This window comes from Asticcacaulis solisilvae, from assembly GCF_052327315.1.
GTDB lineage: Bacteria > Pseudomonadota > Alphaproteobacteria > Caulobacterales > Caulobacteraceae > Asticcacaulis > Asticcacaulis solisilvae_B.
Genome location: NZ_CP166196.1, coordinates 2896813 through 2953628 on the forward strand (window position 1 = coordinate 2896813; position 56816 = coordinate 2953628).

The following is a 56816-nucleotide window of genomic DNA, read 5'->3' on the forward strand; positions in this document are numbered from 1 at the left end:
GTCGACTCGCAGAACCCGGAAAAGTGGGACGTGGACTTCAAGGCGCGCCCCGCTCGCGAGGCCCTGGCCAAGGCGCGCCCGAACATCCACCTGCTGACGACCGACTTCGACAAGGTGCCCGTCCCTGCGCCGCTTTACGACGCGATCTTCATCGGCACCATCTATCACGACACCTATAACTTCCCGGGTCACGATGCTGCGGCGGTGACCAAGGACCTGTATTCGACGCTGAAGCCCGGCGGCATCGTCATCGTGGTCGACCACAAGTCGGCCGACGGCAAGGGTGCGGCCGAAACCAATACCCTGCACCGTATCGAAAAGGCGACCGTGCTGACGGACTTCAAGGCGGCCGGTTTCGAGCTGGCCGAGGACAGCGACGCCCTGGCCAATGCGGCGGACGACCATTCGCTGAAGGTATTCGACCCGGTCGTCAAGGGCCATACGGATCGCATGGCGCTGGTGTTCAGGAAGCCGAAGTAGAAGTAGAACGCGAACGCTCCTCCCTGCGCGAAGCGTGGGGAGGAGACGCAAGTCAGGCGGCAACCACCCGCAAATGCCTTACCTGTGCCGGCGCCTCAACCCGCTCCGTGCTGTCCACATCGCCCGGCAGGCTCAGCTTGACCAGCACCATGACCGCCAGGCACCAGTGCAGGTCGTTCCAGCCCAGCGCCATGCTTTCCGTCAGCGTCGCCAGCGAATAGATGCCGATCATCGGCAGGGCGAACACGCCGCCGTCCCCGCGCCAGGTGCGGTAAAACCCCTTCAGCCACATCTCGGCGAACACGCACGCCCACAGGGTCAGGCCGACCCGCCCAAGCCCCAATGGAACCTCGAACCAGGCCGAGTGCGCGTGGTAGGGCCGGAAGCCCGCCACATGGACGATCTTGGCCAGCGGCGCGAACGGATCGGTATCGGTCCACACCACGCCATAGCCGTAGCCCAGCATCGGGCGTTCGGCGATCACGCGCCGGATGCCGTCCCAGATGAAGGTCCGCCCGGTCAGGGTCGGGTCCTTGCCCAGCAGCAAAAACAACTGGTCGGGCGCGGCCAGGGCGAACCCGGCCAGGGCCAGCACGGCGCACACGGCCAGCCAGGTCATGATGATGCCGGTGACCGGCCCCCTGCCCGTCAGATACACAAAGCTGACGCCTGCCACGCCGATCAGGGTCGAGACCAGCGCCGTCTTCGACGTCGACATCAGCATGACGAAGACCATGGCGGCCGACACGCCCCACCAGAACCAGCGCCTTGCGGGATTATGGATCGCCGCCGCGGCGCACGCTGTAAAGCCGATCGCCATGTAGGTGCCCAGCATGTTCTTTTCGATCCACACGCCGCGCCAGGCCCCGGGGAACAGGGTCTGCATCTTGCCCATCATGGGGAAGGCCACGGCCAGCACCATCGAGGCCGCCATCATCAGTCCGAAGGCCACGGCCAGCAGTTCCGACAGCCGCTTCCACGAAAAGCGCGCAGCCAGGGCGTAGGCACACAGCATGGTCATGAACAGGGCCGCCAGCCGGCGCACCGTGCCCGACGGGTCGATCGACCAGATGATCGACGCCACGCACAGGCCGAACAGGCCGAGCAGCAAGGCCGTCCGCCAGGTGGCGCCCGCCAGCCGCCAGCCGCCGCGCCACGCCAGGAACAGGCCGCACAGGTAAAACGGATAATAGAAGTTGCGCATCAGCGCGCCCGCGGCATCGCTCTGCTGGTCGTTATAGCCGAAGAGCGGGGCCTGCCAGGCGGCGGAAAAGGCGAGGATGACGGCGATGCCGCACAGGAGCGACACCCAGGCGTCGCGCCAGTCCTCGATGAAGCCTTTCACAGCACCGCCACCCCGCCGAACGGCCGGCGAAGGGCGGTTTTGGACGGCTGGCGGGCGCGGTTGTAGACCAGGCCCAGCACCTTGCCGCCGACCTGTTCCAGGTCGTTCTTGAGGTCGATGCGCGCCTGCACGTCGCCGTCGCCTTCGCTGACCACCAGGACGACACCGTCCATCAGCGGCGCCAGTTGCAGGGCGGCGGGCGAACGGTCCATGGCCGGGGCGTCGACGATAATCGATTCAGCGTGGCGGCGCAGCGACTGCCAGTAGGTGGTGCGGTCGAACAGCTTGACGCGCTGGCCCGGCGCCATGTTTTTCGCGCGGAACCGCGTCACCCACAGGCGCCGGTCGAGGAAGGGGCGCGCTACCAGATAGGCTTCGTCGGCGATCGGCGCGCCGGCGGCATCGTGGCCGTGCGGCGACAGGGTGAAGAAGGCCGAGCCATCGGGCGTGGCGCGCGACAGCGGACCCGGCGGGCCGAAGCGCTGCGTGTCCTGGCCCATTTCCAGCATCTGGCGCTGGGCGTGCAGGTCGGCGTCGACCAGCCAGACGGGCTTGTTGGCAAAGGCGGCTTCGCAGCGGGCATATTCGCGGGCGACGGTCGATACGCCCTCGCCGGAATAGGCGCTGACGAACAGGACCGCGCGTCCGCCCTTGCCCTGCGGCCGTCCCAGCGCCGACATCAGGTCGGCCATTTCCTTCGTGAGGTCGACCATCAGGCCACCTTCACAGGCGCTTGGGCCAGCACCGGCAGGTCGAGCGCCTTGCCCGCCATGTCGGCCGAGGCGAAGCCCTTGCGAGTATAAACGCGCAGCAGGCCCGCGCACAGGGCGGTAAAGGCCGCGAACAGGAAGGCCATGACCAGCACGACGCGCTTGAGGCTCTTGGGCTTGTCGGGCAGCGACGCCTTTTCGACGACGCGCACGGCGTCTTCGGCGCGGTGGGTCATGTCCTGTTGCGCCTCGTTTTCCTGGATGCGGCGGGCGAAGGTCTTGATGTTGGATTGCAGGGCGTCGCGTTCGGCCGCCAGGGTGTTGTTGGTCGGCTCGATGCCCAGCAGGCCTTGCAGGCGCCGGGTGATCTCGTCGGCCTGGGCCTGCAGTTGCGCCTCGCGGCCCGACAGCGACGCCAGTTCGGCTTCGATCGCCATCTTGGCGGTCAGCTGCGTCTGGTAGATAGGATTGGCGCCCATCTTGTGGTCCTTTTCACCGATGCCGCCGCCCGACGTCATCAGGCTTTGCAGAGAGGCGATCTGGGCGTCGAGATCCTTGACCGGCTGGGCGTCCGGCAGGTAGCGCGCCAGCATTTCCTGCTTCTGCTGCTTCAGCGCCAGGATGCGCGACGGAATCGACAGGTCGAGATTGCGCTCGACGCTCATTTCCGGGCTGAGCTGACCGAGGCTGCGGTCGATTTCGGAAAGCTTGGCGCGGTCGGTCGCCATCTGCGAGCGCGTGGTGAACAGGTCGGCCGTCACCTGGTCATAGATCTTGGTGTAGGTGGCGCGCGCCGTATCGAAGTCGCCGACACCGTTGGCCGCCAGGAAGTCGCGGTACTGGTTGTCGACATCGGCCAGCTGCCGGTCGAAGGCGTCCTTCTGCTTTTGCAGCGCCGGGCCGACCGCGTCGGTATAGACCTCCATGCGATAGGCCTGGTATTCGTCGATCAATGTATTGAGGATCAGCGCCGCCGACATGGCGTTGTCGTGCTTGAAGCTGAGCTTGACGACATTGCTTTGCGGCGCCGACGCCGTGCCCAGCCCCGCCGTCAGCACCTTGACCGCCGCCACGTCAGCCGCCTCGACATCCTTGGGCGTCTGCGGGTTCCACAGTTTCGGGCTCTTCGGCAGGACGATCTTGTAGCCGACCTTGTGAACGACGCGCTTCTTCAGTTCCTGCGAATTGAGGATTTCGACCTCGGACTGCACGACCTGGTCGATGGTGGCGATGGCGCCCGCCGCCTTGTCGCCCGCCAGCGGGTCGTAGACATAGTCCTTGTTGAGCTGCATCAAAAGGCTAGCATTGGCGGTATAGGTCGAGGGCATGGACAGGGCCGCGGCCAGACCCAGCCCGAACAGCACGCAGAAGACGACGATCATCAGGACGGCTTCGCGCTTCAGCAAAGCGGCGATATCGGCCGGCGCCAGATGCGCCGCCGCCTGTCCCTTCCCGATACCGTTCATCGCCCGTCCGCGCCGCCCTTCGCCCGCGCGGCCGATCGGCACGACCTTGGGGTCGTCCTCGTCATTCAGCAACGCATCGCCAGACTGCATCGAGTCTCTCTTCTGTGCCAACGCCAATCAGCCGCGCAAACACCCGCGCGGCATGTTTTGTTAACCTAGGTTGCAATCCGTTAACCAACATTTACCGCTTGGCCGTTTAGGGTGCCGCAAAGAGGCTTTTTTAACGGGATGACGGGTGCGGCCATGGTCACGCGCAGACGCTTTTTTGCCGGGGTTGCGGCGGGTCTGGTTCTGGCCCCTGCCCTGGTCAACGCCCGCCCAGAGCGCCAGGCCGAAGCCGGCCTGATCCGCTTTTCCGACTGGCAGGACGACGAGCCCTACTACCTGTTTTATCCGGGCGACAAGATCGAGATCAATTTCGCCTCGGCGCCCGAGCTGAGCCGCCAGACCCAGGTCGGGCCCGATGGCCGCATCACGCTGGCCGCCATCGGCCAGGTCATGGCGGCCTACAGGTCCGTGCCGGAACTCCAGGCCGAAATCTCGCAGCGCGCCGCAAGCGTCCTGCGCAATCCCGCCGTAACGGTCTTTCCGGGTGAGCTCGGGCCCACGCGCGTCATGGTCGGCGGCGAGGTGAAAAGCCCGGGCTGGGTCGACATGATGGGCGACATCGACGCGCTGCAGGCCGTCATGGCCGCGGGCGGCTTCCTGCATTCGGCCAAGTCGCACCAAGTGGTCATCATCCGCCGCGGCCGCCAGGGCCAGGCGATGCGCCGCGTCATCGACGTCCAGGACATGCTGAGCGGCCGCGCCAGCCAGATGGTGGCGCTACGCCGCTACGACATCGTCTTCGTGCCGCGCACCAATGTCGCCGAAGCCGGCGTCTTCGTCGAACAGTGGGTCAACAACCTGATCCCCGGCGGTATCCTGAACTATTTCACCTACCGCACGTTCAACTAGGTCATGCTGCTTGAAATGGCCATCGGCGATGCCTACGGCGCGGCATTCGAGTTCATGCCCGACGATTTCCTGGCGCGGGAAAACGATCTGTCGGGCTACAAGCGCAATCCGGAAACGCAGCTGGGCGACGGGCGTTATACCGATGACACCCAGATGGCCATCGCCATCGCCGAACATCTGCTCGACGGCGGCGCTTTCGACGCCGAAAGCCTGGCGGCGCGTTTCGTCGCCACCTTCAAACGCGATCCGCGCCGCGGCTACAGCAAGCGGCTTTACGAGGTTCTGCAAGGCGCCGACGACGGCCCGGCCTTCCTGAAGGCCATCGCCCCGGTTTCGGACCGCAGCGGCGCCGCCATGCGCGTGTCGCCGATCGGCCTGCTGCCGGACATCGCGCAGGTCCTCGACCTGGCCGGACGCCAGGCTGCCCTCACCCACGACACGCCCGGCGGCCGGACGAGCGCTGCCGCGGTCGCCGCCATGGTGCACTATCTGGCGCACGATGTCGCGCCGCGCCGCGCCCTCGGCCGCTTTATCGAAAGCCACGTGCCGGGCCACGCCTGGTCCGCCCCCTGGACAGGCCGGGCCGACATGGCGGGCATCAGTTGCGCCCACGCCGCGATATCGCTGGTGGCCGGCGCCACGACGCTCAGCGGTTTGCTGCATGACGCCATAGCGCTCGGCGGCGATACCGACACGGTCGCGGCCATGGCGCTGTTTTCGGGCAGACTCAGCCGCGATATCGCGGCGGACCTGCCGCCGGCGCTTCATGACGGCCTGGAAAACGGGGCTTACGGCGCGGATTTCCTGCGCGGCCTGGATGCCCGCCTCATGATTGCCTTCCCCCGGCGAATACGATAGACGCGGCGAGGATCAGCGTGACAACCCAGCAAGGGCCGATGCGGAAAGCCAGCCCCGCCGACACGACAGCGATACAGCCGGAAACGGAAACGCCGCAGGCGCGCCTGATGCACGCCGTGGCGGAACAGTGGGCCAGCCACGGGCGCGGCCGGATATCGGCGCGCCAGACCGCCGCCGCCGCCGGCGTCACCACCTCGCTGATCAACTATCACTTCGGCTCGTTCGAACGGCTGCTGGAAGCGTCCTTTCGCGATTTCATCGAAAAGTCGGCCGCCTGGTGGCAGCCGCGCCTGGCGGCGCTCGACGGTATCCAGCTGCTCGATCCGCAGGCCGGCGGACATCTCCTGGCCAGCCTGATCGACGAAGCCTGCGAGCAGGCGCGCCCCATGGTCTTCGCCTGGTTCGAATGCCAGGCCATGGCGGCGCGCGATCCGGCCTTTGCGGGCGCCGCCGCCGAGTGGTACGCCGTATGGCGCGACGCGTGGGCAAAGGTCGCCACCGTTGTCCTGCCGGGCGACGCGGCCGGCCTGCTCTATCCATTTGCCGATGGGGAATTGTGCCTGCACCGCCTCGGCGGCCAGCCGCCGCTCGACCGCGCCTGTTTGTTCGAAACCTGCGTCGCCTGGGTGGGGATGGTGACGGAAGGAAAAACCGGACCGATGCCGCTGCGCGAAACCCTGCGGGCGCGGTGTGAAAATCCGGCGCCGCTGCCCTGGGAAGACGACTCGGTCGAGGGAAAAATCGCCCTGGCGGCGGCGGATATCGTGGGAAAGTCGGGGACCGGCGGCATTACGCACCGCGCGGTGGCGGCGGCGACCGAACTCAGCCTGGGCGTGGTCAGCTATCACTTCCCGACGGCCGAGGAACTGGTCCACTCGGCGTTCGCGGCCATATACGGCCAGATCATCCGGGCCGATCAAAGGCAGGCGCAGCCGGCTCCGGCCGGGGCCTATGCGGCGGGCGTCGCGCAACTGGTCGCCCATCCGGACGCCCAAGCCAACTTCCTGTCGCTCGATGAATTCATCAGCGCCGCCGCGCGCGACCCGATGCTGGGGCGATTCGGCGGCACGCTGCGCTATACAAGGGGCCGGACGGTGTCGCGGACCCTGACGGGCCTGCCCTCGCCCCTGGCTGGCGCGCTCATCTCGTCATGGACGAACGGGCTGATCCGGCAGGCGCGCTTCGTCGCGGAAACCGACCGCGAGACGTGGGCCAGGGCCTTGTGCCTTAACCTGTTGACGCGGTCCATGCGAACCTGATCCATTCCGACGGCGATTGCGCTGGAAACACGGAATGCCGCCGGTCACTCATGACCGGTGTATTAAGCCGCGAAGCCGATGCGGCCCTGGTCCAGCCACTGGCGGGCGGCGCGCTGGGCTTCGGCGATGTCCTCGCGGTCCATTTCACGCGACAGTTCGCGGCGGTAGACGCTGGCTTCCATCGAACCGCGCATGGCGGCCAGGTTGAACATCATGTGCGCCGAGATCATGTCGAGCGGCGCACCGCCCTGACCGGTCGAATACATCATGCCCAGGCGGAAAAGGTCGTCGCCGCTCATGTCGGCGGTGGGGAGCGGAAGCGTGTTGCTTTCGGTCGTCATCATTTTGTGTCAATCACGCCGTTCTGGCGTGTCTCCTTGATCTGATGAGACGATTTCACCACCACCCAATAAAATTAGAGTTAACAGCGATATTTAGGTTGAATTTTTTATGTAAACCTCAAGTTAATATTAAAATACACCTTAACCAATATCACAAACATCGCTAATTTTCCGCTAAAAAGTAAGTATTATTTGCTTACAAAATATAAATTACATAATTTTCACTCCCAAAATGCCAATTTTGCACGGTTAACGGCGGCAGTATCCACCGGGCAAAACAGGTCTTCGCCCCCGCCCCCCCCTTCCCCGCCCGGTATTCGCGTACGGCGGTCCGCCTGTTCGGCAGGCTGACAGGGCCGTTCAGCTTCCGTTCAGGCGGCCGCTGTCATAACCGCATCAAGACGATAATGGTTATCGCCCAGCGTCCCAGGTCCGCAAAATTCCCGACCTGGTCTGACAATGAGGACGAAATGACTCGCAAAATGGCAAAGACAGCCGTTTCCGGCCTGGCCCTGGGGCTGGCGCTGGTTGTGTCCGCCGCCGCCGCTACCAGCGCGTCGGCGGAGGACCACGACAAGAACTACGCCAGCCGCCAGCACGCTGCCGCTACCGGCGACCGCAGCGGCCCGATCTGGCGTGATAACAACAACAGCTCCAGTTCCAGCAACGACCGCGGTAACTGGGGCGGTGACCGTGGCCAGCGCGGCGGACAGCCGTCGGGCGGCCAGAACCGCGGCGGCAATGGCGGCGGTAACGGCGGTGGTAACTGGAACGGCGGCGGGCACGCCCAGCCCTCCGGTGGCCAGCCTTCCGGTAACCAGCCTTCGGGCGGCCAACCTTCCGGCGCCCAACCATCGGGCAACCAGGCCCATCCCGACCGCGGCAACGGCGGCTCGGGCTGGAACCGCGGTGGCGGCACCCAGGGCGGATGGACCGGTGGCGACCGCGGCGGCAATACCGACCGTGGCGGCGCCGATCGCGGCGGTGACCGCGACAACAACCGTGGCGGATGGAACGGCGCCGGCCGCGACAACAACGATCGCCACGACAACAACGATCGCCACGACAACAATGACCGTCACGACGACAACAACCGCGGCGGCTGGAACGGCGACCACGACCGTGGCGGCTGGAACGGCAACGACCGCGACCATGGCGGCGGGTGGGATCGGGGCGGCGGCGGGCGCCACTTCGACTATCATAACGACCGCCGCTGGAACGGGTATTCCGGCGTGCGCTTCGGCTTCTACTTCTTCCCGGGCCGGGGCTACTACCACGTGCCGGACCAGTATTATGACCACCGCTGGATGCGCGGCGAGTACCTGCCGAGGGTGTTCTTCGACTACCGCATCTATGATTACGACTATTACGGCCTGCCGACGCCGCCCTATGGCTGCGCCTGGTTCTTCGTCGGCGAGGACGCGGTCCTGATCGACGTGCGCACCGGCGAAGTCATCGATGTGTGGTACGACGTCTGGTAACTGCCGGATACCGTAAAAAGACCCGAAATCCCCGGTGCGTCGCCGCACCGGGGATTTTTATTTCCCGAAACCTCGGTAATAAAAAGTAAGTAAAATTAAGTAAAAAGTGCATAAATTCCCTGAAAAACTTGTATAAAAAGGCGAGAAAACGCGCCCTTATCACTAATTTGTCAAATCTTCGCCCCAAACTGCCTTCCATATTTATCACCTCGCACAGACAATGTTCTCATCAGTGCGGCCACATCCTGCAAAACGGCGGGAAGACGTCGCGGCGGGGCGGGCAACACGCTCTCCCTGGCATAATGTTCGAGAGGAAAGCTTATGAATACCAGTTTCAAGATTACGGCCGTAGCCATCGCCATGGCCGCCATGCCGGCATTGGCGTCGGCGCAGGTATTGGGTGGCGCCCTGGGCGGCGCCGGCAATGCCGGCGGCGGCATCAACGGCGCCATCCAGGGCACGGGCAGCGCCACCGGCAATGCCACCGGTTCGCTCAACAGCACCGTCCCGAACGACATCGCCGGTTCGGCGCAGGATACGGGCAACGCTGTCCGTTCCGACGCCCGCACCCTGCACAAGCAAACCCGCGACATGGCCGGCCAGGCCCGTGACGCCGCCCAGAACACGGCCCAGGCCAATGGCAATGTGACAGGGTCGGCGGCCGGCTCGACGCAGGGCGCCACCGCGACGCTCGGTGCGAACGGCAGCGCGACGGTCAATCCGAATCCGGCCGCCAATGCTGCCGGCAACGCTGCCGCCACCGCTACGGGCGACGCCAGGACGGTAGGTAACCAGGCCGCCACGGCTGCCGGTGAGGTCACCGGCGCCGCCACCAACAGCTCGACCGACGCCACGGTGTCCGGATCGGGCAGCGCCACCGGCGCGGCCGGCACCGGCGTTACGGGCTCCGCGACGCAAAGCGGCACCGCCAAGGCCCACGTCAAGACCAGCAAGCCCAAGGGCTGACGGTTCCAGTACCCGCGTTTTAACAATGGAAAGGGTAGTACTATGAAAAAGACACAGATGATCCTGACCGCGACCGCGCTGACGCTGTCGCTGGCCGTCACCGCCGGCATCGCCGACGCCAAGCCCACGCGCCACCATGCGATGAGCACGGCCAAGGCCAACGCCGTGACGGCCGACCTGAACCGCAAGCAGCTTCAGGGCAGCACCGTGACCGCCAGCGGCACGGACGCCAACGGCAATTCGATGAGCAATTCGACCGGCACCGACATCAACAGCGCCGCCGCGACCACCGACCAGAACTCGGTGCCCGCCGGGTCGATGTCGTCGACGACCAATTCGGCCGTCGCCGGCGACTCCACGCAGGCCTCGCCTCCGCCGGCCGGCCAGCCGACGACCGATTCGACCGTGCCGGCCACCGGCCCGACGATGGACCAGTCGACGACCCAGCCCAAGCCCAGCGAAGACAAGGGCGCGACGGGCAAGAACGCGAACCCGACCGACGCGGCCGACCAGCCGGCGCAATAACCGGCCCGTTCGCATCTTCCAAAGACCCCCGCCTGACCGGCGGGGGTTTTTCTTTTTTGCCCCTTCCCTTTCTGACGCGGATAGGTCATAAGCCGCGCCACAGTCATTGGGGAGTAGCCGCCGTTCCCGCGAACGGAGTGCGCGCCAACATACTTGGAGCCTCAGCTCCATGGTGCGCACAGCGAAGCATCGCTTCGTCAGGCAAGACCTTTGGCCGGGATGCGACGCCTTGCCGGGCGAGCCGCAGCCTGCGCCATTGGTTCATTCGCTTGCCCGGCCCGACAGACTGATGCTCCTTACTCTCGTTCTCTTTCTCGGTTCGGCCGTCGCGATCTATGTGGCGTGCGAATATTTCGTCAACGCCGTTGAATGGTGCGGCAAGCACATGAACCTCGGCGCCACCGCCGTCGGCACGGTGCTGGCAGCCTTCGGCACTGCCCTGCCCGAAAGCGCGGTGACCTTCACCGCCGTCGCCTTCGGCAAGACCCCGCAAGCCCGCGACATCGGCGTCGGGGCCGCCATGGGCGGACCGCTGGTCCTGGCCACCATCGCTTACGGCGTCGTGGGTCTGGCGCTATGGCTCAACCAGAAAAAGCTGAAGCGCGCCGACCACGCCGTGCGCACCAATGCGAAGCGCCTGGCCGGCGACCAGCTGGCGTTTCTGGCCATCTTTATCGTCAAGGTCGGCCTGGGCCTGGTGGCCTTCGCCATCAAGCCCTGGCTGGGCGTGCTGTTCCTGGCGGCCTACGCCCTCTACGTCTGGCGCGAGATCCGTTCGGAAGACGCCGGCGACGATGAGGACGAGGACGAACTGGAGCCGCTGAAGCTCAAGCCCGGCAATCCCAACCTGTTCTGGGCCGGCCTCCAGGCCTGCGCCGCGCTCGGCGTCATCGCCTTCGCCTCGCACCTCTTCGTGGGGCAACTGGAAGCGATCGGCCACTTCGCCGGCCTGTCGCCGCACCTTGTGGCGCTGCTGCTGAGTCCGGTGGCGACGGAGCTTCCCGAAACCATGAATGCCATCATCTGGGTGCGCCAGAGCAAGGAACGGCTGGCCCTGGCCAATATTTCCGGGGCCATGATGATCCAGGCGACCATCCCGTCGGCGCTGGGCATCATCTTCACGCCGTGGCGCTTCGACGCGACCTTGATGGTGTCGGGCGCGGTGACCGCCATCGCCATCGTCGTGCTGTGGGCCATGTTCAAGGCCGGCAAGGTCGACAGCCGGGCGCTGACCGCCATCGGTCTTTTGTACGGCCTGTTCGCGGCATGGCTTGTCTTTGCGCCGCATTTCGGCATTGGATAACCGCATGGCCAGGACAGATGACGCATGCAAACAGGAACCGGGCGTATTCGCGCCCGTCATCGACCGCGCCCGCTGCGAGGGCAAGGCCGACTGCGTGGTCATCTGTCCCTACGACGTCTTCGCGTTGGGAACCTTGCCGCCGGCCGAGCGCGCGGGTTTAAGCTTCCTGTCGAAGGTCAAGGGCACGCTGCACGGCTGGAAGCAGTCGTTCGCCGTCAATGCGGACGCGTGCCGGGCCTGCGGGCTGTGCGTGGAAGCCTGCCCGGAAAAGGCGATCAAGCTGGCCCGAAGATAATCAGGTTTTCGGCTTTTCGTCCGGGAAGTCCGCGCTTTCCAGCACGTTTTCCGCCGCCTCGACCGATTGCGCCACCGTCAGTTCGGCGCCACGGATGGGCTTTTCTTCCATCGACCACAGGATCAGGAAGCTGAGGCCCAGGCCCGCCCCGCCCATGGCGAACAGCGGGCGGAAGATCAGCGGGGCCTCCGGCACGTGGCGCAGCTGGTCGAGCGCCGCCGGCGTCAGTCCGCCCGCCGCCCCTGCCCCCAGTGCGCTGAACAGTTCCGAGAACAGCACCGCCCCGAAGACGGCGACCAGCAACGCGCCGCCGAGGCTTCTGAAGAAGTTCATCATGCCGGTCGCCGTGCCCATCTGGTGGCGCTCGACGACATTCTGGATGGCCGAAACCGTCACCGGGAACATGGTGCCGATACCGGCATTGGCCACCATCAACACGGCGATGAAGCCCCAGAAGGGCAGCCGGTCCGGAAACAGGGCCAACCCGCCATAGACGATCGTGCCGACGAACAGGCCGATCATCGGCGCGGTCTTGTACTTTTCACCCTTGCCGCGCGAGATCAGGCGCCCCGACAGGATCGAGCCACTGACCACGCCGAGGCTGAGCGGCGTCAGGGCCAGACCGGCCTGCGAGGCCGACAGGTTGAAGATCAGCTGGAGGTACAGCGGATTATAGACGCTGAGGCCGATCAATACGCCCATGGCGAGCGTCGAGACCAGGGTGGCGCGCAGCACGATATCGTTCTTCAGCAACCCCGTCGGGATCAGGGGTTCCCTGGCGGTTCCGAGCCTGAGCGCGAACAGCAGCCAGAAGACGATCGACACGGCATAGACGGCCCAGGTCGGCGCGCCCATGACGCCGCCATGGGCGTGCACGGCCAGCAGCAGGCTGACGGCGGCAACCGCCATTACCCCCGCGCCGATCAGGTCGAGCTTGTGCGGCCGCTCATAGCGCGGCAGCTTTTTCAGGCCGTTATAGACGATCCACAGGGCGACGGCGCCGACCGGCAGGTTGATCCAGAAGATGGCCGACCAGTGGATCTTTTCGGCGATGATGCCGCCCAGGATCGGCCCGCCGATGCTCGACGCCGTGAAGACGGCGGCGAAATAGCCCTGGAACTTGCCGCGTTCGCGTAAAGGGACGATGTCGGAAATGACCGTCTGGACCAGCGACATAAGCCCGCCCCCGCCCAGGCCCTGGATGGCGCGCGCGATGATGAGGAACAGCATGGACGGCGCCAGGCCACATAGCGCCGAGCCCGCCAGGAAGACGATAATCGCCCCCATGAGCGTGCGCCTGCGGCCGACAATGTCCGCCAGCTTGCCGTAGAGCGGTGTCACCACGGTCGAGCTGAGCAGATAGCTGGTGACGATCCACGGCAGGGCTTCGATATTGCCGAGGTGGCGGCCGATGGTCGGCATGGCCGTCGACACGATGGTCTGGTCGAGCGCGGCCAGCAGCATGACCATCATCAGGCCGGCGATGACGCCCTTGACCTCTGCCGGCGGCAAAGGCGCGGGCGCGGTATCGGTTGCGGCACTCATGGCAAATCCTCCGGACGCCGGCCTGTCGCGACTCGGCACGCCGCAGCTTATACACAAAGCCGCAGACAGGATTTGATATGTTTTGCGGCTACTTCAGGATGCCCATGGAGCGCTGGGTATCGCGCAGGGCCAGCCGCACCAGGGCCTCCATCGTCCAGCGCGCGTCATTGACGTCGCTTCTGGCAATGGCTTCGTAGACGGCGCGGTGGTCGGGCACGGGGTCGCGGTCGAGCGCCCGGGCGCGCTGCTTGTAGCGCGTGGACCAGGCCACGGCGGCGCCGATCGAGGAACTGAGCGAAGCCAGGGCCTCATTGTTGGCGGCGTCGATCAGGGCGTCGTGGAAGTCGAGGTCGGCCTGGCGGCCGGCTTCGGTGGCCAGGGTTTCTTCGGCCATGACGATCAGGGCGCGGTCCATGGCCTTGAGGTGCGCGTCGGTGCGGCGCTGCGCGGCCAGGGCGGCGGCCGCCGGCTCGGTGATCAGGCGCAGCTCGAACAGGTCCATGATGAAGTCTTCGCTGGGCTCGGTCTCGAACATCCATTTCAGGACTTCGGGATCGAGGATATTCCAGCGCTTGCGTTCGGTGACGCGCGTGCCCGTCTTTGGCCGGCTTTCGACCATGCCCTTGGCGGCGAGGATGCGGATGGCCTCACGGAAGGCCGAACGCGAAATCTCGAGGCTGGAGCTGAACTGGATCTCGTTGGGCAGGGTCTCGCCCGGCGCATAGGCGCCCTTCAGGATATCGACGCCGATCTTGTGCGCCAGCGCCCCGTGCAGCCGCCCCTGCGGCATCAGGTTGCGGAACGAGGTGTCGAGGGGCCCCGTGTCGAGGGCATAGGCCTCATCGTCCGCGTCGTCGGAATCAATCGAAAGGGAATCGTATTCTGAGCCAGCCATGGTTCGACTATGTCATTTTCTCAGACAATTGACAACAACGCCCCCTGTGAACGTGCCCTTGTCTGATGGTCTGTTGATACAGGGCTGCCGGATCAAGGTCCGACCAATATATCTTACGCACATTCCTTAAAACTATGCAGCGCTTTTTCCTTTTTGCGCGACAAAGGTCAGGTCTTTATACGGCAGCAGGCCATCCGTCCGCCGTCCAGTCGAGCGGCCGGATGCGCAGGACCGGCTTTCCGCCATTGTCGGCATCATAGGCATGATAGACGATAAGGTGCCGTCCGGCGTCCTCGAGCACCGCGCAATGGCCGGGACCTTTCCAGCGGTCGCCCGCTTCGGCGCGCAGGACGGTCGTTCCCCCGCCCCTCAGCATGTCCGTGCCGTCGCGGTCGAAATAGGGGCCGCTCACCGATTTCGACCGGCCGACGACCGTATAGTAGCTGCTGTCGGCGCCGCGGCAGCAGAAGTCGAACGAGACGAACAGGTAGTAATCGTCGCCCCGGCGGATGATGAAGGGCGCCTCGATGGCCGAGGGCCTGGAGCGCCCGGCGACCGCCAGGCGTTTGGCGTCGGGCTTCGGCTTGCCGGTCGCCGGATCGAGTTCGATCAGCTTGATGCCGCTCCAGAAACTGCCGAAGCTCAGCCAGTGCCGGCCGTCTGCATCGACGAAGGCATTGGGATCGATGGCGTTGAAATCGTCGCTCTGCATCGACGCCACGACCAGCCCCTCGTCCTTCCAGCCGAAGGCGGGGTCGGCCGGATCGAGCGTCGGCGTGGTCACCAGCCCGATGACCGACTGGTTCTTGCCGAAGGTCGAGGCCGCGTAATAGAGCCGGTAGCGCCCGTGGCTGAACGATATGTCCGGCGCCCAGGCGCCCTTCGTTTCCGGCACCGCCGCCATGACCCAGCCGGGAAAGGCCGGCATGACCGCGCCACGGAAGGTCCAGGTGACCAGGTCGGGCGAAGTCCGCCAATGAATAAGCCCCTTCCCTGCCCGCATCTGGCTGGTGCAGAAGACATGATAGAGCCCGTTCGCCTTGATGATGCACGGATCGTGCACCGGCGAGACATCGCCCGTCATGCGGTCGTTGAGGGTTTGGGCCGACGCAAGACCTGGCCCGGCTGCCAGTCCCGCAACCGTCATCAGAGAAAACTGCCGCCGTGTCAGCATGCCATCCGCCTCCAGAAAAAAGCGCCGGCGCAAAAAACGCCGACGCCGGAAAGTTGGTGGAGAACGCTATACTCGGAACACACCGGCGCGTCTCCGGAAAGACGCGCCGACGATGGGATTACATCTTGTAACGGAAGCCGACGGAGACCGCGCGGCCGATCAGGACGGTACCGAAGTTGGTCGTGTCCTGCGTACCGGCGGAGCCGAAGTGGTAGTATTCCTGCTGCTTCTCGTTGGTGATGTTGACGGCGTCGATGTCGAACGACATGCGGTTGTTAAGCGCGTAGGTCAGTTGGAAGTCGATGTCCTTTTCCTCGCGGCGGTAAACACCGATCGGGTTGGCGAACAGGGCGGCTTCGTTCCGGTCCAGGAACTTCGAGCGCCAGACATAGGACAGGCGCGCCGAGATCGGGCCCTTTTCGTAGGCCAGGGTGGCGTTGTAGGAGTAGCGCGACACGCCGTAGAAGGCCGTCTTGCTGTAGCTGACGATATTGCCGTTGGCGTCGACGTTCGGAATATCCTGCGACGTTTGCAGGAAGGTGGCGCTGCCGTTGAAGCCCAGGCCGTCGAGGATGCCCGGCAGCCCCTTCGGGAACCAGATCGTGCCCAGTTCCAGACCGTCCATCTTGCCGTTCGAGGCATTGTACGGCGTCGAGACGTTATAGTCGTAGCCATTGGCGTGGCTCTTGCCGGTCGTCGAGTTCGGGAACGGATCGTGCGCCGGGTCTTCATGGATCATGTGCGGCAGGTAGACGATGAAGCCGTCGATGCTGCGGTCGAACGCCGTCGCGTAGATGGCGCTGTCGTTCGAGAAGTACCATTCGGCCGTCAGGTCGGTATTCTTCGAGGTGGTGGCTTTCAGATTGGGGTTACCGATGCTGCCGCCGCCGTAACCGACCGCCGTGATATCGTCCGTCGGGTTCAGAGCGCCACCGATAGCGCCGAAGTCCGGACGACGCAGGGTTTCACCGTAGTTGAAGCGCATGTCGAACTGGTTGCTGAGGTCGTAGCGCAGCGTGACGCTGGGCAGCAGCTTGCCGATGGTTTGCTTGTAGTGTTCGGTGTCGTCGATCGCCTGGGTCTGGTTGTTCCAGCGATAGGAGGTGATGAAGGTATCGACCGACACGTAGCGAACGCCGAAATTGCCGCGCAGCTTGTGGCCGAACACTTCGTTCTCGCTGTCCGCCATCAGGTAGGCCGAAGCGTTCTTTTCCTCGACGTCGAACGCCTTGTGCATGGACAGTTGGTTGGTCGTCTTGAAGGTCGAGTCGACCGAGTGGTACAGCGTGCGGATGTCGTCGATGTGGTCGCGCATCCAGTAGCCGTTGGCTTCCATCCAGGTATGCGGGACGTCCGAAATGCCCGACCAGAAGCCGCTGGTCACGAACTGCATGCCGGCATCCATGGTGGAGAGATTGCGGCCAAGGAACGAGCTTTGCGAACGGCTCATTTCGGAGGACTTGCGGTCGTCGTAACGGACGCCGAAGCTCAGCTTGTGGACCGCGCCCCAGTCGGCGTCATAGGTGCCGTCCAGGCTGCCCGTGGCGGCGCTGCCCTTGTTGCGGTTGGCGTTGTCGTAGAACTGGGCCACGTTCCAGGTCGAGGCTTGCGTCAGCAGGCTGTTGTCGTCGAACGAGAAGCAGGCGATGCCGTCCTTGCAGTTGAAGTTGACATTGATCTGATTGGCGACGCGGTCGATACGCTGGGCGGTGAATTCCGAATGGAAGGCCGAAGTCTGGTACGACAGGTCGCCGATCAGGTGCAGCTTGTCACCGATATGCCAGTCGCCGTTCAAGGCGTAGACATACGAATCCGTGGCGTTGGTCGTCAGGTCGCCCGAGTTGAAGCCGTAGACCGCGCCAACGGTCCGGGTCTTCATGATGTCGGTCCCGGGATAGAGCGTGAAGGTCGAGGCCGGGTTCGAGCCCAGGTTGCCCCACCAGTCGACGAAGCTGAACAGCAGGTTGTTGAAGGTCGTGTTGCGATAGCCGTTGTACATGGCTTCGAAGGTGTAGACCTGGTTGTCCGACGGCTTCCATTGCAGGGCGACGTTACCCGAGGTGCGCTTGCGCTCGCCCAGCAGGTCGCTCTGGAAGATGGCGTCGCGCGACAGGTAATACGGATAGGCCGTGCCCGTGCCCAGGAAATCGAGCTTGGAGCCGGCAGCTTCCGGCAGGCCTTCGTTCTGGCCGGCGACCCAGCCGCTGAAGATGCGCTCCAGCGGGGTATAGCCCGGCATAGGATTTTCGGTTGTGAACGGAACCAGGGCGCCCGGCGTGACGCTTTCGTTGCGGTAGTCGTCCTTTTTGTAGCTGAGGTTCACCAGGGCGCCGATTTCGCCGATATTGGTGTTCCAGCGGTCGCTGACCAGGGCGCTGATCTGCGGATTCCACTTCTTGGCCGGATCCAGGTAGGTGTCACGGGCGGCGAAGGACACTTCCGGCCCCTTGAAGTCGAACGGGCGCAGCGACATCACGTTGATGGCGCCGGCGATACCGGCTTCGTTCTGGCTGGCGTCGCGGGTCTTGTACACGTCGATCTGGCGGACCAGGGTCGACGGAATGTCCTGCAGGGCTTCGTAGCGGCCCGAGGCCGTAAAGATGGTGCGGCCGTTCCAGGTCGACGAGATGTCCGACATGCCGCGGATGGCAACGGTGCCGACTTCGCCGCCGGCGCGGTCGGTCACCTGCACGCCCGGAACGCGTTGCAGCGCTTCGACGACATTGTTGTCCGGCAGCTTGCCGATATCCGTCGCGACGATCGAGTCGACGACCTGCGTGCTCTTGCGCTTGATGGCCAGGCTCTTGGTCAGGCTGGCCTTGACGCCGGTGACGATGACGACGTTGGTATCGTCCGGCGCGGCCGGAGCGGTTTGCGCCGAAGCCTGAATGGCGAAACCGAGCGCCAGCGCGGACGCCGCGACGGTCAGGCCCAGACGGGCATAACGAGTGGATGATGACATTTAGATAGTCTCCCTGCCTTGTTTTGTGTTTGAGCTCCCTCTCGAGCTCTTGATGCGGAGTTTTGTCAGACAAAAGACTGAAGTCAAGAGATCATGCCCACCTTTTGTCTGATTTAAGATCGGGCTGTCGCAAATCCGCCACAACAGGCGAAAGCTAAAGTTTCAAAATGAAAAGAACGGCCTTCCCGTTTTTCATTATTGAAAAATCAGGCAAATTTCGCGGCAAAAGTTCGCGTTTCATCATGCCCTTGTCCGACAATCTGATCAGACAAATCTCAATGTGGTCAGGCCACCATGTCCAGCGTGAAAACATTCCACGACAGGGGTTTCAGCCGGGCACTGAAGGCTGGCCCGTCGATTCGCGCCGAAGCGTGGGGCGCCGGGGCGACCGCCTCCGGATTCGCCTTGGAATTGACGGCCTTGCGGTCCGGATGGTGCAGTTCGGCGGCGCTGCCGATTCGGTAACCCGCGCCCATGCCGGAAAGGTCGAAGGACAGGTCCATCGCCTCTTCGCCGCGATTGAGCGCCAGCAGGGTGACGGTCCCTGTCTCCGGATTGCGGATCGCCGAGGCCAACAGGTGCGGCACGTCGCCGTGCATCTTCGTGGTGAAGGTCGAGGTATCGATACCGAGGCGCAACACCTCGCCGTGGCCGGCACGCGACGCATCGGCGAAAGGATGGAAGATGGTCTGGCGCCATGCCGGACCGCCCGTCTCGGTGAAGATGGCGCCGATGACGTTGACCAGTTGCGCCAGGCACGCGACCTTCACGCGGTCGGCATTGTTGAGCATGACGATCAGCACGCCGCCGACCACCAGGGCGTCTTCGAAATTGTAGATTTCCTCGAGCAGTTCGGGCGCCTCGGGCCAGCCCGGCTTCTTGATGCATTCGGGGTGGTGCGTGCGGTACCAAACGTTCCATTCGTCGAACGACAGCATGATGCGCTTCTTGGACCGGCGCTTGGCGGCCACCGCGTCGGCGACGGCGGTGATTTCCTTGATATAGTGCTCGATATTGTCGATTTCGGCGAAGAATTCGGGCAGGTCGTCGGCGTCGTTGCGGAAATAGGCGTGCAGGCTGATGAAATCGACCTGGTCGAAACAGGTGTCCAGCACCTCGTATTCCCAGGCGGCGTAGGTCGGCATGGCGCGCTGCGACGAGCCGCAGGCGGCCAGCACCAGGTCGCTGTCGACCCAGCGCATGACCTTGGCGGTTTCCTGCGCGATGCGGCCATATTCGTGGGCGGTCTTGGCGCAGATCTGCCACGGCCCGTCCATCTCGTTGCCCAGGCACCAGAACTTGATGTTATGCGGCTGCTCGAAGCCATGCGACTTGCGCAGTTCGGAATAATGCGTGCCGCCGGGGTGGTTGCAGTATTCCAGGAAATGGCGCGCCGAATCCGGGCCGCGCGTGCCCAGGTTGACGGCGAACATCGGCTCGACATCGGTCTTGCGGCACCAGGTAATGAATTCGTTGGTGCCGAACTGGTTGGTCTCGGTCGACGCCCAGGCAAGATCCAGGCGCACGGGACGCTGGTCCTTGGGCCCGACCCCGTCTTCCCAATTATAGCCCGACAGGAAGTTGCCGCCGGGATAGCGCACAAGCGTCACGCCCAGTTCTTTTGTAAGGTCCAGAACGTCCTGACGGAAACCGTGTTCGTCGGCCGTGATGTGGCCCGGCTCATAGATGCCGCCGTAGACGCAGCGCCCCAGGTGCTCGACGAAGGTCCCGAACAGGCGGCGGTCGACGGGCGCGATAACGAAGTCGCGATGCGCTGTCAGGGTGGCTTTCAAGGTCATGACGGTCTCGGGTACTTACAGAAGATGGAAAAGGAGGTCGTTGACGCGCGTCTCGGCGTCGGTCAGGGCCTGGTCGATCGGCTTGTGGCCGGTGATGGCGGACGCCATTTCGTCGCCGACAATGTCCTGGATCGGGAACTGGCGCTGCACGCCGGCCGGCAGGGTCTGGCCGACCTGCGACAGGCCGATGATCTCATGGCGATACGGCAGGGCCAGGTATGGCTGACTTTCAGCCACGCTCGACTGGCTGGGGAGGTGGCCGGTGCGCGACCAGTCGTAGTCGTGTGTTTGCAGGAACTTCATCAGGCGCAGCACGGCTTCGCGCTGGGCGGGCGTGCGCTCGCGTTTCGGCATGACCCAGGCGTGGCCGTCGACATAGGCGACCTGGTCGTGGCCGTAGAGCATGGGATAGGGCTTGACCGTATAGCCGTGATAGAGCGGCCGGCCCGGCGTATTGGCCTCGGCGTTGAACGTGCCGATCATCCAGGTTCCGACCAGGCAGACCCCGCCCTGCCCGTTGAGAAACGACGCCATGGCCGCCGGGTAGTCCTGGCCGGGCGCCATAAGGCCCTCGGCATAGATCTGGCGGAACAGCGTGAGGATGCGCTTCGCTTCCGGCGTATTCAGGTGGATATGCTTGGGGTCCGTGAAGAAGACAGCGTGCTGGTCGAGCAGGTACGTATAGAGGTTGCGCGTAAAGGCGGCGCGCTCGTTGTCGGTCGGCTGCAACAGGTACGGCAGCCCGGTCGCGCGTTTGAACTGCCGCGCCTGGGCCAGCAGCTCTTCCGGCGAATGCGGCAGGATGGGCTGGCCATCGCGCACCAGCCCGGCCTTGGCGAACAGGTTCATGTTGACGTGCCAGAGCTGCGTCCAGTTGTCGAACGGCATGCCGTAGACGTGCTTTTGACCGTCCTTGCCCGTGATCGTGACGCCGGCGCGCGCCGCGGGCGTGAAGTTGTTCACATCGATGCCGGTGCGGGCAAAGTCTGCGTCCAGCGGCTCGATCAGGCCACGCGCGGTAAAGTCGGGCATGGCCGACATGTGCATGGTGACGATGTCGGGCGGATCGCCGGCGGCGTACTGCGCCGACAGCTGGTCGTAGCCGGGCCAGGGCGCGATATTGATATCGAGCTTCACATCCGGGTTTTCGGCCTCGAAGCGGTCGAGCAAGCCTGTGACGATCTCGCACTCGCCGTCGGGATTGCGCACCGGCGCCTGCCCCTTCGGCACATTGGCTCGACATTCGCCGAAGATGCGTTGCACGGTGATGTGCGTCACATGGTCCTTGGGGGCGCATGAGGCCAGCACGACGCAGGCCAGCAGGATAAGGGCTCGTCTCATCGCACCGCCGCTCCCGCTACCGCCCGCACGATGTACTTCTGGAAGATGACGTAGACGATCAGGATCGGCACAGCGGCGAACACCGCCTGCGTCATCAGGTAGCCCAGCCCGCTGGTCTGGGCGAAGTTGATCTGCGACGCCGACAGGCCGACGGTCAGGGTGAACATGTCGGCGCGCGTCGCCGAGATCAGCGGCCACCAGTAGTCGTTCCACGACGACAGGAAGGTGAAGATGCCCAAGGTCGCCTGCGCCGGAACGGTCAGCGGCAGCAGCACCTTCCAGAAGACCTGGAGGCGCGAGGCGTTGTCGAGAAGCGCTGCCTCATCCAGTTCCTTAGGGATGGCGCGGAAATACTGCGTCATCAGGAAGACGCCGAAGGGCGCGGCCAGCCCCGGCAGGATCAGGCCGGGATAGGAATTGTGCAGGTGCAGGTGGGTGAACATCTGGTGGCGCGTGATGATCACCGCCTGCTCGGGGATGGCCAGGCCGAACAGGACGAACAGGAACAGCTTGTCGCGGCCCGGAAAGTCCAGCCGCGCAAAGCCATAGCCGGCCAGGGACGACAGGACCAGCACGCCCAGCGTCGTCAGCCCCGACACGACGACCGAGTTCATCAGCCAGCGGAAGACCGCGCTGTTGGTCAGGATGGTGTGGTAGTTTTCGACCGTATAAGGGGCGTGGAAGGCGTTGGCCGTCGAATGCAGCAGGTCGTTGTTCGATTTCAGCGACAGCAGCACCGTCCATATCAACGGCACCAGCATCAGGAAGCCGAGGACGATCAGGACGATCAGCGTCACCGTATCGCGGGTAACCTGGGATTGTTTCGGGCTCATGCCGCCCTCCCCTTGCCGCGCGAGGTGACGACGTACTGGATCAGCGTCGCAATGAGGATGATGGCGAACAGGATCTGCGCGGCTGCGGCGGCATAGCCGACGTCCCAGCGGCGGAAGCCGACTTCGAAGATGAACAGCACGATCGGCCGCGAGGCGCCGTTCGGCCCGCCCTGGGTGATCAGTTGCGGCTGGCCGAACAGCTGGAATTGCAGCACGCACTGCATGATGGCGACCAGCACCACCGTCCGGCTGATGCCGGGAAGCGTAATGCGCGTAAGCGTCCGCCACCACGAGCTGTTGTCGAGGGCAGCGGCCTCATAGATGTCCTGCGGCACCTGTTGCAGCGCCGCCAGGTACATCATCATCGGCAGGCCCAGGCACCACCACACGGTGATGATGGCCATCGACACCATGACGATGCGCGGGTCGCTGAGAAAGGGAATGGCCGGCAGGTGGAAGACCGCCAGGATATCGGTGACCAGGCCGCCGTCTGCCATGAGGATCATGCGCCAGATCAGCGTCACGATGGTCACCGACAGGACGGACGACGAGAAGAAGACACCGCGAAAAAAGGCCGCGACCGCCGTTGTGCGATTGAGCAGCAGGGCGAGGAACAGCGGCAGGACGGTCAGCGGCGGCACGGTCAGCAGCACGAACAAAAACGTATTGGCCACCGATTGCAGGAAAACCGCGTCGCGCATCAGGCGCGCATAGTTCTCGAAGCCGACGAAGACGCCGCCGCCGAACAGATCGGCTTTGAACAGGCTCAGTCCCATGCCGGCGATCAGCGGATAGATCAGCAGGCACAGATAGACGCAGACATAGGGCGCGACGAACAGGGCGTTCGACCAGCGCTTCGTCATCGCGCTCATTGGGCGTCGACAGCGTGGTAACCGCGTCCCTCGCCGTCGAAGAGATGGGCGCGCGCGCCGTCGACATGCAGGCGGATCGTATCGCCCATGGCGACACGGCTGATGCCCTTGTCCTCGGCTGTGACGACCGTGCCGTCGGACAGGCGTGTATAGACCAGGGTCCGCTCACCCAGGCGCTCGACGAATTCCACGGTCGCCGGAAGTTGGCCGGTCTCCGATACGCTGACGCTTTCCGGACGCAGGCCCAGGCGCCAGTCCGAGGTCGCGGGCAGGCCCTTCATGGCCACCTTCGTCGCAACGGCCTGGCCGGCCACGCTGGCCGTGGCGAAGCCGCCCGTATCCGTCACCGCGGCGCGGAAGATGTTCATGGGCGGTGAGCCGACAAAGCCCGCGACGAAGACATTGGCCGGGCGCGTATAGATATCCATGGGCGTGCCGACCTGCTGGACCTTGCGATCCTTCATGACGACGATGCGGTCGGCCAGGGTCATGGCCTCGACCTGGTCGTGCGTCACCAGGATCATGGTGGTCTTGAGCCGCCGGCGCAGTTGCGCCAGTTCCAGCCGCGTGCGCATGCGCAGGGCCGCATCGAGGTTCGACAATGGCTCGTCGAACAGGAAGACATCGGGGTTCTTGACGATGGCGCGGCCGATGGCGACGCGCTGCTTCTGGCCGCCCGACAGTTCGCCCGGCTTGCGCGCCAGAAGGCCGTCGAGTTCCAGGATGCGCGCGGCGTCCTCGATGCGGCGAGTGATTTCGGCCGGCTTGACGCCGGTATTGCGCAGGCCGAACGCCATATTGTCGGCGACCGTCATATGCGGATACAGGGCGTAATTCTGGAAGACCAGGGCGACACCGCGCGCACCGGGCGCCAGGTCGTCGACACGCCTGCCACCAATATGAATCTCGCCGCTGTCCAGCGTCTCCAGCCCGGCAATGATGCGCAAAAGCGTCGTCTTGCCGCAGCCCGAAGGCCCAAGGAAGGCGACGAACTCATCGTCGGCAATCGTCAGGGAAATGTCGTCGAGAACCAGAGTCTGGCCGAAAGCCTTGGAAACGTTCCGGATGTCAATGCCACTCACCGTACCCTCGCCTGCCACATATCCCCGGCCGCCCCCGTGCTTACGGTGACGTCTTCGGCCTCAAGATTTTGTTCTGAACGGCGGCCCGTGGCCGCAGCGCTCCCTGTTCGCCTGAAATGTCAGTATGACGGGGGCCTTCGCGGCCTCATTTACTCAGACAAAATCGATGTAACATTGAAACAGGAGGCCGACAAGGTGAAAATCATATTATATGGGAAAACGCCTTCCCGCCCCTGCACATGCGGAGACACGGCCGGTCAGGCAGCCGCAGTCGCGATCGGCGGCGCCGGCGCGCATTCATTTGTCAGACCTGAACTCAGTCCTGGCGCAGGGCGCGGCCTGGCACGGCAGCCGCCGTCGACCAGGCAATGCCGGCGACGCTGGTCACCGCAAGACACAAGGACACCACGGTCCCGGCAACGAAGAACAGCGGACTTATCGCAATGCGGTCCGGGAATTGCGACAGCCAGCGGCTCAGCACCCACCAGGCGATCGGCCAGGCCAGGCCATTGCCGGCAACAACCGGCCTCAGGAACTGGAAGACCAGCAGACGCAATATCCGCCACCGCGACGCGCCGAAGCTTTTGCGGATACCGATCTCGTGCGCCCGCATCGACGTGCTGAAGGCCGCCATGCCGAACAGGCCGACCGCCGCGATCAGGCCGGCTATTCCCCCGCCCATCATGAACAGCCGAACATCGCGGCGCGGGGCGGCAGTCTCGTCCCGGGCGTCCGGTACGGCGTACGACGTGGCGGGCGCCGGGGCTTCGACGGCGCTTTCAGGCCGTGCCCTGTCCAGGTGGTGAATCTGCGCCGCAAACCCGATAACGACGATAAAGAAGGCACTGGCCGCGGCGAACTGCAGCGCCGACAGGCCTTCGCGCAGCCACCGGCCGTAATGTTCGGCCGACGGCGAGTTCGTCGCCGACAGGATGTGGGTGGGCTGGAACTCCGACAGGACGACCGCCGGATAGGTCCCGGCCAGCAGTCCACACGCCAGGACGCCCAACGACAGGCCGAACAGGACCGGCGCGTCGCGCCCGTAGTCGACCGCCAGGGCAAGGTGTCCGACGCTGTTGACCACGGGCAGCATCAATTCGACGAAGCTGAAGCCAAGAACCAGGGCGCCGGCGCTGAGCAGCAGCCCCTCGACCAGGAACTGCGCCCTCAGCCCCTGAATATTCGCCCCCAGCACCTTGCGCATGGCCACTTCACGCGCCCGCAGTCCCGCCCGCGCCGTCGCCAGGTTCACGTAGTTGACCAGCGCCACCAGAAAGACCAGCACCCCCGTCAGATCGAGCGCGGTAACGGCCTGGTCGCGCTTCGGATCGGCCAGGTGTTGCCGCCAGATGGCGCCGAAGCGGACACCGTCTCCCGGGCGAGCCCCTTCAACCGGAGCATGGCTGCGGGCATAGTCCGCCATCGCACTGTCGAGCCTGCCGTTCAACGCCTTGGCCTGGGCGTCGTCGCGCAGGACGACGAAGGTCTGGCGCAGGCCGGCGTGCGACCATTCCGTCGCATCGGGAGACATCCGCCGCACCAGGTCCATGCGCAGATCCGAATTGCCCGGAACGTCGCGCAGGATGCCGGTGACGCGCCACCGCTCCGCCGTGCCGCCGTCGCGGATGTCGAGATAGCGTCCGACACTGTCGGTACCGCCAAAATACCGCCGCGCCACGCGCTCCGATATGACGACCGCATCCGCTCCGGCCAGCGCCGTTTGCGGGTCGCCCGCCGCGAACCGGAAAGCAAAGACCTTGAAGAAGTCGCCGTCCACCCGCTCGCCCGCTTCCGTCAGCCACTGGTCGCCGTGGCGCACCGACATCGTCACGCCGGCAGCCCGCGTTCCGGTCACCGAAGGGGCGACGGCGTGGACGACATCCAGTATATGGGCCGCCCCGGCATAGGCCGGGGCCCGGGGCGCGGCGGCATCCCCGGACGTGCGGACCGTCGCCACATAAAGCGTGGCCGCGTGAGGCAGCCAGCGGTCGTAACCGGTCTCGAAGCGGACGAACAGGCTTAGGATGATCAGCACCGCTATGCCCGAGGCCAGCCCCAGCAGGTTCAGCGCCGCATAAAGGGGACGGCGCATCAACGACCGGTAGAAGGTCAGGACAGCCGAACGCGCGATCTCGAGGTTCGGGCCGAGCAGGCGCAGACGCCCCGCGGCCCAGGGCGGCAGACGTTCGGAACAACGGCGAAGAAACGTTACGGTGGAACGGATCACAGCGGCTTGAATGGCAAGACAAGGCTGCACACGCTACACAGCTTTGTGCGCCGCGCCAATTCGTTCGCAATAGTATCTTTTAAATACGACCTGTTAAGCAACGCGGTCATCTCGAATTTTTATGCCCGTATTGATAGAGTGGCTAAGTCTTACCAGACCAGAGGGAGTCTGCCATGCAGACGATCGATACCTATATCGACCACGCCGTTTCGGTTTTCCAGCGCACCAATCGCCCCAATATCGTCGTGGGCCTGACCCATGCCGACTGGGATGAACTGTGCGCCGTCCTGATCGAGCGCACGGAACACGACCACAACGACCCCCTGCTGACCAAGAGCAGCTACAAGGGCCTGCGCGTCGTGATGCTGGACGAGAATCAGCTGAGTTTCGTCGCGCACGACTTCGGCAAGCCGGCCGAGCGCCGCTTCCCGATCGAAGCCCTGGCCCCGGCCTGAATCTGATTTTCTGATATCGATTACACCTTTTCGGGCTTCCGTTTCGCGCTATAGATAGAGCGAGCCTCAGCGCGCCGCACAAGACGGCGCGGCAGGCAAATGGGAGACCGAAATGATCCAGCCGATCCTCGCCCGCCTGGCTTGCGCCACGGCAATCGCTACCGTTCTGGCCTGCGCGCCCCCCGTGAGCGCCCAAACCGCCAACGCCCAGACCGCCGGCAAGCCCTGGCTCGATCCGGCGCTGGACGCCGGCACGCGCGCCGACCTGGCCGTCAAGGCGATGACGCAGGATGAAAAGCTGACCCTCGTCTTCGGCTATTTCTCGACCGATGCGCCGTGGAAGAAATTTACCCGCCCCGACGGCTCGTTGCCGGATGCGGCCGGCTTCATCCCCGGCATCGCGCGCCTGGGCATTCCGGCGCAATCGCAGACCGACGCCGGTGTCGGTGTCGCCACCCAGCGGTCGCCGCATCCGCGCGAGCGCACCACCCTGCCCTCGGGCCTGGCGACCGCCGCGACCTGGAGCCCCGAGCGCGCCTTCGACGGCGGCGCCATGATCGGCAACGAAGCGAAACTGTCGGGCTTCAACGTCATGCTGGCGGGCGGCGTTAACCTGCTGCGTGAGCCGCGCAACGGCCGCAACTTCGAATATGGCGGCGAAGATCCCCTGCTGGCCGGCATCATCGTCGGCAACGAAGTGCGCGGCATCCAGTCGAACCACGTCATTTCGACGATGAAACACTATGCGCTCAACGACCAGTCGACCAGCCAGTCGAACCTGGACGGGCGCATCTCGGACGCCAATGCGCGCATGTCGGACCTGCTGGCCTTCCAGTTCGTCAACGAGACCGGGCATCCCGGCTCGGTCATGTGTTCGTACAACATCGTCAACGGAAAGCATTCCTGCGAGAATGCATGGCTGCTCGGCGACGTGCTGAAGACCGACTGGGGCTTCAAGGGTTACGTCATGTCCGATTGGGGCGCGACGCATTCGACTATAGATTCGGCCAATGCCGGGCTCGACCAGGATTCGGGCTTCCCGTTCGACGAAAAGCCCTATTTCGGCGCGCCTTTGAAAGACGCCGTCGCGGCGGGCCAGGTGCCGCAATCGCGGCTGGACGACATGGCGAAGCGCATCCTGACCTCGATGTTCGCCGTCGGTCTGGTCGAAGACCCGATCCAGGGCGACCAGGCGGCGAAGATCGACTATGCGCACAACGAAGCCATCGCGCAGGCCGACGCCGAAGAGGCCATCGTTCTGCTGAAGAATGACGGCCTTCTGCCATTGGCCAAAACGGCGAAGACGATCGCCGTGATCGGCGCGCATGCCGATGTCGGCGTGCTGTCGGGCGGCGGCTCCTCCCAGGTCTATCCGCACGGCGGCTCGGCCGTGCCCAATGAAGGCCCGGACAACTTCCCGGGACCGATGGTCTGGTTCCCGTCGTCGCCGCTGAAGGGTATCGCCAGGCGCACCACCGGCACAGTCACCTTCGCCAGCGGCAAGGACATCCAGGCCGCCGCCGCGCTCGCCGCCAAGAGCGACATCGTCGTCGTCTTCGCCAGCCAGTGGACGGCCGAGGGCATGGACGTGCCCGACCTCAACCTGCCCAACCACCAGGACGATCTCATCAACGCCGTGGCCAGGGCCAATCCGAAGACCGTGGTGGTGCTGGAAACCGGCGGTCCGGTCGTCATGCCGTGGCTGGACCATGTCGGCGCGGTCGTGGAGGCCTGGTTCCCGGGCTCCAACGGCGGCGAGGCCATCGCGCGCGTGCTGACCGGCGAGGTCAACCCGTCGGGCCACCTGCCGGCCACCTTCCCGGCGTCGCTCGACCAGTTGCCGCGCCCGGTGCTCGACGGCGAAAACCACGGGCCGCGCGGCAAGCTCTATACCGCCAATTACGACATCGACGGCGCGGCGGTCGGCTACAAGTGGTTCGACAAAAAGGGCCTTAAGCCGCTCTTCCCGTTCGGATACGGCCTCAGCTACACGCACTTCGAACAGACCGGCCTGACGGCCCAGGCGTCCGGCAAGTCGCTGACGGCAAGCTTCACGGTGAAGAATGCCGGCGATCGCGACGGCAAGGCGGTGGCGCAGGTCTATGTGTCGCCTGTCAGCGAGTCCGGTTGGGAAGCCCCCAAGCGCCTCGGCGGCTGGGCCAAGCTGGATCTCAAGGCGGGCGAAAGCCACAGCGCCACGGTGACGGTCGATCCGCGCCTGCTGGCCGTCTACGATTCGCCCAGCAAGACCTGGCGGATCAAGGCCGGCGACTACAAAGTCATGCTGGCCGGTTCAGCGGCCGATATCGTCGAGACCAAGACCGTGCATCTCGATGCACAGACGCTTGACGTCAACGGGAAATAACCCAAAACAGGGTTATGCTCCGGCTTGAAATAACCTGCGATCCGGCGCGGATCGATTTCGACCGCGTCTATCGCTTTCTCAACGCGCAATCGAACTGGGCGCAGGGTATTCCGCGCGCCCTTTTCGACCGCGCCATGGCCAATTCCCTGTGTTTTGCCGGCAGCCTGGCAGGCGAACAGATCGCCTTTGCTCGCGTCATTTCGGACTACGCCACCTTCGCCAATCTGGTCGACGTCTTCGTCGATGCGGAATTTCGCGGCAACGGCCATGCCTCGACCCTGCTGGCCGAGGTGTTCAAACATCCGGGCCTGCAGGGGCTGCGCCGCTTTACGCTGGCCACCAACCACGCGCACGGCCTCTATCGCCGCTTCGGCTTCCATGCGCCGGCGCGGCCCGACACCCTGATGGAACGCTACGCGCCGGACATGTACAAGCGTTAGACGTCCCGGCGGCCCATGCCGAGCAGAGCGCCCCAGGACAGCTTCTCGCCGGTCAGGGCGCCGTGCCGGAAAGCGCGGCGGCCCATATTGATCATCAGCACGGCGACTACGCCCATCAGGGCCAGCGTGCCGGCGATTTCCCACCATGGCGGATTCTGCACCAGCCTGAGCGGCATCAGGAACGGCGTGAACAACGGGAACCACGACATGTAACGCAGCATCGGCAGATCGGGCGAGGTAAACGCCGTCTGCATGGTGATCATCGGGATCATCAGCACGATCATCGTCGGCCCCATCACCGCCTGCGCGTCCTTCTGCGTTTCGCAGAAGGCGCCGATGGCGGCGAAGAAGATGCCGAACATCAGGTAGCCGCCGACGAAATAGGCCAGCAGCAGCGCCACGCGCTCCGGCGAGAAGATGGCCGACAGCCCCATCATCACCATCTGCGCCTTTTCGGGCGGCAGGAAGCCGAAACCGAAGCGGCTGACCGCGAAGAAGACCGCCGACCACATGGCGGCGACCGTCAGGAGCACGCAGGCCACGCCCAACACCTTGCCGACCAGTATCTGGCCGGTCGAGGCCGAGGCCAGCAGGACCTCGAGGACCTTGCTCGACTTCTCCTCGATGACGGACCCCAGCAGGATCATGGACGACGAGAAGATCGACATCCAGGTGATGTAGCTGATGAAGACGCCCAGGATACGCGGGCCGTGCTCGCGGAAGCCCTCGGCGAACCCGTCCTTCTTCGGTCCGGTGGCCGAGGTCGGCGTCACCGTGTCGATGACGGCACGCGACTCGCGCATGTCGTGCGCCAGGCCGCGGTCGATGCCGTGCATGCCGGCCAGCTTGTAATATTGCAGGCCGTGCAGGTCCCACATGATCGCGTCCTTGACGTCGTCCTTGTGTCCGTCGTTCGACCAGATGCGGAAATGCAGGGTCTGGCCGTGGTCGCTGGCGACGAGGATCGAGCCAACCTTGCCGGCGGCCAGCACCGCCGGAATCCTGGCCTCGGCCGCCTGGGGCGTCGTGGCGGACGACAGCTCAGCCGGCACCGGCACGACGGTCAGCCCGCCGCTGTCGAAAACACCGCCCCCGTTCGGCTTCGGCGCATGCTGGGCGATGAAGCCGCGGATTTCGGGCTCGAGATGGTCGCCGCTCAGGTCGAGGACGGCGACCGTCTGCGGCGGTTCGGAGTGGCGCAGCAGCATCGGAATGAAGATGCTGGCGCTGAAAATCAGCGGCAGGGTGAACAGCGACAGCCAGAAACCGACCGTGCGGACGAAGGCCAGGTATTCGCGGCGAGCGATCAGCAGGGTCTTACGCATGCGCGCCTCCGGTCAGCACGATGAAGGCGTCATGAAGCGTCGGTTCGCGCGCCTCGAAACGGGTGATATCCAGGCCCTTGACGAAGGCCGCCTTGAGCGCCGTGTGCGGGCTGGCGCCGGGGTCGAGTTCACAGCGGTAGAAATGTCCGCCTTCCCCCTCGGCCGCGCCCATATCCTCGACCGAGCGCACGCCCGGCAAGGCGCGGACATCGGCTTCGGACACGTGCCCTTCGATATCCAGCCGGCGGGGCGCCGCGGCGCAGGCTTGTTTCAGCGTGCCTTCGAACACCTTGCGGCCTTTCGACAGCATGACCACGTCCTTGCACAGCCGTTCGGCGTGCGGCATGACGTGGGTCGAGAACAGCACCGTGCCGCCGCGCGCCGCGATGCCGCGAATGACCTCTTCCAGGCTCTGCTGGTTGACGGGATCGAGGCCGGAGAACGGCTCGTCGAGAATGACCAGTTCGGGGTCGTGCACCAGGCAGCCGATCAGCTGGACCTTTTGCGACATGCCCTTCGACAGGTTGCGTATCTGCTTGTGCGCCGAGGCGCCGAGGCCGTGCTGTTCCAGCATTTCAAGCGCGCGCTTCTTAGCGACCGATGCCTTGACACCCTTCAGCCCCGCCAGGAAGACAATGGCGTCGACCGCCGTCATCTTGCGGTACAGGCCGCGTTCTTCCGGCAGGAAGCCGATGCGGTCCATGACGCGTTGGCTGTTGCCGCCCAGGACCGTGATCGCGCCAGCGGTCGGCGCCGACAGGCCCAGGATCATGCGCACGGTCGAGGTCTTGCCCGCGCCGTTCGGCCCCAGGAACCCGCAGATCGTGCCGCGTTTGACGGAAAAGCTGAGGTCCGACACGGCGTGGAAGTCGCCGTAGGTCTTGGATACCCCTGTAAGATTCAGCGCGATGTCGCCGCTCATCTCCCCTCCCCTTATTGGTTTGTGCAACCATACATCCCGGAAAGACGCCGCGGAACCGCAAAAACACGTTACCGCATCCCCAAAACGGAAAAGACGGCGCCCCGGGAAAAGGCACCGTCTACCGTCCAAAATTCATGTGTGGCTAATTCTGCTACAAACCCGCCAGAGCGTCGCTCACAAGCCCGTAACATGCCGATCACCGTTATGTGGGTTTTAAAATAAAAAAGCGATGTGGTTGTGATCACAAATCACAACGCACATCGCTTCAATTCTTCCCGAACTTACAATGCTTTAAAGCGTCCCGCAAGAGCCGCCCGGCGATTGTTTTTCCGTAAGCGCTCACAGACCGAGCTTCTTTTTCAGCAGTTCGTTCACGGTGGCGGGATCGGCCTTGCCCTGCGTCGCCTTCATCACCTGGCCGACGAACCAGCCCAGGGCCTGGGGCTTAGCCGCGACCTCGGCCGCCTTGTCCGGATTGGCCGCGATGATGTCATCGACCGCCTTTTCGATAGCGCCGCTGTCGTTGACCACGGCCAGATCGTATTTTTCGACGATCTCGCGCGGGGTCATGGCGCCCTTGGCCGTCCACATATGCTCGAAAGCTTCCTTGGCGGTCTTGGACGACACGACCTTGGTTTCGATCAGTTCAACCAGTTCGGCGATGTGCGCCGGCGGCAGCGGCGAATCGGTGATGTCCTGACTATCCTTGGTCAGGCGCGCCGACAGCTCGTTGGTCACCCAGTTGGCGACCAGCTTGGCGTCGCGACCCTTGGCGGCAGCTTCGAAATAGTCGGCGCGCGCCTGATCCGAGATCAGCACGCCTGCGTCATAAGAACCCAGGCCGTATTGCGACTGGAAGCGCGCCTTCTTGTCGTCGGGCAGTTCGACCAGGTGCTTGCGGATATCCTCGATCCACGCGTCTTCGAGCTCGACCGGCAGCAGGTCGGGGTCGGGGAAATAGCGGTAGTCGTGCGCCTCTTCCTTGGAGCGCATGGAACGCGTCTCGCCCTTGTTGGCGTCAAACAGGCGCGTTTCCTGGTCGATCTTGCCGCCGTCTTCCAGGATTTCGATCTGGCGGCGCGCCTCGTACTCGATCGCCTGCTGCATGAAACGGAACGAGTTGACGTTCTTGATCTCGCAGCGCGTGCCGAGCGGCTCGCCGGGACGGCGTACGCTGACATTGCAGTCGGCGCGCATATTGCCCTTTTCCATGTCGCCATCGCAGGTGCCCAGATAGACCAGGATGGTGCGCAGCTTCTTGAAATAGGCGACGGCCTCGTCCGACGAGCGGATATCGGGCTTCGACACGATTTCCATCAGGGCCGTGCCGGCGCGGTTCAGGTCGACGTAGGTGGCATTGGGGTCGAGATCGTGGATCGACTTGCCGGCGTCCTGTTCCAGGTGCAGGCGCTCGATGCGCACGGTGAACGACGTCCCGCCCTCTTTATCATCAGGGCGCTCGACCAGCACCTCGCCCTCGCCCACGATCGGGTGGAAGAGCTGCGAAATCTGATAGCCCTGCGGCAGGTCGGGATAGAAGTAGTTCTTGCGGTCGAAGCGCGAATAGCGGTTGATCTGTGCCTTGAGGCCGAGGCCCGTCTTGACCGCCTGCTCGACACAGTAGCGGTTCAGCACCGGCAGCATGCCCGGCATGGCGGCGTCGACCAGGCTGACCTGTTCGTTCGGCCCGGCGCCGAAGCCGACACGCGCGCCGGAAAACAGCTTGGTGTTGCTGGCGACCTGGGCGTGGACTTCCAGCCCGATGATCAGTTCCCATTGGCCCGTCCGGCCCTTGATGAATTTGGCGGGGTCGGCGGGGCGGATATCGAGATCGTTTGTCATAGGACGCGTATAACCGGAAAGGGACAATGACGTGAAGACCTATCGTGACTTCCGGACAGACTTTCCCGCGTCCGTTCTCAGTTGACACGTCGATTGACACGACTGACAAGTCAATTGACCGTACAACGTACGGATGGTATTTTGGGAATAAGGAGTTTGCTAATGGCTGACGATGCCCGCGCCAAGACCGCCAGAATCGACCTGCGCATGACGCCGGCCGCCAAGGGGCTTCTCGAACAGGCCGCCTCTGTCCGACATAAAACGGTCAGTGAGTTCCTGCTCGACAATGCCCTCAAGGCAGCCGAGGAAACCCTGTCCGACCGTCGGCTTTTCCTGCTCGACGATGCGCAATGGCGCGCGTTCAACAACCGCCTGGATGAACCAGCTACCGAAAATCCTGGCCTGAAAGCCCTCGCCGCCGCGAAGCCGCGCTGGGAAAGCTAAGACATGCAAGCGCCGCGTCCGATATCGGTAACCGATGCATTAGACGATTTTGACTGTGGCGCGGAAACACTTAATCTCTGGCTCAAGCAGCGCGCTCTGCAAAACGAGACTTCAGGAGCGTCGCGCACCTTCGTTCTCGAAGAAAACGGCCGGATTATCGGCTACTATACTCTGACCGCCGGCTCAGTGGCTCATGCCATTGCGCCCGGAAAAATCCGCCGAAATATGCCCGACCCGCTACCGGTCGCTATACTCGGTCGCCTTGCCGTAGATAAAACTTGCCAGAGCGGCGGCATTGGCCGGGACCTTTTGAGAGACGCCGCCATTCGCGTCATCCATGCGGCCGAAACGCTGGGAATTCGCGCGCTTCTGATCCATGCCCTGTCGGAACGCGCTCGGAGGTTTTATGAGCGTTACGGTTTCCAGCGCTCACAGTTCGACGAAATGACCCTGATGGCCACCTTGCCGGACCTTCAGAAAGCATTCGGCTAAGGGCCAGGAGGTCAGGCGACCGCCCTGCCCGCTCCGGCTGCGAGATACTCCGCGATCGCTTCCGGCTTCATCGGCCGGGCGAAGTGATAGCCCTGGACGCGGTCGCAGTTCAGCGTCCGCAACAGCGCCAGTTGCTCGGCGGTTTCGACGCCTTCGACCACGCAGGTCAGGCCCATATCGGCGCACAGATTGGCCAGGGACTTGACGATCTTAACGCTGGCCGGGTTGTCGCAGATGTCCTGGATGAAGCTGCGGTCGACCTTCAGGGTGTCGAGGGGCAGGCTGTGGACGTGACTGAGGCTCGAGAAGCCCGTGCCGAAATCGTCGAGCGAGATCCCCGCTCCCAGTGCCTTTAACGTATCGACGCCCATGCGCGCCGCGGCAAAGTCCCGCGCCGTGGCGGTTTCGGTGATTTCGAAATCGATGCGCCTGGCCGGCACGCCTGACGCGTTGACCGCCGCGATGATGGCCAGGATGCTTTCCGGCGAGCACAGGTCGTGCGCCGACAGGTTGAAGGCCAGGCCGATATCCTCGGGCCAGCGCGCGGCTTCCTTCAGCGCCTTGATAAGCAGGCTGCGCGTCAGGCTGAGGATCAGGCCCGTGCGTTCGGCCGCCGGAATAAAGACCGCCGGCGAAACCGGGCCGAGGCTCGGGCTGTCCCAGCGCGCCAGGGCTTCGAAGCCCACGACCCGGCCCTGGCCGACATCGAGGACCGGCTGGAAGACCAGCGAGAATTCACGTTCGATATCGGCGGCCTGGAGGGCGTTTTCGATGACATTGTCGTCGCGGATGCGCGCCTGGTGCTCGGCCGAGAACAGGACGGTCTCGCCGCGCAACTGGCGCTTGGCGAAATAGAGGGCATAGTCGGCGCGCTCGAAGACGGTTTCAAACGTGTCGCCGTGATCGGGATAGATGGCGAAGCCCATCGAACAGCCGATCTGGGCACTCGCGGCGCCGATATTGTAAGGCAGGCGCAGGCGCTCGTGGATGCGGCGGCCTATGATCTTCAGGGCGTCGTCGGACACGTCGCCCGAGACCAGGACAGCGAATTCGTCGCCACCGAGGCGCGCCACGGTCATGCAACTCCCCGCCGCGCCGCCGTCTCTCAGCTCGCGCAGGCGCTTTCCGACCTCGACCAGCAGGCGGTCACCCGTGGCGTGGCCATAGGTGTCGTTGACCGGCTTGAAGCCGTCGAGATCGATGATGCCGACGGCGAAGCGCGTCTTGCGCGCCGCGGCCTGGCGATGGAATTCCTCGAGATTGGCGAAGAACCAGCGGCGGTTGGGCAGGTCCGTCAGGCTGTCGATATTGGCGATGCGGAAGTTTTCGTCGGACAGGCGGCGCATCTCGGCGCGCGATCCGACCAGCCGCACGAAGTCGCGGTTATAGGCCATCAGCACGGCGACCATGGCGGCCGATACCAGCACCAGGTTGATGGCGATGGCGCGATAGGTCTCGTGACCTTCGAAAAAGAAGAAGATCGAAAACGGAATGTCGGCGAAGGTGATGATGCTCAATGCGGCGGCGCGCAGGTGCATCAGGCAGAAGGCGCAGGTGATGACGTTCAGCGCCATGCAGAAGATCATCTGTCCGCGCGCATAATCGTCGCCATAGTGGAACATGGCCAGGCCCCAGGCCGTGAAGCCCAGGGTCAGAACGCCGGCCAGCGCCACGATGCGCTTGACCTGGCGGAGCAACTCGGCGTCGCTGTAGGCTACGTCGCGGGTCCGCCAGAACCAGATGCCGCGCCATACGCAGACGCCGAACAGGACCAGCGGCACGCCGATCGACAGCAGGGGCGGCGCAAACCGCACGAAGGTCCACGCGCTGGCAAGCGAATTGGTGACCAGGATAAAGTACAGGAACGGAATGCGCCGCGCATAGGCCGCGTGCTGGGCACGCATCAACGCCATGTCGCCGGCATCGACCCGGTAGAGGTTCAAAAAACGCGACAGGTAGCGGTGCAGCAAGGCAGGTTTTCCACGGTCCCCGGATTTTCCGGACCTGCCCATCGTAGAACAGCGGCCTAAACATTCCGTTTAGACCGCCGTTACGCGAAACCGTTTTTATTAGAGATTTCCCTTGCCCGGTCAGGCTTCGGGGACGTGCGCCCAGAACTCGATCTCGACCGTCGCGCCATAGGCCAGGCCGCTGACGCCAAGCGCCGTGCGCACCGGCAGGCGGCTGGGGTGGAAGTACGGCTTGTACAGGCGGTTGAAGTCGCTCCACTTGGTGGCGTCGGTCAGCATGACCGTGGCCTTGAAGACGTGCTCCAGACCCAGGCCGTAGCGCTTCAGGATCGCCGCCGTATTGTTCATGATGTACTTGACTTCGTTCTCGAAGCCCTCGGCCAGCTTGCCGTTCTCGTCGAGGCCGATCATGGCCGACAGGTACAGGACATTGCCGACCTGCACCGCTTCCGAAAACGGCGAACGCGGGTGCGGATGGAGGTAATAGGTGATGCCTTCGGCGGGCATCGGCTTGATCTTGGGGAGGTCTTCGGTGTTGCTCATGGTCGTCAAAAATATGTGGCGGTTCGTATGATTGCCGCCAGTCTAGCGAGGTTCGCTGCTGTGCGAAAGGCCCAGCGAAGGGGATGTGAGCACTGTCACGGAAAATTGGTTCCGGCCCGAACGAAAAAGGGCTTCGCGCGAAGCGAAGCCCTTTGGCAAGGTTCGCGAACGGATCAGTTTTCGGTCTCGATCGTCTTCCCCTGCCCCGCCGCCCAGACATAGAGGGCTATGACGATAGCCAGGCCGCCGATCAGCGGGACCAGCATGTCCCAGGGCTTGGGCAACGGGGTTACGAATTGGGACACGATGTTCGGGTTCTGGGTGATCGACACGGCGCCGGCATAGACGACGTTCAGCAGGCTTTCACCGACGATGAAGCCCGACGCCACCAGGACGCTGAGGCGCGAGGCGATTTCCCGGCCTCTCGCGCGGGCGATCGCCCTCTCGAAGAACCAGCCGGCGACGGCGCCCACCACCACCGGCGAGGTCACGGCCGGCGGGAGGTAGATGGCCAGGCCGACACCCAGCGGCGGCAAGGCCATGCGGCCCTTCGTCATGGCGCGCAGGGATTCGTCGATCGCCACAAGGATAGCGCCGATGACCGCGCCAATGGCCAGGAAGCCGACCGGCAGGTGGCCGCCGATGGCGCCCTTGGCCAGGGTCGAGATCAGGCCGGCCTGCGGGGCTTCGAGCTCGGCGCCCGGCTTGATGGCGTGGTGACCGACCTCGCCGGCGAAGCCATAGACGTCGTGCAGCATGTTGAGCGTATAGGGAATCACCGCCGCGCCGGCGATGACGCCGATGATCAGCGCGACCTGCTGCTTCCACGGCGTGGCGTCGACCAGCTGCCCGGTCTTCAGGTCCTGCAGGTTGTCGTTGCCGATGACGGCGACGGCCAGCACCACCGTCGTCACCATCATGCAGAAGGCGACCAGGGCCTGTTCGACATTGGGGCCGGTCAGTTGGCGGCCGATCAGGCCGACGATGATGGCGACGCCCAGCACGGCCAGGATGGCCACGCCCGACACCGGCGAGTTCGACGCGCCGATCAGGCCGGCCATGTAGCCGCAGACGGCCGCGGCCAAGAGGCCCGCGATGATGATATAGGCGACACCGGCGACGATCAGCGGCGTACCGATGGCGGCCAAGGGACCGGAACCGATGAAGTCCATGAGCAGCCAGCCGGCCGGCACCATCGACAGGATGACGACCAGGCCGACGATCCACACCGGCATGTCCTGTTCCGAGCGCGGCAGATCGCCCTCGCCGTTCTTGCGCTTGCGCTGGGCTTCCAGGGCCGACATCAGGCCGGTCCACACGGGAACGATCAGCTTGCCGATGGCCCACAGGGCGGCGACGCCGATGACACCGGCGCCGATGAAACGGACTTCGTTGCCGCGGATATAGCCGGTGCGGGCGGCCGCGTCGGCGAAGACCTGCTCCGGATGCGGATGAATGGTGGTCAGGATGGGCATCAAAAGGCCCCAGGCGATGAACAGGCCGACGAACATGGCGATACCGACGGTGATGCCCATCAGGTGGCCAGCGCCGACCAGGGCCAGCGAGCTGGAGCCCGCCATGCCGGTCGCACCGGTGCCCTTGCCGAACTTGAACGCCGTCGAGATTTCCCCGGCCATCCAGGTCGAAACGGCGGCCGCCGCGTAGACGGCCGAGCTGAGCGCGCCCAGGATGACCGCCCACAGGCCGGCCGCACCTTCGGCGGCGCCTTCGCGCGACGAGGTGCCGACCTTCAGCACCTCGGCGGCGGCGACGCCTTCCGGGTACGGCAGGTCGGAATTGGTGACCAGGGCCCGGCGCAGCGGCATGGTGTACATGACGCCCAGCACGCCGCCGATGGTGCAGGCCAGAAAGGTCGTAAAGAACGGCAGGTGCGCCCACCAGCCGAGAATCAGCAGGCCCGGCAGGGTGAAGACCACCGACGACAGGGTCCCGGCCGACGACGCGATGGTCTGGACGATGTTGTTTTCCTGGATGGTGGCGCTCTTGAAGAAACGCAGAAGCGCCATCGAGATGACGGCGGCGGGGATCGAGGTGGCGAAGGTCAGCCCGACCTTGAGGCCCATATAGACCTGGGACGCCGTGAACAGCAGTGTGATCAGCACGCCGAGGATGATGCCGCGCACCGTAATTTCTACGGGCTTGGCCGAAGGGGTTGTCATGCGGAACTCCGCTTGGTCATGAATGTGACGCGATAGTGCCCCAATGCCAGCGGAAAACAAGAGGATAGATACATTTTCAACCAGTTGGTGGAAAATGGATGCGAAGGTCTGCCCCTTCCGTCTGATCCGGCTTGACGCCGGCTCAGCCACCTTCCCCGCTGCGCAGGGAAGGAATTATGAGTTGAATTTTTCCTACCTTCACCTTTTTAAAGAGCTGGATTTTTCCATATATTTCCTTCCCCGTTTACGGGGAAGGTGGCATCAAGGCCGCTTGCGGCCGCAGATGACGGAAGGGGGACATGCGGAAAGGCGCCAAAATCTCGCAAGCCCGCCGTTTGCGCAAGGCCATGACCAAGCCCGAAATCTGGCTTTGGGGCAGTTTGAAAAGCCAACACGATAGCGGCCTGGTTTTCCGCCGCCAGCATCCGATCGGCCCCTATATTCTCGACTTCTATTGCGTGAAAGCAAAGCTGGCGATCGAGGTCGATGGTGAGCATCATACTCGCGACGAGCAAATCATTCGGGATCAGATCCGCGATGCTTACCTGGCGGATATAGGGATAATGGTTCACCGAGTAATCGCGCGGGACCTGTTGATGGATCCCGACGAGACGATAACCGGTGTGATAAACGTGGTTTTGGCGCGGCTGGCCGAGTTGGGCTTGCCCCTTCCGTCTGATCCGGCTTGACGCCGGCCCAGCCACCTTCCCCGCTGCGCAGGGAAGGAATTACTTTGGGGGATCAATGCGTCTTCGCGCGCTCGATATGCTTGAGCGTTTCGGTCAGTTCCTGCTTGAGCGCCAGCGTCGTGTCCTGGCGCATGCGGCCGTCGACGAAGACCTTGGCGACGATATCGGCATATTCGCGGTAGTTGCGCAGCTCATAGGCCGCCGCCATCTTGGCCGCGGTTTCGCTGTCGGAGCGGCTCAGCTGCTCCATGACCGAGTAGAAACGGCGATAGCGCTCGTGGCGGTTGCGCTCGGCCTCGATCAGCACGCGCCAGGTCAGCGCCCAGGCAATGACGATGAGCGGCAGGACAACCATCCCCCACACGATCCAGTCCTGATAGCTTGAAAACGACATCCGTATCACCACGCGCGACGCCTTGTGCGCCGCGACCGACCTCAAAGTCTAAACGACGGAGGCTTGCGGCGACAAGGGTTTCGCGTAAGGGGGGAGAGCGTCAGGCGCTTACCACCACTTTTCGGGCCTGGCGGTAAAGCCGGCCGCCTGTTCCAGCACATGGCCGACCGTCAGGACAGAGCCTTCGTCGAGCGGCTTGCCGATGACCTGAAGGCCCAGCGGCAGGCCGCTCTGGTCCAGCCCCGCCGGCACGGCCATGCCCGGCAGGCCCGCCAGGTTGGTCGTCACGGTGAAGACGTCGTTGAGGTACATGGCGACCGGATCGGCGGCCTTTTGCGTATCGCCCAGCTCGAAAGCGGCCGACGGCGTGGCCGGCGTCAGCACGACGTCGCAGCTGTTCCAGGCATTGGTGAAGTCCTCGGCGATGCGACGGCGGACCTTGAGCGCCTTGACATAATAGGCGTCGTAGAAGCCGGCCGACAGCACGTAGGTGCCGATCATGATGCGGCGCTTGACTTCCTTGCCGAAGCCTTCCGAACGCGAATTCTCGTAGATGTCGGTCAGCGACTGGCCGTGGTCGGTGCGGTGGCCGTAACGCATGCCGTCGTAGCGCGCCAGGTTCGACGACGCTTCGGCGGGCGCGATGATGTAGTAGCACGGCAGGGCGTATTTGGTATGCGGCAGCGAGATCCTGACGATCTCGGCGCCGGCGTCCTTCAGCCAGGCGATACCCTGCTCCCACAAGGCGTCGATCTCGGCCGGAATGCCGTCGAGGCGGTATTCGTCGGGGATGCCGACGCGCAGGCCCTTCACCGACTTGCCGAGGAAGGCCGAAAAGTCGGGCACAGGCATGTTCAGCGAGGTCGAATCCTTGGCGTCGTGGCTGCACATGGATTGCAGCATCAGGGCCGAATCCGCGACCGTCTTGGTGATCGGGCCGGCCTGGTCGAGCGACGAGGCGAACGCCACCATGCCGTAGCGCGAACAGCGGCCATAGGTCGGCTTGATGCCCACGGTACCGGTGAAGGCGGCCGGCTGGCGGATCGAGCCGCCGGTGTCGGACGCGGTCGCGGCCAGGCACAGGTCGGCGGCGACGGCCGAGGCGGAACCACCCGAAGACCCGCCCGGCGTCAAGGGCGCGTTCGAACCGCGCGACTTCCACGGATTGGTCACCGCGCCCCACTTCGACGTCTCGTTCGACGAGCCCATGGCGAACTCGTCCATGTTGAGCTTGCCCAGCATGACGGCGCCGTCGTCGAACAGGTTCTGCGTGACAGTCGATTCATAGGTCGGCACGAAGTTTTCGAGGATGCCGGAGCACGCCGTCGTGCGCACGCCCTTGGTGCAGTAAAGATCCTTGATGCCGAGCGGCGCGCCTTCCAGGCGTCCGCCCTCGCCCCTGGCCAGCTTCGCATCGGAAGCCTTGGCCTGGTCGCGCGCCAGGTCGAAGGTCGTGGCGACATAGGCGTTGAGCGCCGGATTCGCCGTCTCGATCGCCGAGATGAAGGCGTCGGTCAGCTCGGCCGATGAGAATTGCTTCGACTTCAGGCCCTCGACGGCCGAGGTCAGCGTCAGGCGGGTCAGTTCGGACTTGGACATTATTCAACCACCTTCGGCACGATAAAGAAGCCGTCGACGGACTTCGGCGCATTGGCGACGATATCGGCGACCTTGTCACCGTCAGTGACCACATCGTCGCGCATCGGCGTCGCCAGCTCGACGGCGGTCGTCATGGGCTGCACGCCCTCGACATCGACCTCGTTCAACTGTTCGATCCAGCCGAGAATGCCGTTCAGCTCACCGGCCAGGGCCTGGAGGCGCTCATCGCTCTCACGCAGGCGGGACAGGGTCGCTACCTTTTTGACGGTCGCCACGTCGATGGCCATCATCGGACTCCTTATATTCAAGAGGAAGCCGGTTAGCGACTGGGGACGGATTTGGCAAGCCCAAAGCGGAAACGAAAAAGAGGCCGCACCGGCAGGTCACGGTGCGGCCAGGAACCAAACGCGCAGGGAGGCGCTTTGGATGGGAGGAAATGGTGAGGAGATTACCAGGTGCGCGACGCGGTCTGCGTCACCTTGCCGGCGTCGCGGCGCGCCACGGCCTCTTCGTGCAGACGCGACAGGTGCCAGTCGTGGGTATCGCGCACGGCCTCATCGAGCGCACGGTCGCGGCAGTCCTTGTTGTCCGCCTGCGTTACGAAATCGCCGCCCCGGACATCGCAGACCTTTTCAGCCGCCACGTGCAACGCTTTATAGAAGCGCGCCGTCTGGGCAGGTTGATTGAAATCGACGCCTTGGGTCGTCACCGAGGTTTCGACCACCGTATCGTCGGCGGCGTGCGCCAACCCGGCAAAGGCGGCGGAAGACATAATAGCCGAGGCAATAATAAACCGGATCATGAGAGCACCTTTGATTTTGTTGAATGACCTTAACTGCATTCACATTAGAAAATGGCGCTCAGTAAATCACGTTAAATCGGATTTATATTATTACGTATAGTTCATTAATACTTGTAAATTTAAATAAAAAGGCCGCGCGGATCGCTCCGCGCGGCCTTACACGTCCAGTTAAGGGGCTCTCCTTCCCTTAGTGGCCGCGATCGTTCAGCGCCAGCGCGCTATTGGTACGGCCGTTCTTCTGATCGTCGAGCTGCGTCAGTTGCGGCTGATTGATATCGCGGACAGCATCAGTGACGGCCTGGGCTTCGCAGGCCTTGTCGGCGTCGAGCGTCTGCGGATCGCGCTCGCCTTCACTGCGGCAAACCTCATACGCGACCTGTTGCAGGCGGCTGTACAGGGTCCGGACCTGCGCCGGCTTGCTGAAGTCGATATCACGCGAATAAACCGGGCGCTGATCCGCGCCACGATCTTCCGCCGAGGCGGCAGCGGCAAAACCGGCGGCAGCCAGCATGGTGACCGAAATAAGGGCGATACGGGTACGCATACGGGACATGGCGGAACTCCTCCGGTTGAGGCCTGGGCTCCCAGGCGATGGAGGGGGAATACACGAACCGCGCCACAAACGTAAGTTAAATAGGGTTCATTTTATTACATATGCTTCATACATTAACTCTGTGTAATATATGACACACTTGTAATCTCAAGTATAACCGTCACATAAGTTATAATTACATTTCATACCGTTTTGATTGCAACCAGTAACGGTTGACATTCCGGCCGCGAAGCCGCAAACCCGCCCCTATGGCCGTCCTCGACATTACAGACCTGCACAGCGTATTGCCGCCCCGTACCTGCCTGCTGGGGCTGGACCTTGGCGAAAAGACGATCGGTGTCGCCGTATCGGACCTGACCCTTACCCTGGCCTCGCCGCTGGAGCTGATCCGCAAGACCAAGTTCACGCCCGAGGCCGAGCGCCTGTTCGCCCTGATGGATCAACGCCAGGCGTCGGGTATCGTCATCGGCCTGCCCGTCAATATGGACGGCACCGAAGGTCCGCGCGCCCAGTCGTGCCGGGCGTTCGCGCGCAACCTCCTGCGCCTGCGCGATTTTCCCATCGCCTTCTGGGACGAACGCTGGTCGTCGTCGGTGATGAACCGCTTCCTGATCGAGGAAGCCGACCTGTCGCGCGCCAAACGCGCCGAGGTCATCGATAAAAACGCCGCCGCCTACATCCTGCAAGGCGCGCTCGACCGGATGAAGGACGCCGCCGGGGCATGACCTTCGCCACCATATTGAACGGCATCGTTCCGGTCTTTTTGCTGATCGCGCTCGGCTACGGGCTCAAGAAGTCGAACTTCCTGCCCCTGCCTGTCTGGCCGCCGATCGAGAAGTTCGCCGTCTATGTGCTTTATCCCGGCTGGCTGATCCCAGCCATCTGGCACGCCGACCTGTCGGGCTTTTCCGCCGGCCCGGTCAGTTTCGGCGTCCTGGGCGCCGTCGCCATCGCCAGCGTCCTCGGCTTTTCGCTGAAGCCGGTGCTGAAGCTGTCGGGCCCGACCTTTACCAGCGTCTTCCAGGGGCTGATGCGTTTCAACTCGTTCGTCTTCATCCCCGTCGCCGCCGCCATCTTCGGCGAACGCGCCAATACGGTCGCCGCCGTCGCCATCAGCGCCCTGATCCCTGCCAGCAACATGATCTGCATTCTGGTGCTGGCGCAGTGGGGTGAGCCGCCGCTCGACGAAAAGACGGGGCTTCCGCCCGTGCGCACCCCGGCGTGGATGGCGAAAACGCTACTGACCAACCCGATCTTCGCCTCGTGCCTGATCGGGCTGTTCTTCAACGCCGTCCATCTGCCGTCGATCCCGTTCGCCGACAAATCCTTGAAGATGCTGGGCGAAGCCGCCATCCCGACCGGCCTGATCCTGGCCGGCGCCGGACTGTCCTTCGGCTATATCTACCGCAAGCCCTTCCTGGTCAGCAGCGTGTCGCTGTTCAAGATCCTGGTCATGCCGATCCTGGCCTGGCTGATCTGCAAGGCTTGCGGCGGCGACCAGCTGGCCCAGGGCGTGGCTTTGGCATGCGGCGCGGCCCCCTGCGCCGCGGCCGCCTATGTCCAGGCGCGCTATATGGGCGGCGACGCGCCCCTGATGGCCGGCATTGTCGCCATGACGACGTCTTTAAGCGCCGTCACCATGCCGCTGCTGCTCTTTATCTTCCATCTGGCCTAGGCTTCGCCGGCCTCGAGCAATTGATCGATTTCGCTGCCAGGGATCAGGCCAGGCACAAATCCGAAACCACCGGCTTTGACCTGTTCCGCCGCCCTCACAAACGCCGTCATGGCCTGGGAATGCAACAGGCTGCCGAGGCTGACGCGCCGCACGCCCAGCGCCGCCAGTTCCGCGACCGAAAGGGGATGCGGCCCCAGCCCGCCCAGCACATTGACCGGCCTGTCGACGGCGCGGCAGACGGCGCCGATATCCTCGGCAGTGCTGATGCCAGGCGCATAGAGCACGTCGGCGCCTGCGTCCTGGTAGGCCTGCAAACGCGCGATGGTGTCGTTCAAATCGCGGCGGCCATGAAGGTAGTTCTCGCAGCGCGCCACCAGCATGAACGGAAAGTCGAGCGTTTTCGCGGCCTCCGCCGCCGCGCGGATACGATCGGCGGCGTGGGCGATGTCGTAGATCGGCTTCATATCGTCGCCGCTCGCGTCCTCGATCGACCCGCCCACCAGCCCGGCCTCGGCGCTTAGACGGATCGTCCCGGCGCAGGTTTCCGGATCGTGGCCGAAACCGTTCTCGAGGTCGGCGGCCAGCGGCAGGTCGGTGGCTGTAGCCAGATCGCGGATATGCGCAAGCACGTGGTCTCGCCCGGCATTATAGTCGGCGACGCCCAGCGAGCGCGCATAGCCGGCGCTGGTCGTCGTCAGGGCATGAAAGCCAAGCGCGGCCAGCAATCGCGCCGAACCCCGGTCCCACGGATTGGGGATGACGAAACAACCCTGCTTGTGAAGCCCAGCAAATACAGCCGCTTTTTCCGCTTGAGAAATCATCGGTTATCCTCCGAATCGAGACGCTTAACGCCTGAATTAGTGTCTTTATATGCTTGTACTTTGTGACGTTCTCCGCCAAAACCGCGCAAATTCGTGGAATCCGTCATGTCCGTTACTCTCGATACCGTCAACGAGCTGATCCGCGCGCGCCTCCTGCCCTTCCCCAAGCGGCACTTCCTCGGCGCCCAGGATCTCGATCCGCCCGACATCATGAACCTGCTGGACCTGGCCGACGTCTTCGTCGATCTCAACCGCCAGACCACCAAGAAGATGGACCTGCTGAAAGGCCGGACCATGGTCAACATGTTCTTCGAAAACTCGACGCGGACGCAGTCGAGCTTCGAACTGGCCGGTAAGCGCCTGGGCGCGGATACCGTGAACATGAGCATGAAAACGTCATCAGTCGCCAAGGGCGAGACACTGATCGACACCGCCGTGACGCTGAACGCCATGAAGCCCGACCTGCTGGTCGTGCGCCATTCGGCTTCGGGTGCCGCGGCCCTCCTGTCGCAGAAGGTCGGCTGTTCGGTCATCAATGCCGGCGACGGCCAGCACCAGCACCCGACCCAGGCCCTGCTCGACATGCTGTCGATCCGCCGGGCCTTCGGGCATGTCGACGGCCTGACCATCGCCGTGTGCGGCGACGTCATGCACTCTCGCGTCGCGCGCTCGAACGTCATCCTGTTGAACGCCATGGGCGCGCGCGTCCGCCTGGTCGGCCCGCCGACCCTGATCCCGGGCGACGCCGACCAGTGGGGCACCGAGGTCTATCACGACATGCGCGAAGGCATCGAAGGCGCCAATGTCGTCATGATGCTGCGCCTGCAACTCGAACGCATGGACGGCGCCTTCATCCCGTCGACGCGCGAATATTTCCGCTTCTTCGGGCTCGACCGTGAAAAGCTGGCCGTGGCGGCCAGGGACGTGCGCGTCATGCACCCCGGCCCGATGAACCGCGGCGTCGAGATCGATTCCGACATCGCCGACGACACGTCGATCAGCCTGATCCAGGACCAGGTCGAAATGGGCGTCGCCGCACGCATGGCCGTGCTGGCCAGCCTGGCCGCCCGCCTGGAGAACGACCAATGAGCTTCAGCGATCGGAACATCTTTCCGTTTCCCCCTTCCGTCACTCGCTCCGCTCGCGCCACCTTCCCCGTAAACGGGGAAGGAAAAAGACAATTATTTCCTTCCCCGTTTACGGGGAAGGTGGCTCACCCGAAGCCCTTGCGAAGGGTGAGACGGAAGGGGGGAGCGGCGTTTCAACACACCGCTGACTTCGGCCGCCCGGCCCACGGACAATCGATATGAGCAACACTTCCGCCATCGCCTTCGTCAATGCCCGCCTGATCGATCCGGCGACCGAGTATGACGGCCCGGGCTCGGTCATCGTCGCCGAAGGCGTCATCGCCTCGGTCATCCACGGCCACGATGCGCCGCAGGGCCACGCCGGCATCAGGGTCATCGACTGCGACGGCAATGCGCTGATGCCCGGCCTGATCGATATCCGCGTCCGTACCGGCGAGCCCGGTATGGAGCCCAAGGAGACGCTGAAGTCGGCGTCCTTGGCCGCCGCCGCCGGCGGGGTCACGTCCTTCGTCGTCCAGCCCGACACCGATCCGACGATCGACGAGCCGGCCATGGTCGATTTTATCCTCCGACGCGCCCGCGATATCGAGCTGGTCCACGTCTATCCGGCCGGCGCCGCCACCAAGGGCACCGAAGGCAAGAAGATGGCCGAGATCGGCCTGATGCACGAAGCCGGCGCGCTCTATTTCACCGACGTCGACTCGCCCCTGGTCAATTCCAAGATCATGTCGCGGGTCCTGTCCTACGCCAACGGCTTCAACGCCCTGATCGCCCACCGCCCCAAGGAGCCGTGGCTGTCGGAAGGCGCCGTCGCGACCTCGGGCGAGATGGCGGCGCGCATGGGCCTGTCGGGCGTCCCGGCCCTGTCCGAACGCATTATGCTGGAACGCGACCTGGCCCTGGTCGAACTGACCGGCGCGCGCTTCCTGGTGGACCAGGTGTCGACCGCCGAGGGCCTGGTGTCGATCGAGCGCGCCAAGACCAAGGGTCTGGAAGTCTTTGTTTCCGCCAGCATCAATCACCTGATCTTCAACGAGATCGACATCGGCGACTACCGCACCTTCTACCGCCTCGATCCGCCGCTGCGCGCCGAACGCGACCGCCAGGCGCTGGTCGATGCGCTGGCCACCGGTCTGATCGACGTCGTGGTGTCGAACCATTCGCCTGCGCCTGCCGAAGACAAGCGCCTGCCGTTTTCCGAAGCGGCGCCGGGCGCCATCGGGCTGCAGACGCTTTTGCCGGCGCTGATCGGCCTGCATCTCGACAACGATATCGCCCTGATCGACGCCCTGCGCGCCGTCACCATCAATCCCGCGCAGATGCTGGGCCTGGAAGCCGGCCGTATCGCAGAAGGCGCGCCGGCCGACCTGATCCTGGTCGACGTCGAAGCACCGTTCGCGTTGCGCGAAAAAGACATCCTGTCGAAATCGAAGAACTCGCCCTTTGAAAACCGCACGCTACAGGGCAAGGTGCTGATGACGCTGGTCGACGGTCGAATCGTCTACCAAAGCTAAGAAGAACACAATGCTGTTTGCCACCACCGACCTGCTTGTCTACGCCGCTGCCCTGATCGGCGGCTACCTGCTGGGGTCGATTCCGTTCGGCGTGTTGGCGACGCGCATGGCGGGGATCGACATCCGCGCGATCGGCTCGGGCAATATCGGCGCCACCAACGTGCTGCGTACCGGCCGCAAGGACCTGGCGGCCATGACTTTTGTCGGCGATACCGGCAAGGGCGCCGCCGCCGTCGGGCTGGCCTGTCTGTTACTGTTGCACTCCGATATCGCTGTCCGCCAGACCGCCATGGCGCTGGCTGGCGCCGCTGCCTTTCTGGGCCACCTCTTCCCAGTCTGGCTGAAGTTCAAGGGCGGCAAGGGTGTCGCGACCTTCCTGGGCACCCTGTTCGCCGCCGCCTGGCCGATGGGGCTGATCGCAGGGGGCCTGTGGCTGCTGACCGCCTTCACCTTCCGCATTTCGTCACTGTCGGCTCTGGTAGCAGCAGCGCTGGTCGTGCCGGTCGCCTTCCTGCTGCACGTCGGCGCCTATCCCTTCATGGGCATGGCTTTGTTCATGGCTGTGCTGATCTATATCCGCCACCGCGACAATATCCGCCGCCTGCTCAAGGGCGAAGAACCGAAGATCGGCAAGAAAAAGGACGCTTAAAAACGTCTTCGGGGGAAGAATGAGCTTCGATCGCATAACCGCCGCCGACAGCGAAGCCGAACGCTTTGCCCGCCTGCGCCTGGCGCGCAGCCAGCGCGTCGGCCCGGTCCATTTCGCCCAGCTGATGGTCCGCTTCGGCAGCGCCGTGCGCGCGCTCGAAGCCCTGCCCCACCTCGCTGGCCGCTCGGGCGGCAGCTTTGCCGCGCCGCCGGCCGAACGTGTCGAAGCCGAGATAAGAACCGGCGAGGCGTCCGGAGCGCGCCTGGTCATGGCCGGCGATCCCGACTACCCGGCTCTACTGGCCCAGATCGACGCTGCCCCGCCGGTGCTGTGGACGCTGGGACCGGGGCTGCCGGTGACGCGCAAGGCCGTGGCCGTCGTCGGCGCCCGCAACGCCTCGGCGGCCGGACAAAATATGGCGGGGATGCTGGCGCGCGATCTCGGCGCGGCCGGCTTCACCGTTGTTTCCGGCATGGCGCGCGGTATCGACGCCCGCGCCCACGAGGCCACGCTGAAGACCGGCACCGTCGCCGTGCTGGGCGGCGGAATCGACGACGTCTATCCACCGGAAAATGCCGGGCTTTACGCACAGTTGCGCGAACAGGGTCTCATCGTATCGGAAAGCCCGGCTGGCTACCGCGCCCAGGCGCGCGACTTCCCAAGGCGGAACCGCATCATTTCAGGTCTCAGCCTGGCCACAGTCGTCGTCGAGGCCGAACTGCGTTCCGGCTCGCTGATCACGGCGCGGCTAGCCAACGAACAGAACCGCGAGATATTCGCCGTGCCGGGATCTCCGCTCGATCCGCGCGCCCGCGGCTGCAACGATCTCCTGCGCGCCGGCGCCCATCTGTGCGAATCGGCCGAGGACATCATCCGCGAACTGCAAAATCAGTTCGGGCTGGCGGTCCCGGCCGCCACTGGCGACATTCCGCCCGAACCGCGCCGCTTCGAAGACGATATCGGCCAGGCCGGGCGGACGCTTTTGAAACTGATCGGCCCAGTCCCTGCCAGCCGCGACGAGCTGTTGCGCCTGTCCGGTCTGCCACCCTTCGTGGCGCTGTCGGCCCTGTCCGAATTGGAAATCGCCGGCCGGATTGCGGCCGTCGATGGCGGCGCTTACGTCATCGCCTGAGGGACCGGCAACTGACGATTGCGACGTGACGAATTTTTTCTGCCGTTGACACAGGCGGAATCGATTAGCATGTATGCATGCATTACAGGCGCTTGCCCCGCAATTGGCCGCCGCCTCCTCCCTCCCGCAAAAATCCTGGCATTTGCGCGCGGATATTTCGCCTGAAGAGATTTAATGACCGTCGTTATCGTTGAAAGCCCGGCCAAGGCCAAGACCATCAACAAGTATCTCGGCAAGGGCTATACGGTGCTGGCCAGCTTCGGCCATGTCCGCGACCTGCCGTCGAAGGATGGGTCCGTGCGTCCGGACGAGGACTTTGCGATGACGTGGGAGGTCGACGCCAAGGCCAACAAGCGGCTGTCCGACATCGCCGACGCGATCAAGTCTTCCGACCGCGTCATCCTGGCCACCGACCCGGATCGCGAGGGCGAGGCCATTTCGTGGCACGTGCTGGAAGTCCTGAACAAAAAGCGCGTGCTCAAGGAAAAGCAGATCGAGCGCGTCACCTTCAACGCCATTACCCAGTCGGCGGTCCAGGAGGCCATGGCCAATCCGCGCCAGCTCGACATGGAACTGGTCGAAGCCTACCTCGCCCGCCGCGCGCTCGACTATCTCGTCGGCTTTACCCTGTCGCCGGTCCTGTGGCGCAAGCTGCCGGGCGCGCGTTCGGCCGGCCGCGTGCAGTCCGTGGCGCTGAAGATCGTCGTCGACCGCGAAATCGAGATCGAAAAGTTCAAAACCGAGGAATACTGGACCGTCGACACCGACGTTTCGGCCAATTCGCCGCCCTTCCTGGCGCGCCTGGTGCAACTGAACGGCAAGAAGCTCGGCAAGTTCGACATGCCGAACGAAGCCGCCGCCTTTGCGGCGCGCGACACCATCCGCACGTCGCAGTTCACCATCGACGACGTCGAGCAGAAGCCCGGCAAGAAGTCGCCGCCGCCGCCCTTCACGACTTCGACCCTGCAGCAGGAAGCGGCGCGCAAGCTCGGCTTCTCGGCGACGCGCACCATGCAGACGGCGCAGAAGCTGTACGAAGGCGTTGATCTTGGCGGTGAAACGGTCGGCCTGATCACCTATATGCGGACCGACGGCGTCTATGTCGAACCGGGCGCCATCAACGAAATGCGCCGCCTGATCGGCGAACGTTTCGGCGCGTCGTACGTTCCGGAAAGCCCGCGCCACTACAAGGCCAAGGCCAAGAACGCCCAGGAAGCGCACGAAGCCATCCGTCCTACGTCAAGCTATCGCCGCCCCGAGACCCTGCGCCTCGAAGGCGACATGGCGCGCCTGTACGAGCTGATCTGGAAGCGCACCATCGCCTCGCAGATGGAATCGGCCCGCGTCGAAAATACCGTCATCAGCCTGTTGTCGTCCGATCGCCAGACGGGCCTGCGCGCCACCGGCCAGGTCGTGACCTTCGACGGCTACCTGGCCGTCTACGAAGAAGGCAAGGACGACGACGGTGACGACGAAGGCGGCCGCCTGCCCGCCGTCAAGGCCGGCACCATCGCCCAGGTCCACGAGGTTCGCCCGGCCCAGCACTTCACCGAGCCACCCCCGCGTTATTCCGAAGCGACCCTGGTCAAGAAACTGGAAGAGCTCGGCATCGGCCGTCCCTCGACCTATGCCTCGATCCTGGGCGTGCTGCGCGACCGCGCCTATGTGCGCATGGACAAGAACCGCTTCATTCCGGAAGACAAGGGCCGGCTGGTCACGGCCTTCCTCGACCAGTTCTTCCATCGCTACGTCCAGTACGATTTCACCGCCGACCTCGAAGAGAAGCTCGACCTGGTCTCTGATGGCAAGCTCGACTGGAAGGCATTGCTTCGGGATTTCTGGAAAGATTTCCACGCCGCCGCCGAAGGCATGACCGAGCTGCGCGTTTCACAAGTTCTCGATACGTTGAACGAGGCGCTGGGCCCGCACATCTTCCCCGACAAGGGCGACGGCACCAATCCGCGCGCCTGCCCGTCGTGCTCGAACGGCATGCTGAGCCTGAAGACATCGCGCTTCGGCGCCTTCATCGGCTGCTCGAACTACCCGGAGTGCAAGTATACGCGCCCGGTCGGTTCGCCGGACAGCGAAGGCGAAAGCGCGGTCAGCGGCGACAAGGAGCTGGGCACCGATCCGGAAACGGGCAAGGTTGTCGCGCTCAAGATCGGCCGCTTCGGCCCCTATGTGCAGTTGGGCGAGCCCGAATCCAAGGACGACAAGCCGAAGCGTTCCAGCCTGCCCAAGGCCTGGCCGCCGGCGACGATCGACCTCGACCGCGCGCTGAAGCTCCTGTCGCTGCCGCGCCAGGTCGGCACGCACCCCGAGGACAGCAAGCCCATCGTGGCGGGCCTGGGGCGTTTCGGGCCGTTCATCGAGCATGCCGGGACCTACGCCAACCTTTCCAATTTCGATGAAATATTCGAAGTCGGCATCAACCGCGCCGTCACCCTGCTCGCCGAAAAGCGCGCCGGCGGCAAGGGCCGCGCCGGCGCTGCCGCGTCGCTCAAGGACCTGGGCGCGCATCCGGAAAGCGGCGACGCCATCCAGGTCATGGCCGGGCGTTATGGTCCCTACGTCAAGTGCGGCAAGGTCAATGCGACGTTACCAAAGGACGTGACGCCCGAAACCGTGACGCTGGAACTGGCCTTGGCGCTGATCAATGCCAAGGGCGGGGTTGCCAAGAAGGGCGCGGCCAAGAAGGCGCCTGCGAAGAAGGCCGCTGCCAAGACGTCAGCGGCTAAGAAAGCCACCACCACCAAGAAGCCGGCAGCGAAAAAGACTCCGGCCAAAAAGACCGAGACGGCATAGGCCTAAAGAGAACTTCGGCCCTCCCCGTTTACGGGGAGGGGGGACCGCCGAAGGCGGTGGGCGGGGCTCTTGCTCACGTTCAACGCGATGATACCTTCCGCTAAGGTCCCAACATATTGGCTGACTTCGCCACCAAGGCCTTCTGGTGTAAGAAGAGCCCCGCCCACCACGCTTCGCGTGGTCCCCCCTCCCCGTAAACGGGGAGGGCCGAAAGCTGAAGCACTTCGACCCTAATCACGGAGTCTCCGTGTCCGCCCTGCTCGCCCGTCTGAAAACCATTCCCTATCTGCCGCTACTGACAGCCCTGACCGTGCTGCGGCTGGTGACGGCGGCGCGCGCCGATCTTGTGCCGGACGAAAGCTATTACTGGCTGTGGGCCCAGCATCCGGCCTTCGGCTATTTCGACCATCCGCCCATGGTGGCCTGGTGGATCGGCGCCTTCACCACCGTCTTCGGCCATTCCCCCTTTGCTGTCCGCCTTCCCTTCGTCCTGAGCTTCATCGCCGCAAGCTGGCTGATGTACGATGCGGCAAGGCGCCTGTTCGACGCAAATGTCGCCAAACGCACCCTGCTGTGGCTCAACGCCTGCCTGCTGCTCAGCGTCGGCTCGGTCATCGCCACGCCCGATCCGCCGTCGGTGCTGATGTGGGTCTTTGGACTATGGGCCCTGGCGCGGCTGAAGGCTTCCGGCAACGGCGTGTGGTGGCTGGTCTTCGGCCTGGCGGCGGGGCTCGGGATCGAGGCCAAGTACACCAACTTTTTTTTAGGGTTAGGCGTCGTTGCCTGGATGATCCTCGACCGCGATGCGCGGCGCTGGCTGGTTTCGCCTTCGCTATGGCTCGGCGCGCTCGTGGCCATGGCCGCCATGGCGCCGAACCTGATCTGGAACGCGACGCACGGCTACGCCACCCTCGCCAAGCAGTTCGGCCGTATCGACAGCGGCGGGTTCACGCTGAAATTCCTGGTCGAGCTGATCATCTCGCAGCCCCTGCTGCTCAATCCGCTGATCTTCGTTTTCTTCGTGACAGCGATCAAAACCTGGCTGAAAGACCGCGCGTCCACCCTGACGCTGCTGATCGCCCTCCCCGTGCCGCTCGTCGCCTACCTGTTCGTCCACGTCTTTCACGACCGCATCCAGGGCAACTGGCCGGCGCCGGTCTTTCCGGGACTGGTGCTGCTGGCAGCGGCATCGGCGGAAACGGTCACAGGCACATGGCTGCGCCGCCTGCGTGACTGGGCAGCGCCCTTCGGCATCACGATCAGCGTCCTGGCCCTTGTCTATCTCGGTCTCGGCAATCTTGTGTCTTTAAGCGGCGCGGCCGGCCTCAGCCAGGGTTGGGACACGGTGACGGGTCATGTCCGCCTGATGCAGGTAACGCGCGGCGCTGCTTTCGTCGCCACGGTCGATTACGACACCGAAGGCGAACTCAGCTTCCATCTGCCCGACGTGCCGGTGATCGGCATGGCCGAGCGCGAGCGCTATGGCTGGCCGACAAACGAAAAGGCCGGGCAGACGGCTATCATCGTCGTCCCGGCCTCGCATACGCCTGATCTTTACGGCTGTTTCGACGACGTCGCCGATCTCGGACCAACGTCGCGCGGCAGGAAGCCCAATCCGCGATCGGATTTCCACCTGTACAGCGGGCGGCTCAAGGCCGCCGGCTGTGAAATTGCGGATTAAGCCAGAGCCGCTTCCAGGGTGATCGGCACGGCCGACAGCGCCTTCGACACCGGGCAGTTGGCCTTGGCGCCGGCAGCGACCGCGTCGAACTGGTCCTTCGAGATGCCCGGAACGCTGGCCGTCAGCTTCAGCGTGATGCCGGTGATCGAGAAGCCGCCGTCGCCCGGCGTGATCGCGACCTGCGCTTCCGTGTCGAGCGCGGTCGCCGTAAAACCGGCATTGCCGAGCGCGAAGGACAGCGCCATGGTGAAGCACCCGGCGTGGGCCGCGGCGATCAGTTCTTCCGGATTGGTTCCCGCCTTGCCGTCTTCGTTCTGGAAGCGCAGCTTGAAGCTATAGGGCTGGTCGTTGAGCACGCCGCTCTGGGTCGTAAGCGAACCCTGGCCGTCCTGGCCGCTGCCGGCCCAGTGGGCCTTTGCCGTACGCATCATGGGGAACTCTCCTTATGGGTTAAGAGGGGCCTGACTTGTAGCCCGATACCCATCGACCGGCAATTCCAATGACGCAGCGCAATACAGATAAAAAGCGGCCCTCCAGCGCAGACGCCTGGAGGGCCAAATTTGGGGGCCAGCCGGCCAGGGATATAAGCCGGGGCCCGGGGTCGGGCAGCGAAGGGGGATGAGCGCTGCCGAAGGCGGATTTACGGCTTGATCTTCGAAACCTTGGTGCCCTCGATCTGGACACCGGCCATCAGGCCCTTCTGATCGAACGCAAAGGCATAGGCATCGTCCTTGAGCGTGGTGGTCGAAAGGTTGCGCGCCACGCCCTCATTGACGACGACGACGGTCGGGCCGACGCCAATTTCCCAGCCGGCGGTCTTGTGAATGTAATTCACGGCCTTGTCGTTCATCAGGAAGACGGCATAACCGTAGGACTGCGCCCCGGCCTGCAAGCCCCAGGAGCCCGACAGCGAATTGTAGTAGTTGGCGACCCGGCCGTGTTCAAGCAGTTCGCCCTCGCCGTACGCGCCGCCGAACACCAGGCCCGCCTTGACGATCGACGGGAAGATCAGGACCGCCCTGGCCTTGGCGCCGATGGCCTTGGCCGCGGGATTGGCGTTGTAGAGCGTTTGCAGCGCGGCCGAGGACTGTGCATCGAGATCGGCCTTGGTGGCCGCTTCGGCGGTCACGGGCACGATGGCCGGAGCGATCGCCGCCGTGGTCAAGGCAAACGCCAGGGCAAAACCATTGAATTTCAGCTTGAACATGACAGCCGCTTTTCATCTGAGGGTCGATAACCGTGTGACGTAAAGCTTAGGCGCGGACGCGTTTTGCCGCGATGGGCGGAATTGCGCCGGAACATCAGAAAGACGTAAGAATCTATCCGATGAGTTTGCGACTGGAATCCAGCCGCAGGGTCAGGTCGGCACAGGCCGGCATCGAGGCCAGGATGTGCCGCGTCAGGCGTTCGTAATATTGCACGAAGCGTCCGACTTCGGCGTCGCTCATGACATGGCTGCCGTGACGGCCCTCGCGCTTCAGGCGATGTTTCAGCCCGTGTTCCTGCTGGGTGCGCCAATCCCGCACCACTTCGAAGGCAGGCGCCGCCAGAAAGACCAGGCGGTCGAGCCGCGCGAACAGCGCGCTGTAGGCGTCCCCGAGCGCCGCGTTGACCGCGCGCCGCCAGCGCCCGTCGGGATCGTGGTCGCGTTCAAGGTCGTTGATCGGCATCGCCAGTGCGGCATCGGGCTCTGGCCGCGCGCCAACGCACCAGCCTTCGA

At 64.2% G+C, this 56816-nt stretch carries 52 protein-coding genes and 1 riboswitch (2 of these 53 only partly in view); of the genes, 23 read left to right on the forward strand and 29 right to left on the reverse strand.

The window, feature by feature from the left end:
• Positions 1–480, forward strand: partial view of a methyltransferase domain-containing protein gene (locus tag AB8717_RS13740; protein WP_443747895.1) — the 3' portion only. 285 nt of this gene lie to the left of the window's left edge; the window shows 480 of its 765 coding nt (coding positions 286–765); the start codon falls outside the window, past its left edge; the stop codon is at positions 478–480.
• A gap of 52 nt (positions 481–532) precedes the next feature.
• Here the strand turns inward: AB8717_RS13740 and AB8717_RS13745 are convergent, their stop codons facing one another.
• The 3 genes from AB8717_RS13745 to AB8717_RS13755 are packed head-to-tail and all read right to left on the reverse strand — an operon-like array spanning position 533 to position 4091.
• Entirely contained in the window at positions 533–1825 is a 1293-nt protein-coding gene (locus AB8717_RS13745) for an O-antigen ligase family protein (RefSeq protein ID WP_443747896.1), read from the reverse strand.
• Complete coding sequence (locus AB8717_RS13750) at positions 1822–2538, reverse strand: transcriptional regulator (RefSeq protein ID WP_443747897.1); 717 nt, start codon at positions 2536–2538, stop codon at positions 1822–1824. Before AB8717_RS13750 ends, AB8717_RS13745 begins: the two co-directional genes overlap by 4 nt.
• Positions 2538–4091, reverse strand: coding sequence for a GumC family protein (locus AB8717_RS13755; protein ID WP_443747898.1), 1554 nt, complete (start codon positions 4089–4091; stop codon positions 2538–2540). Before AB8717_RS13755 ends, AB8717_RS13750 begins: the two co-directional genes overlap by 1 nt.
• A 153-nt stretch (positions 4092–4244) precedes the next feature.
• On the opposite strand from AB8717_RS13755, the gene AB8717_RS13760 reads away from it, so the two are divergent.
• Genes AB8717_RS13760 through AB8717_RS13770 form a run of 3 tightly spaced genes read left to right on the forward strand, consistent with a single transcriptional unit; the run spans position 4245 to position 7075 of the window.
• Positions 4245–4958, forward strand: coding sequence for a polysaccharide biosynthesis/export family protein (locus tag AB8717_RS13760; RefSeq protein ID WP_443747899.1), 714 nt, complete (start codon positions 4245–4247; stop codon positions 4956–4958).
• 3 nt (positions 4959–4961) lie between these two features.
• Positions 4962–5816: an ADP-ribosylglycohydrolase family protein gene (locus tag AB8717_RS13765; protein WP_443747900.1), complete on the forward strand. Its 855-nt coding sequence runs from the start codon at positions 4962–4964 to the stop codon at positions 5814–5816.
• Between the two features lie 38 nt (positions 5817–5854).
• Positions 5855–7075 carry a TetR/AcrR family transcriptional regulator gene (locus AB8717_RS13770; RefSeq protein WP_443747901.1) on the forward strand — a complete coding sequence of 407 codons (1221 nt, stop codon included), beginning with the start codon at positions 5855–5857 and terminating at the stop codon, positions 7073–7075.
• A 62-nt stretch (positions 7076–7137) separates the two neighbouring features.
• Here the strand turns inward: AB8717_RS13770 and AB8717_RS13775 are convergent, their stop codons facing one another.
• Positions 7138–7416 carry a sel1 repeat family protein gene (locus AB8717_RS13775; RefSeq protein ID WP_443750894.1) on the reverse strand — a complete coding sequence of 93 codons (279 nt, stop codon included), beginning with the start codon at positions 7414–7416 and terminating at the stop codon, positions 7138–7140.
• A gap of 470 nt (positions 7417–7886) precedes the next feature.
• Here AB8717_RS13775 and AB8717_RS13780 point away from each other — a divergent pair, with 470 nt between their 5' ends.
• The 5 genes from AB8717_RS13780 (at position 7887) to AB8717_RS13800 (ending at position 11986) form a co-directional block, all read left to right on the forward strand.
• Positions 7887–8897 carry an RcnB family protein gene (locus tag AB8717_RS13780; protein ID WP_443747902.1) on the forward strand — a complete coding sequence of 337 codons (1011 nt, stop codon included), beginning with the start codon at positions 7887–7889 and terminating at the stop codon, positions 8895–8897.
• 321 nt (positions 8898–9218) lie between these two features.
• A complete protein-coding gene (locus tag AB8717_RS13785) occupies positions 9219–9863 on the forward strand; it encodes a hypothetical protein (protein WP_443747903.1) in 645 nt (214 codons plus the stop codon).
• Positions 9864–9905: 42 nt separating this feature from the next.
• Positions 9906–10388, forward strand: a complete 483-nt coding sequence (locus tag AB8717_RS13790; protein ID WP_443747904.1) for a hypothetical protein — start codon at positions 9906–9908, stop codon at positions 10386–10388.
• A 96-nt stretch (positions 10389–10484) separates the two neighbouring features.
• A riboswitch (yybP-ykoY riboswitch) is annotated at positions 10485–10583 on the forward strand.
• A gap of 94 nt (positions 10584–10677) precedes the next feature.
• Positions 10678–11691, forward strand: coding sequence for a sodium:calcium antiporter (locus tag AB8717_RS13795; protein ID WP_443747905.1), 1014 nt, complete (start codon positions 10678–10680; stop codon positions 11689–11691).
• Between the two features lie 4 nt (positions 11692–11695).
• Positions 11696–11986: a 4Fe-4S dicluster domain-containing protein gene (locus AB8717_RS13800; RefSeq protein ID WP_443747906.1), complete on the forward strand. Its 291-nt coding sequence runs from the start codon at positions 11696–11698 to the stop codon at positions 11984–11986.
• Here the strand turns inward: AB8717_RS13800 and AB8717_RS13805 are convergent, their stop codons facing one another.
• The 10 genes from AB8717_RS13805 to AB8717_RS13850 all read right to left on the reverse strand — a co-directional run bounded on the left by AB8717_RS13805 (position 11987) and on the right by AB8717_RS13850 (position 26716).
• The gene (locus AB8717_RS13805) at positions 11987–13531 is read right to left on the reverse strand and encodes an MDR family MFS transporter (RefSeq protein WP_443747907.1); all 1545 of its coding nucleotides are present in this window, start codon (positions 13529–13531) and stop codon (positions 11987–11989) included.
• Positions 13532–13619: 88 nt separating this feature from the next.
• Positions 13620–14321 carry a FadR/GntR family transcriptional regulator gene (locus AB8717_RS13810; protein ID WP_443750895.1) on the reverse strand — a complete coding sequence of 234 codons (702 nt, stop codon included), beginning with the start codon at positions 14319–14321 and terminating at the stop codon, positions 13620–13622.
• A gap of 280 nt (positions 14322–14601) precedes the next feature.
• Positions 14602–15600, reverse strand: coding sequence for an arabinan endo-1,5-alpha-L-arabinosidase (locus AB8717_RS13815; RefSeq protein WP_443747908.1), 999 nt, complete (start codon positions 15598–15600; stop codon positions 14602–14604).
• A 118-nt stretch (positions 15601–15718) separates the two neighbouring features.
• Complete coding sequence (locus AB8717_RS13820; RefSeq protein ID WP_443747909.1) at positions 15719–18562, reverse strand: TonB-dependent receptor; 2844 nt, start codon at positions 18560–18562, stop codon at positions 15719–15721.
• Positions 18563–18846: 284 nt separating this feature from the next.
• Positions 18847–20361, reverse strand: coding sequence for an arabinosylfuranosidase ArfA (gene arfA / locus AB8717_RS13825; protein WP_443747910.1), 1515 nt, complete (start codon positions 20359–20361; stop codon positions 18847–18849).
• Between the two features lie 15 nt (positions 20362–20376).
• On the reverse strand, positions 20377–21702 hold the full coding sequence (locus AB8717_RS13830) for an ABC transporter substrate-binding protein (RefSeq protein ID WP_443747911.1): 1326 nt from the start codon (positions 21700–21702) through the stop codon (positions 20377–20379).
• Entirely contained in the window at positions 21699–22535 is an 837-nt protein-coding gene (locus AB8717_RS13835; RefSeq protein WP_443747912.1) for a carbohydrate ABC transporter permease, read from the reverse strand. The genes AB8717_RS13830 and AB8717_RS13835 overlap by 4 nt, the downstream gene beginning before the upstream one ends.
• Positions 22532–23407: a carbohydrate ABC transporter permease gene (locus AB8717_RS13840; RefSeq protein WP_443747913.1), complete on the reverse strand. Its 876-nt coding sequence runs from the start codon at positions 23405–23407 to the stop codon at positions 22532–22534. The genes AB8717_RS13835 and AB8717_RS13840 overlap by 4 nt, the downstream gene beginning before the upstream one ends.
• Entirely contained in the window at positions 23404–24489 is a 1086-nt protein-coding gene (locus tag AB8717_RS13845) for an ABC transporter ATP-binding protein (RefSeq protein ID WP_443747914.1), read from the reverse strand. Before AB8717_RS13845 ends, AB8717_RS13840 begins: the two co-directional genes overlap by 4 nt.
• Positions 24490–24805: 316 nt before the next feature.
• The gene (locus tag AB8717_RS13850) at positions 24806–26716 is read right to left on the reverse strand and encodes an ABC transporter permease (RefSeq protein ID WP_443747915.1); all 1911 of its coding nucleotides are present in this window, start codon (positions 26714–26716) and stop codon (positions 24806–24808) included.
• A gap of 173 nt (positions 26717–26889) precedes the next feature.
• Between AB8717_RS13850 and AB8717_RS13855 the strand changes: the two genes are divergently transcribed.
• The 3 genes from AB8717_RS13855 (at position 26890) to AB8717_RS13865 (ending at position 29976) form a co-directional block, all read left to right on the forward strand.
• On the forward strand, positions 26890–27171 hold the full coding sequence (locus tag AB8717_RS13855) for a hypothetical protein (protein ID WP_443747916.1): 282 nt from the start codon (positions 26890–26892) through the stop codon (positions 27169–27171).
• A 112-nt stretch (positions 27172–27283) separates the two neighbouring features.
• Entirely contained in the window at positions 27284–29536 is a 2253-nt protein-coding gene (locus tag AB8717_RS13860) for a glycoside hydrolase family 3 C-terminal domain-containing protein (RefSeq protein WP_443747917.1), read from the forward strand.
• Positions 29537–29550: 14 nt separating this feature from the next.
• Complete coding sequence (locus tag AB8717_RS13865) at positions 29551–29976, forward strand: GNAT family N-acetyltransferase (protein ID WP_443747918.1); 426 nt, start codon at positions 29551–29553, stop codon at positions 29974–29976.
• On the opposite strand, the gene AB8717_RS13870 is transcribed toward AB8717_RS13865, so the two are convergent.
• The 3 genes from AB8717_RS13870 to gatB form a co-directional block, all read right to left on the reverse strand.
• Positions 29973–31301: an ABC transporter permease gene (locus AB8717_RS13870; RefSeq protein WP_443747919.1), complete on the reverse strand. Its 1329-nt coding sequence runs from the start codon at positions 31299–31301 to the stop codon at positions 29973–29975. The two genes, AB8717_RS13865 and AB8717_RS13870, sit on opposite strands and share 4 nt — an antisense overlap.
• Positions 31294–32223 carry an ABC transporter ATP-binding protein gene (locus tag AB8717_RS13875; RefSeq protein WP_443747920.1) on the reverse strand — a complete coding sequence of 310 codons (930 nt, stop codon included), beginning with the start codon at positions 32221–32223 and terminating at the stop codon, positions 31294–31296. Before AB8717_RS13875 ends, AB8717_RS13870 begins: the two co-directional genes overlap by 8 nt.
• A 339-nt stretch (positions 32224–32562) precedes the next feature.
• Positions 32563–34065 (reverse strand): Asp-tRNA(Asn)/Glu-tRNA(Gln) amidotransferase subunit GatB, encoded by a 1503-nt coding sequence (gatB, locus tag AB8717_RS13880; protein ID WP_443747921.1) that lies wholly within the window; start codon positions 34063–34065, stop codon positions 32563–32565.
• A 162-nt stretch (positions 34066–34227) separates the two neighbouring features.
• On the opposite strand from gatB, the gene AB8717_RS13885 reads away from it, so the two are divergent.
• Positions 34228–34509, forward strand: coding sequence for a type II toxin-antitoxin system TacA family antitoxin (locus AB8717_RS13885; RefSeq protein WP_443747922.1), 282 nt, complete (start codon positions 34228–34230; stop codon positions 34507–34509).
• Between the two features lie 3 nt (positions 34510–34512).
• On the forward strand, positions 34513–35001 hold the full coding sequence (locus AB8717_RS13890) for a GNAT family N-acetyltransferase (protein WP_443747923.1): 489 nt from the start codon (positions 34513–34515) through the stop codon (positions 34999–35001).
• Positions 35002–35012: 11 nt separating this feature from the next.
• Here the strand turns inward: AB8717_RS13890 and AB8717_RS13895 are convergent, their stop codons facing one another.
• From AB8717_RS13895 to AB8717_RS13905, 3 genes are all read right to left on the reverse strand, one after another.
• Positions 35013–36971, reverse strand: coding sequence for a putative bifunctional diguanylate cyclase/phosphodiesterase (locus tag AB8717_RS13895; RefSeq protein ID WP_443747924.1), 1959 nt, complete (start codon positions 36969–36971; stop codon positions 35013–35015).
• 120 nt (positions 36972–37091) lie between these two features.
• Positions 37092–37514: a RidA family protein gene (locus tag AB8717_RS13900; protein ID WP_443747925.1), complete on the reverse strand. Its 423-nt coding sequence runs from the start codon at positions 37512–37514 to the stop codon at positions 37092–37094.
• A 173-nt stretch (positions 37515–37687) separates the two neighbouring features.
• Entirely contained in the window at positions 37688–39694 is a 2007-nt protein-coding gene (locus AB8717_RS13905; protein ID WP_443747926.1) for an OPT family oligopeptide transporter, read from the reverse strand.
• Positions 39695–39993: 299 nt separating this feature from the next.
• Between AB8717_RS13905 and AB8717_RS13910 the strand changes: the two genes are divergently transcribed.
• On the forward strand, positions 39994–40383 hold the full coding sequence (locus AB8717_RS13910) for an endonuclease domain-containing protein (protein ID WP_443747927.1): 390 nt from the start codon (positions 39994–39996) through the stop codon (positions 40381–40383).
• 52 nt (positions 40384–40435) lie between these two features.
• Here the strand turns inward: AB8717_RS13910 and AB8717_RS13915 are convergent, their stop codons facing one another.
• From AB8717_RS13915 to AB8717_RS13935, 5 genes are all read right to left on the reverse strand, one after another.
• Positions 40436–40777 carry a hypothetical protein gene (locus AB8717_RS13915; RefSeq protein WP_443747928.1) on the reverse strand — a complete coding sequence of 114 codons (342 nt, stop codon included), beginning with the start codon at positions 40775–40777 and terminating at the stop codon, positions 40436–40438.
• A gap of 108 nt (positions 40778–40885) precedes the next feature.
• Positions 40886–42376: an Asp-tRNA(Asn)/Glu-tRNA(Gln) amidotransferase subunit GatA gene (gene gatA, locus AB8717_RS13920; protein ID WP_443747929.1), complete on the reverse strand. Its 1491-nt coding sequence runs from the start codon at positions 42374–42376 to the stop codon at positions 40886–40888.
• A complete protein-coding gene (gene gatC / locus AB8717_RS13925) occupies positions 42376–42663 on the reverse strand; it encodes an Asp-tRNA(Asn)/Glu-tRNA(Gln) amidotransferase subunit GatC (RefSeq protein ID WP_443747930.1) in 288 nt (95 codons plus the stop codon). Before gatC ends, gatA begins: the two co-directional genes overlap by 1 nt.
• A gap of 161 nt (positions 42664–42824) precedes the next feature.
• On the reverse strand, positions 42825–43178 hold the full coding sequence (locus AB8717_RS13930) for a UrcA family protein (RefSeq protein ID WP_443747931.1): 354 nt from the start codon (positions 43176–43178) through the stop codon (positions 42825–42827).
• A gap of 187 nt (positions 43179–43365) precedes the next feature.
• Positions 43366–43731, reverse strand: coding sequence for a UrcA family protein (locus tag AB8717_RS13935; protein WP_443747932.1), 366 nt, complete (start codon positions 43729–43731; stop codon positions 43366–43368).
• A gap of 248 nt (positions 43732–43979) precedes the next feature.
• Between AB8717_RS13935 and ruvX the strand changes: the two genes are divergently transcribed.
• Both ruvX and AB8717_RS13945 read left to right on the forward strand, forming a co-directional pair.
• Positions 43980–44456 (forward strand): Holliday junction resolvase RuvX, encoded by a 477-nt coding sequence (gene ruvX, locus AB8717_RS13940; RefSeq protein ID WP_443747933.1) that lies wholly within the window; start codon positions 43980–43982, stop codon positions 44454–44456.
• Positions 44453–45406 (forward strand): AEC family transporter, encoded by a 954-nt coding sequence (locus tag AB8717_RS13945; RefSeq protein WP_443747934.1) that lies wholly within the window; start codon positions 44453–44455, stop codon positions 45404–45406. Before ruvX ends, AB8717_RS13945 begins: the two co-directional genes overlap by 4 nt.
• Here the strand turns inward: AB8717_RS13945 and AB8717_RS13950 are convergent.
• Positions 45403–46227 carry an isocitrate lyase/PEP mutase family protein gene (locus AB8717_RS13950; protein WP_443747935.1) on the reverse strand — a complete coding sequence of 275 codons (825 nt, stop codon included), beginning with the start codon at positions 46225–46227 and terminating at the stop codon, positions 45403–45405. The genes AB8717_RS13945 and AB8717_RS13950 overlap by 4 nt on opposite strands.
• 105 nt (positions 46228–46332) lie before the next feature.
• Between AB8717_RS13950 and AB8717_RS13955 the strand changes: the two genes are divergently transcribed.
• The 6 genes from AB8717_RS13955 to AB8717_RS13980 all read left to right on the forward strand — a co-directional run bounded on the left by AB8717_RS13955 (position 46333) and on the right by AB8717_RS13980 (position 55096).
• Positions 46333–47316: an aspartate carbamoyltransferase catalytic subunit gene (locus AB8717_RS13955; RefSeq protein WP_443747936.1), complete on the forward strand. Its 984-nt coding sequence runs from the start codon at positions 46333–46335 to the stop codon at positions 47314–47316.
• A gap of 217 nt (positions 47317–47533) precedes the next feature.
• Positions 47534–48829, forward strand: a complete 1296-nt coding sequence (gene pyrC / locus AB8717_RS13960) for a dihydroorotase (protein ID WP_443747937.1) — start codon at positions 47534–47536, stop codon at positions 48827–48829.
• Between the two features lie 10 nt (positions 48830–48839).
• Positions 48840–49478: a glycerol-3-phosphate 1-O-acyltransferase PlsY gene (gene plsY, locus AB8717_RS13965; protein ID WP_443747938.1), complete on the forward strand. Its 639-nt coding sequence runs from the start codon at positions 48840–48842 to the stop codon at positions 49476–49478.
• A 19-nt stretch (positions 49479–49497) separates the two neighbouring features.
• A complete protein-coding gene (gene dprA / locus AB8717_RS13970) occupies positions 49498–50610 on the forward strand; it encodes a DNA-processing protein DprA (RefSeq protein WP_443747939.1) in 1113 nt (370 codons plus the stop codon).
• Between the two features lie 174 nt (positions 50611–50784).
• Positions 50785–53415 carry a type I DNA topoisomerase gene (gene topA, locus AB8717_RS13975; protein WP_443747940.1) on the forward strand — a complete coding sequence of 877 codons (2631 nt, stop codon included), beginning with the start codon at positions 50785–50787 and terminating at the stop codon, positions 53413–53415.
• Positions 53416–53662: 247 nt separating this feature from the next.
• Complete coding sequence (locus tag AB8717_RS13980; protein WP_443747941.1) at positions 53663–55096, forward strand: ArnT family glycosyltransferase; 1434 nt, start codon at positions 53663–53665, stop codon at positions 55094–55096.
• Here AB8717_RS13980 and AB8717_RS13985 read toward each other — a convergent pair.
• The 3 genes from AB8717_RS13985 to AB8717_RS13995 all read right to left on the reverse strand — a co-directional run.
• Positions 55093–55527 (reverse strand): OsmC family protein, encoded by a 435-nt coding sequence (locus tag AB8717_RS13985; RefSeq protein WP_443747942.1) that lies wholly within the window; start codon positions 55525–55527, stop codon positions 55093–55095. The genes AB8717_RS13980 and AB8717_RS13985 overlap by 4 nt on opposite strands.
• A 209-nt stretch (positions 55528–55736) precedes the next feature.
• Entirely contained in the window at positions 55737–56303 is a 567-nt protein-coding gene (locus tag AB8717_RS13990) for a YSC84-related protein (protein WP_443747943.1), read from the reverse strand.
• Positions 56304–56415: 112 nt separating this feature from the next.
• Positions 56416–56816, reverse strand: the end of a protein-coding gene (locus AB8717_RS13995; protein WP_443747944.1) for a kinase. It continues 406 nt past the right edge of the window; only the last 401 of its 807 coding nucleotides appear in the window; its start codon lies beyond the right edge, outside the window — the gene reads right to left on this strand; its stop codon occupies positions 56416–56418.

Coding starts and splice junctions, on each gene's coding strand:
- AB8717_RS13750 (WP_443747897.1), bottom strand. CDS start 2,538: ATGGTCGACCTCACGAAGGAAATGGCCGACCTGATGTCGGCGCTGGGA.
- AB8717_RS13755 (WP_443747898.1), bottom strand. CDS start 4,091: ATGCAGTCTGGCGATGCGTTGCTGAATGACGAGGACGACCCCAAGGTC.
- AB8717_RS13760 (WP_443747899.1), top strand. CDS start 4,245: ATGGTCACGCGCAGACGCTTTTTTGCCGGGGTTGCGGCGGGTCTGGTT.
- AB8717_RS13765 (WP_443747900.1), top strand. CDS start 4,962: ATGCTGCTTGAAATGGCCATCGGCGATGCCTACGGCGCGGCATTCGAG.
- AB8717_RS13770 (WP_443747901.1), top strand. CDS start 5,855: ATGCGGAAAGCCAGCCCCGCCGACACGACAGCGATACAGCCGGAAACG.
- AB8717_RS13775 (WP_443750894.1), bottom strand. CDS start 7,416: ATGACGACCGAAAGCAACACGCTTCCGCTCCCCACCGCCGACATGAGC.
- AB8717_RS13780 (WP_443747902.1), top strand. CDS start 7,887: ATGACTCGCAAAATGGCAAAGACAGCCGTTTCCGGCCTGGCCCTGGGG.
- AB8717_RS13785 (WP_443747903.1), top strand. CDS start 9,219: ATGAATACCAGTTTCAAGATTACGGCCGTAGCCATCGCCATGGCCGCC.
- AB8717_RS13790 (WP_443747904.1), top strand. CDS start 9,906: ATGAAAAAGACACAGATGATCCTGACCGCGACCGCGCTGACGCTGTCG.
- AB8717_RS13795 (WP_443747905.1), top strand. CDS start 10,678: ATGCTCCTTACTCTCGTTCTCTTTCTCGGTTCGGCCGTCGCGATCTAT.
- AB8717_RS13800 (WP_443747906.1), top strand. CDS start 11,696: ATGGCCAGGACAGATGACGCATGCAAACAGGAACCGGGCGTATTCGCG.
- AB8717_RS13805 (WP_443747907.1), bottom strand. CDS start 13,531: ATGAGTGCCGCAACCGATACCGCGCCCGCGCCTTTGCCGCCGGCAGAG.
- AB8717_RS13810 (WP_443750895.1), bottom strand. CDS start 14,321: ATGCCGCAGGGGCGGCTGCACGGGGCGCTGGCGCACAAGATCGGCGTC.
- AB8717_RS13815 (WP_443747908.1), bottom strand. CDS start 15,600: ATGCTGACACGGCGGCAGTTTTCTCTGATGACGGTTGCGGGACTGGCA.
- AB8717_RS13820 (WP_443747909.1), bottom strand. CDS start 18,562: ATGTCATCATCCACTCGTTATGCCCGTCTGGGCCTGACCGTCGCGGCG.
- arfA (WP_443747910.1), bottom strand. CDS start 20,361: ATGACCTTGAAAGCCACCCTGACAGCGCATCGCGACTTCGTTATCGCG.
- AB8717_RS13830 (WP_443747911.1), bottom strand. CDS start 21,702: ATGAGACGAGCCCTTATCCTGCTGGCCTGCGTCGTGCTGGCCTCATGC.
- AB8717_RS13835 (WP_443747912.1), bottom strand. CDS start 22,535: ATGAGCCCGAAACAATCCCAGGTTACCCGCGATACGGTGACGCTGATC.
- AB8717_RS13840 (WP_443747913.1), bottom strand. CDS start 23,407: ATGAGCGCGATGACGAAGCGCTGGTCGAACGCCCTGTTCGTCGCGCCC.
- AB8717_RS13855 (WP_443747916.1), top strand. CDS start 26,890: ATGCAGACGATCGATACCTATATCGACCACGCCGTTTCGGTTTTCCAG.
- AB8717_RS13860 (WP_443747917.1), top strand. CDS start 27,284: ATGATCCAGCCGATCCTCGCCCGCCTGGCTTGCGCCACGGCAATCGCT.
- AB8717_RS13865 (WP_443747918.1), top strand. CDS start 29,551: ATGCTCCGGCTTGAAATAACCTGCGATCCGGCGCGGATCGATTTCGAC.
- AB8717_RS13870 (WP_443747919.1), bottom strand. CDS start 31,301: ATGCGTAAGACCCTGCTGATCGCTCGCCGCGAATACCTGGCCTTCGTC.
- AB8717_RS13875 (WP_443747920.1), bottom strand. CDS start 32,223: ATGAGCGGCGACATCGCGCTGAATCTTACAGGGGTATCCAAGACCTAC.
- gatB (WP_443747921.1), bottom strand. CDS start 34,065: ATGACAAACGATCTCGATATCCGCCCCGCCGACCCCGCCAAATTCATC.
- AB8717_RS13885 (WP_443747922.1), top strand. CDS start 34,228: ATGGCTGACGATGCCCGCGCCAAGACCGCCAGAATCGACCTGCGCATG.
- AB8717_RS13890 (WP_443747923.1), top strand. CDS start 34,513: ATGCAAGCGCCGCGTCCGATATCGGTAACCGATGCATTAGACGATTTT.
- AB8717_RS13900 (WP_443747925.1), bottom strand. CDS start 37,514: ATGAGCAACACCGAAGACCTCCCCAAGATCAAGCCGATGCCCGCCGAA.
- AB8717_RS13905 (WP_443747926.1), bottom strand. CDS start 39,694: ATGACAACCCCTTCGGCCAAGCCCGTAGAAATTACGGTGCGCGGCATC.
- AB8717_RS13910 (WP_443747927.1), top strand. CDS start 39,994: ATGCGGAAAGGCGCCAAAATCTCGCAAGCCCGCCGTTTGCGCAAGGCC.
- AB8717_RS13915 (WP_443747928.1), bottom strand. CDS start 40,777: ATGTCGTTTTCAAGCTATCAGGACTGGATCGTGTGGGGGATGGTTGTC.
- gatA (WP_443747929.1), bottom strand. CDS start 42,376: ATGTCCAAGTCCGAACTGACCCGCCTGACGCTGACCTCGGCCGTCGAG.
- gatC (WP_443747930.1), bottom strand. CDS start 42,663: ATGGCCATCGACGTGGCGACCGTCAAAAAGGTAGCGACCCTGTCCCGC.
- AB8717_RS13930 (WP_443747931.1), bottom strand. CDS start 43,178: ATGATCCGGTTTATTATTGCCTCGGCTATTATGTCTTCCGCCGCCTTT.
- AB8717_RS13935 (WP_443747932.1), bottom strand. CDS start 43,731: ATGTCCCGTATGCGTACCCGTATCGCCCTTATTTCGGTCACCATGCTG.
- ruvX (WP_443747933.1), top strand. CDS start 43,980: ATGGCCGTCCTCGACATTACAGACCTGCACAGCGTATTGCCGCCCCGT.
- AB8717_RS13945 (WP_443747934.1), top strand. CDS start 44,453: ATGACCTTCGCCACCATATTGAACGGCATCGTTCCGGTCTTTTTGCTG.
- AB8717_RS13950 (WP_443747935.1), bottom strand. CDS start 46,227: ATGATTTCTCAAGCGGAAAAAGCGGCTGTATTTGCTGGGCTTCACAAG.
- AB8717_RS13955 (WP_443747936.1), top strand. CDS start 46,333: ATGTCCGTTACTCTCGATACCGTCAACGAGCTGATCCGCGCGCGCCTC.
- pyrC (WP_443747937.1), top strand. CDS start 47,534: ATGAGCAACACTTCCGCCATCGCCTTCGTCAATGCCCGCCTGATCGAT.
- plsY (WP_443747938.1), top strand. CDS start 48,840: ATGCTGTTTGCCACCACCGACCTGCTTGTCTACGCCGCTGCCCTGATC.
- dprA (WP_443747939.1), top strand. CDS start 49,498: ATGAGCTTCGATCGCATAACCGCCGCCGACAGCGAAGCCGAACGCTTT.
- topA (WP_443747940.1), top strand. CDS start 50,785: ATGACCGTCGTTATCGTTGAAAGCCCGGCCAAGGCCAAGACCATCAAC.
- AB8717_RS13985 (WP_443747942.1), bottom strand. CDS start 55,527: ATGATGCGTACGGCAAAGGCCCACTGGGCCGGCAGCGGCCAGGACGGC.
- AB8717_RS13990 (WP_443747943.1), bottom strand. CDS start 56,303: ATGTTCAAGCTGAAATTCAATGGTTTTGCCCTGGCGTTTGCCTTGACC.